General features: G+C 61.2%; 49 protein-coding genes, 1 CRISPR repeat array and 1 riboswitch (1 of these 51 running past the window's edge). Of the genes, 38 read left to right on the top strand and 11 right to left on the bottom strand.

Annotated features, from left to right (window positions below; all coding sequences use genetic code 11):
* Nucleotides 1-133: 133 nt before the first annotated feature.
* Nucleotides 134-258: riboswitch (SAM riboswitch) on the bottom strand.
* Nucleotides 259-321: 63 nt separating this feature from the next.
* A complete protein-coding gene (gene hemG / locus GYH26_RS09210) occupies nt 322-1,731 on the bottom strand; it encodes a protoporphyrinogen oxidase (RefSeq protein WP_161541396.1) in 1,410 nt (469 codons plus the stop codon).
* A 113-nt stretch (nt 1,732-1,844) separates the two neighbouring features.
* Between hemG and GYH26_RS09205 the strand changes: the two genes are divergently transcribed.
* From GYH26_RS09205 to GYH26_RS09190, 4 genes are all read left to right on the top strand, one after another.
* Nucleotides 1,845-2,318, top strand: a complete 474-nt coding sequence (locus GYH26_RS09205) for a hypothetical protein (RefSeq protein ID WP_161541395.1) — start codon at nt 1,845-1,847, stop codon at nt 2,316-2,318.
* Between the two features lie 72 nt (nt 2,319-2,390).
* Nucleotides 2,391-2,582 (top strand): general stress protein CsbD, encoded by a 192-nt coding sequence (locus GYH26_RS09200; RefSeq protein WP_161541394.1) that lies wholly within the window; start codon nt 2,391-2,393, stop codon nt 2,580-2,582.
* 106 nt (nt 2,583-2,688) lie between these two features.
* Nucleotides 2,689-4,371 carry an acyl-CoA carboxylase subunit beta gene (locus tag GYH26_RS09195; protein ID WP_161541393.1) on the top strand — a complete coding sequence of 561 codons (1,683 nt, stop codon included), beginning with the start codon at nt 2,689-2,691 and terminating at the stop codon, nt 4,369-4,371.
* 91 nt (nt 4,372-4,462) lie between these two features.
* A complete protein-coding gene (locus GYH26_RS09190; RefSeq protein ID WP_161541392.1) occupies nt 4,463-4,579 on the top strand; it encodes a 30S ribosomal protein THX in 117 nt (38 codons plus the stop codon).
* A 59-nt stretch (nt 4,580-4,638) separates the two neighbouring features.
* Here GYH26_RS09190 and ppc read toward each other — a convergent pair whose 3' ends face one another.
* Both ppc and GYH26_RS09180 read right to left on the bottom strand, forming a co-directional pair.
* Nucleotides 4,639-7,455 carry a phosphoenolpyruvate carboxylase gene (gene ppc / locus GYH26_RS09185; RefSeq protein WP_161541391.1) on the bottom strand — a complete coding sequence of 939 codons (2,817 nt, stop codon included), beginning with the start codon at nt 7,453-7,455 and terminating at the stop codon, nt 4,639-4,641.
* Nucleotides 7,452-8,306, bottom strand: a complete 855-nt coding sequence (locus GYH26_RS09180) for a 2,3,4,5-tetrahydropyridine-2,6-dicarboxylate N-succinyltransferase (RefSeq protein WP_014066749.1) — start codon at nt 8,304-8,306, stop codon at nt 7,452-7,454. Before GYH26_RS09180 ends, ppc begins: the two co-directional genes overlap by 4 nt.
* Nucleotides 8,307-8,413: 107 nt before the next feature.
* Between GYH26_RS09180 and GYH26_RS09175 the strand changes: the two genes are divergently transcribed.
* Nucleotides 8,414-8,851, top strand: coding sequence for a DUF2721 domain-containing protein (locus tag GYH26_RS09175; RefSeq protein ID WP_012844156.1), 438 nt, complete (start codon nt 8,414-8,416; stop codon nt 8,849-8,851).
* Here GYH26_RS09175 and dapA read toward each other — a convergent pair whose 3' ends face one another.
* From dapA to GYH26_RS09160, 3 genes are read right to left on the bottom strand one after another with little or no spacing between them, the layout of a single operon-like run.
* Nucleotides 8,852-9,748, bottom strand: coding sequence for a 4-hydroxy-tetrahydrodipicolinate synthase (gene dapA / locus GYH26_RS09170; protein ID WP_012844155.1), 897 nt, complete (start codon nt 9,746-9,748; stop codon nt 8,852-8,854).
* A gap of 4 nt (nt 9,749-9,752) precedes the next feature.
* Nucleotides 9,753-10,511, bottom strand: coding sequence for a 4-hydroxy-tetrahydrodipicolinate reductase (gene dapB / locus GYH26_RS09165; RefSeq protein WP_161541390.1), 759 nt, complete (start codon nt 10,509-10,511; stop codon nt 9,753-9,755).
* Nucleotides 10,508-13,144 (bottom strand): bifunctional aspartate kinase/diaminopimelate decarboxylase, encoded by a 2,637-nt coding sequence (locus GYH26_RS09160; protein WP_161541389.1) that lies wholly within the window; start codon nt 13,142-13,144, stop codon nt 10,508-10,510. Before GYH26_RS09160 ends, dapB begins: the two co-directional genes overlap by 4 nt.
* Before the next feature lie 146 nt (nt 13,145-13,290).
* On the opposite strand from GYH26_RS09160, the gene GYH26_RS09155 reads away from it, so the two are divergent.
* Nucleotides 13,291-13,947: a hypothetical protein gene (locus tag GYH26_RS09155; RefSeq protein ID WP_161541388.1), complete on the top strand. Its 657-nt coding sequence runs from the start codon at nt 13,291-13,293 to the stop codon at nt 13,945-13,947.
* Nucleotides 13,944-14,507 carry a DUF99 family protein gene (locus GYH26_RS09150; RefSeq protein WP_161541387.1) on the top strand — a complete coding sequence of 188 codons (564 nt, stop codon included), beginning with the start codon at nt 13,944-13,946 and terminating at the stop codon, nt 14,505-14,507. The genes GYH26_RS09155 and GYH26_RS09150 overlap by 4 nt, the downstream gene beginning before the upstream one ends.
* A 60-nt stretch (nt 14,508-14,567) precedes the next feature.
* On the opposite strand, the gene GYH26_RS09145 is transcribed toward GYH26_RS09150, so the two are convergent.
* Complete coding sequence (locus GYH26_RS09145) at nt 14,568-15,473, bottom strand: methyl-accepting chemotaxis protein (protein ID WP_161541386.1); 906 nt, start codon at nt 15,471-15,473, stop codon at nt 14,568-14,570.
* Nucleotides 15,446-16,831: a HAMP domain-containing protein gene (locus tag GYH26_RS09140; protein ID WP_161541385.1), complete on the bottom strand. Its 1,386-nt coding sequence runs from the start codon at nt 16,829-16,831 to the stop codon at nt 15,446-15,448. Before GYH26_RS09140 ends, GYH26_RS09145 begins: the two co-directional genes overlap by 28 nt.
* A gap of 182 nt (nt 16,832-17,013) precedes the next feature.
* Here GYH26_RS09140 and GYH26_RS09135 point away from each other — a divergent pair, with 182 nt between their 5' ends.
* Nucleotides 17,014-18,126: a T9SS type A sorting domain-containing protein gene (locus GYH26_RS09135; RefSeq protein WP_161541384.1), complete on the top strand. Its 1,113-nt coding sequence runs from the start codon at nt 17,014-17,016 to the stop codon at nt 18,124-18,126.
* Here the strand turns inward: GYH26_RS09135 and GYH26_RS09130 are convergent.
* Complete coding sequence (locus GYH26_RS09130) at nt 18,098-18,973, bottom strand: NAD-dependent protein deacetylase (RefSeq protein WP_161541383.1); 876 nt, start codon at nt 18,971-18,973, stop codon at nt 18,098-18,100. The genes GYH26_RS09135 and GYH26_RS09130 overlap by 29 nt on opposite strands.
* Nucleotides 18,974-19,049: 76 nt before the next feature.
* Here GYH26_RS09130 and pdxA point away from each other — a divergent pair, with 76 nt between their 5' ends.
* The 26 genes from pdxA to cas1b all read left to right on the top strand — a co-directional run bounded on the left by pdxA (nt 19,050) and on the right by cas1b (nt 45,870).
* The gene (pdxA, locus tag GYH26_RS09125) at nt 19,050-20,129 is read left to right on the top strand and encodes a 4-hydroxythreonine-4-phosphate dehydrogenase PdxA (protein ID WP_161541382.1); all 1,080 of its coding nucleotides are present in this window, start codon (nt 19,050-19,052) and stop codon (nt 20,127-20,129) included.
* On the top strand, nt 20,126-20,908 hold the full coding sequence (locus GYH26_RS09120) for a class I SAM-dependent DNA methyltransferase (protein WP_161541381.1): 783 nt from the start codon (nt 20,126-20,128) through the stop codon (nt 20,906-20,908). The genes pdxA and GYH26_RS09120 overlap by 4 nt, the downstream gene beginning before the upstream one ends.
* Nucleotides 20,905-21,588: a cell division ATP-binding protein FtsE gene (locus GYH26_RS09115; protein ID WP_161541380.1), complete on the top strand. Its 684-nt coding sequence runs from the start codon at nt 20,905-20,907 to the stop codon at nt 21,586-21,588. The genes GYH26_RS09120 and GYH26_RS09115 overlap by 4 nt, the downstream gene beginning before the upstream one ends.
* 108 nt (nt 21,589-21,696) lie before the next feature.
* Nucleotides 21,697-23,424 carry an alanine/glycine:cation symporter family protein gene (locus GYH26_RS09110; RefSeq protein WP_161541379.1) on the top strand — a complete coding sequence of 576 codons (1,728 nt, stop codon included), beginning with the start codon at nt 21,697-21,699 and terminating at the stop codon, nt 23,422-23,424.
* Complete coding sequence (gene upp, locus GYH26_RS09105) at nt 23,421-24,050, top strand: uracil phosphoribosyltransferase (protein ID WP_161541378.1); 630 nt, start codon at nt 23,421-23,423, stop codon at nt 24,048-24,050. The genes GYH26_RS09110 and upp overlap by 4 nt, the downstream gene beginning before the upstream one ends.
* Before the next feature lie 8 nt (nt 24,051-24,058).
* Nucleotides 24,059-25,945 carry a Na+/H+ antiporter NhaC family protein gene (locus GYH26_RS09100; protein ID WP_161541377.1) on the top strand — a complete coding sequence of 629 codons (1,887 nt, stop codon included), beginning with the start codon at nt 24,059-24,061 and terminating at the stop codon, nt 25,943-25,945.
* 182 nt (nt 25,946-26,127) lie between these two features.
* The gene (locus GYH26_RS09095) at nt 26,128-26,514 is read left to right on the top strand and encodes a nucleotidyltransferase family protein (RefSeq protein WP_242006354.1); all 387 of its coding nucleotides are present in this window, start codon (nt 26,128-26,130) and stop codon (nt 26,512-26,514) included.
* Nucleotides 26,511-27,008, top strand: coding sequence for an antitoxin (locus tag GYH26_RS09090; RefSeq protein ID WP_161541376.1), 498 nt, complete (start codon nt 26,511-26,513; stop codon nt 27,006-27,008). The genes GYH26_RS09095 and GYH26_RS09090 overlap by 4 nt, the downstream gene beginning before the upstream one ends.
* A gap of 119 nt (nt 27,009-27,127) precedes the next feature.
* Complete coding sequence (locus tag GYH26_RS09085; protein ID WP_161541375.1) at nt 27,128-28,171, top strand: helix-turn-helix transcriptional regulator; 1,044 nt, start codon at nt 27,128-27,130, stop codon at nt 28,169-28,171.
* Between the two features lie 12 nt (nt 28,172-28,183).
* Nucleotides 28,184-28,906 (top strand): CRISPR-associated endoribonuclease Cas6, encoded by a 723-nt coding sequence (gene cas6 / locus GYH26_RS09080; RefSeq protein WP_161541374.1) that lies wholly within the window; start codon nt 28,184-28,186, stop codon nt 28,904-28,906.
* Nucleotides 28,907-28,915: 9 nt separating this feature from the next.
* Nucleotides 28,916-30,409, top strand: coding sequence for a hypothetical protein (locus GYH26_RS09075; protein ID WP_161541373.1), 1,494 nt, complete (start codon nt 28,916-28,918; stop codon nt 30,407-30,409).
* Nucleotides 30,410-30,411: 2 nt separating this feature from the next.
* A complete protein-coding gene (gene cas7i, locus GYH26_RS09070; RefSeq protein ID WP_161541372.1) occupies nt 30,412-31,341 on the top strand; it encodes a type I-B CRISPR-associated protein Cas7/Cst2/DevR in 930 nt (309 codons plus the stop codon).
* Nucleotides 31,320-32,048: a CRISPR-associated protein Cas5 gene (gene cas5 / locus GYH26_RS09065; RefSeq protein WP_161541371.1), complete on the top strand. Its 729-nt coding sequence runs from the start codon at nt 31,320-31,322 to the stop codon at nt 32,046-32,048. The genes cas7i and cas5 overlap by 22 nt, the downstream gene beginning before the upstream one ends.
* Nucleotides 32,049-32,055: 7 nt before the next feature.
* Nucleotides 32,056-32,340, top strand: coding sequence for a DUF4258 domain-containing protein (locus GYH26_RS09060; protein ID WP_161541370.1), 285 nt, complete (start codon nt 32,056-32,058; stop codon nt 32,338-32,340).
* Entirely contained in the window at nt 32,337-32,573 is a 237-nt protein-coding gene (locus GYH26_RS09055; protein WP_054682796.1) for a type II toxin-antitoxin system MqsA family antitoxin, read from the top strand. Before GYH26_RS09060 ends, GYH26_RS09055 begins: the two co-directional genes overlap by 4 nt.
* A gap of 27 nt (nt 32,574-32,600) precedes the next feature.
* On the top strand, nt 32,601-34,781 hold the full coding sequence (cas3, locus tag GYH26_RS09050) for a CRISPR-associated helicase Cas3' (RefSeq protein ID WP_161541369.1): 2,181 nt from the start codon (nt 32,601-32,603) through the stop codon (nt 34,779-34,781).
* A gap of 6 nt (nt 34,782-34,787) precedes the next feature.
* Nucleotides 34,788-35,330: a CRISPR-associated protein Cas4 gene (cas4, locus tag GYH26_RS09045; RefSeq protein ID WP_161541368.1), complete on the top strand. Its 543-nt coding sequence runs from the start codon at nt 34,788-34,790 to the stop codon at nt 35,328-35,330.
* 33 nt (nt 35,331-35,363) lie between these two features.
* Nucleotides 35,364-36,311: a type III-B CRISPR module RAMP protein Cmr1 gene (gene cmr1 / locus GYH26_RS15735; protein ID WP_161541367.1), complete on the top strand. Its 948-nt coding sequence runs from the start codon at nt 35,364-35,366 to the stop codon at nt 36,309-36,311.
* On the top strand, nt 36,305-39,172 hold the full coding sequence (gene cas10 / locus GYH26_RS09035) for a type III-B CRISPR-associated protein Cas10/Cmr2 (RefSeq protein ID WP_161541366.1): 2,868 nt from the start codon (nt 36,305-36,307) through the stop codon (nt 39,170-39,172). Before cmr1 ends, cas10 begins: the two co-directional genes overlap by 7 nt.
* Nucleotides 39,169-40,296, top strand: a complete 1,128-nt coding sequence (gene cmr3 / locus GYH26_RS09030; protein ID WP_161541365.1) for a type III-B CRISPR module-associated protein Cmr3 — start codon at nt 39,169-39,171, stop codon at nt 40,294-40,296. The genes cas10 and cmr3 overlap by 4 nt, the downstream gene beginning before the upstream one ends.
* Before the next feature lie 11 nt (nt 40,297-40,307).
* Nucleotides 40,308-41,276, top strand: coding sequence for a type III-B CRISPR module RAMP protein Cmr4 (gene cmr4 / locus GYH26_RS09025; protein ID WP_161541364.1), 969 nt, complete (start codon nt 40,308-40,310; stop codon nt 41,274-41,276).
* Nucleotides 41,273-41,695, top strand: coding sequence for a type III-B CRISPR module-associated protein Cmr5 (cmr5, locus tag GYH26_RS09020; RefSeq protein ID WP_161541363.1), 423 nt, complete (start codon nt 41,273-41,275; stop codon nt 41,693-41,695). Before cmr4 ends, cmr5 begins: the two co-directional genes overlap by 4 nt.
* Nucleotides 41,696-41,792: 97 nt before the next feature.
* Nucleotides 41,793-42,875, top strand: a complete 1,083-nt coding sequence (cmr6, locus tag GYH26_RS09015; protein WP_161541362.1) for a type III-B CRISPR module RAMP protein Cmr6 — start codon at nt 41,793-41,795, stop codon at nt 42,873-42,875.
* 10 nt (nt 42,876-42,885) lie between these two features.
* Complete coding sequence (locus GYH26_RS09010; protein ID WP_161541361.1) at nt 42,886-43,950, top strand: putative CRISPR-associated protein; 1,065 nt, start codon at nt 42,886-42,888, stop codon at nt 43,948-43,950.
* 151 nt (nt 43,951-44,101) lie between these two features.
* A complete protein-coding gene (locus GYH26_RS09005) occupies nt 44,102-44,791 on the top strand; it encodes a ribonuclease H-like domain-containing protein (RefSeq protein ID WP_161541360.1) in 690 nt (229 codons plus the stop codon).
* Nucleotides 44,788-45,870: a type I-B CRISPR-associated endonuclease Cas1b gene (gene cas1b / locus GYH26_RS09000; protein ID WP_161541359.1), complete on the top strand. Its 1,083-nt coding sequence runs from the start codon at nt 44,788-44,790 to the stop codon at nt 45,868-45,870. The genes GYH26_RS09005 and cas1b overlap by 4 nt, the downstream gene beginning before the upstream one ends.
* A 1-nt stretch (nt 45,871) precedes the next feature.
* On the opposite strand, the gene cas2 is transcribed toward cas1b, so the two are convergent.
* Nucleotides 45,872-46,138 carry a CRISPR-associated endonuclease Cas2 gene (cas2, locus tag GYH26_RS08995; RefSeq protein WP_012844126.1) on the bottom strand — a complete coding sequence of 89 codons (267 nt, stop codon included), beginning with the start codon at nt 46,136-46,138 and terminating at the stop codon, nt 45,872-45,874.
* A gap of 261 nt (nt 46,139-46,399) precedes the next feature.
* Nucleotides 46,400-51,286: a CRISPR direct-repeat array (repeat unit 30 nt; unit sequence GTTTTAATCGCACCTTTTTGGTATTGAAAT).
* Between the two features lie 178 nt (nt 51,287-51,464).
* On the opposite strand from cas2, the gene GYH26_RS08990 reads away from it, so the two are divergent.
* From GYH26_RS08990 to GYH26_RS08980, 3 genes are all read left to right on the top strand, one after another.
* A complete protein-coding gene (locus GYH26_RS08990) occupies nt 51,465-53,498 on the top strand; it encodes a sialate O-acetylesterase (protein ID WP_161541358.1) in 2,034 nt (677 codons plus the stop codon).
* A gap of 84 nt (nt 53,499-53,582) precedes the next feature.
* Entirely contained in the window at nt 53,583-54,359 is a 777-nt protein-coding gene (locus tag GYH26_RS08985; protein ID WP_242006351.1) for a GH12 family glycosyl hydrolase domain-containing protein, read from the top strand.
* Nucleotides 54,360-54,679: 320 nt separating this feature from the next.
* The gene (locus GYH26_RS08980; protein WP_012844123.1) at nt 54,680-54,970 is read left to right on the top strand and encodes a GYD domain-containing protein; all 291 of its coding nucleotides are present in this window, start codon (nt 54,680-54,682) and stop codon (nt 54,968-54,970) included.
* Here the strand turns inward: GYH26_RS08980 and argH are convergent, their stop codons facing one another.
* On the bottom strand, nt 54,971-56,290 hold the full coding sequence (gene argH / locus GYH26_RS08975) for an argininosuccinate lyase (RefSeq protein ID WP_161541356.1): 1,320 nt from the start codon (nt 56,288-56,290) through the stop codon (nt 54,971-54,973). It lies immediately after the preceding gene.
* 143 nt (nt 56,291-56,433) lie between these two features.
* Here argH and GYH26_RS08970 point away from each other — a divergent pair, with 143 nt between their 5' ends.
* Nucleotides 56,434-57,267: the 5' portion of a methyl-accepting chemotaxis protein gene (locus tag GYH26_RS08970; protein WP_161541355.1), read on the top strand. Its footprint extends 1,095 nt past the window's final position; 834 of the gene's 1,929 nt are visible here — the first part of the coding sequence; the start codon lies at nt 56,434-56,436; its stop codon lies beyond the right edge, outside the window.

Here is a 57,267-nt window from a genome sequence, read left to right as displayed (position 1 = left end):
AACGACTTCCTGCAATAGCTCTCATCAAGAACCGAGCGTACAGAACCCCGGCAAACGCCAGAAGCTGCTCTCATCTTCCCCGGAAGCGTATCGACCGAAAACGGGAGGAACTGCGGCGCGGCACGCAGGGCGTCCCTCATCGTTCCCGGTCTGCCTTCCGGGCAGGATTTAGCACCGGACGGCACCTCCCTGCCGGCAGGAGATGCCCGGTTGCTACGGCGTCATCGGGCCTGTTCCCTCAGCCGTTCTTGATGAGATTGACGCAAAGATACGGGCATCAGGCCAGGGAAGGCAAGCCAGCCGGAATTTCTTGATCCAATCTCAATCTCCCAGGAGCAGCTTGGCCAGGCCACCGGCCGCTTCTTCGCGCAGGTGCTGAATGACGGCGCGGGCCGCCTTCAGACCGGAGTGCAGCGCGTCGATCACGGAAATGCCCTCCAGATAATTGCCGGCCAGAAACAGGCCGGATCGGCTCATTTCCACGTCCAGCACACAGGCATGAACCGCATCGTAGCCCAGCCGATACTGGGGAATCGAGCGCTCCCAGCGCCAGACGTGCCGGAAGACCGGCGCGCCCGAAATGCCCAGCAGCCGGCGCAGATCCTGCAGCACCAGCGCCTCCAGACGGTCCTCGGGCAACAATGCCTGTTCGGGATGCCGCATGCCGCCGACGAACGTGGTCAGCAGCACGTGGCCTTCGGGTGCCCGATCCGGAAAGAGCGACGAGGAAAACAGCGTGCCCAGAATCTGAAAGTCCCGCTCCGCGGCCGGCACCAGCATCCCGAAGCCGTCCAGCGGGTGGGCTACCTGCTCGCGCCGGAAGCCCAGCGCCACCAGTGCGATCGGAGGGTGTGGAACGGTGCCGAGCGGGCGGCGCTCCAGCGGCGGATGCATCCGGAGCTGTGCCAGCCGATGCAGCGGTATGGCACAGATGATAATGTCGAAGAACCGCGTCGAGGCATGGCTGCCCTGACGGAACGCCAGCGTCCAGGGATTTTTCTCATCCCAGCGAATGGCCAGCACTTCGGCGTTGCGAATGATCGCATGTGGTGGCAGCCGCTCGGCCAGTGCCCGGGGCAGCATGTGCAGGCCCTCGACAAACGAGAACATCGAGCGGCGTGGGGCCGGGTGATACCGCTGCTTCATCCGATCGCGGATCAGGCCCCAGAAAAGCGAGCCGTATTGCTGCTCCAGTTCGAACAGCTTGGGAAAGGCGTAGCGCACCGAAAGCTGCTCGGGATCTCCGGCAAAGATGCCGGCCACAAAGGGCTCCACCAGGTAGTCCAGCACCTCCGGTCCCAGCCGACGCCGCGCAAACTTGGCCACGCTTTTCTCGGTGCTCCGGTGGGCCCGGGGAATGAACGGCTCGGCCAGCAGGCGCAGACGTGCGCGCGGGGAAAGCAGCGGCGTGCGCAGCAGTTCGCGCGGCGAGCGTGGCAGGGGTATCGGCCGGCCACCCCGCACGATGAAGCGATTCGCCGCGACCGGTCGGGCCGGAATGCACGCGTCCTCCAGATCCACCTGTCGCAGCAACTCTTCGAAGTCGCCCGAGGTGCGCTGGAGCGTCTGAGGGCCGAGCTCCACCAGAAAGCCGTCGATCCGCTCCGACTGGATGAAGCCGCCGATGCGGTCGGTGGCTTCGAAGACTGTTACTTCCAGGCCACGACGGTGCAGCTCATAGGCGGCCGTCAGACCGGCAATGCCGGCTCCGATGATTCCCACAGAAGCCATAAATGCAGGCTTGCCTTTTTGCCGGGGCACGCTTTTCTTCAGGAAAGCCCGAAGCGCTAACGAAGAACCCTTCGGGAAAGTCGCAAAAATTCTGAAGAAAAATACGATCAGCCATGCTGTTTCTGAAAAGCATCTTCGTACTGCTGCACATTCTGACGGCGGCCGCCTGGTTCGGTCTGGGACTCCGGCTGGCGGCGCAGGCGCGCCGTGCGCTGACCCTTTCGCCACCGGCGGCGCAGGCGCTGCTCGAAGAAGGAGCAACCACGGTGCGCCAGATGGGCATGTTTCTGGTAGCCACCCTGGTTTTTGGCCTGGGCGCTCTGTTTACCGGAGGCGGGTTTGCCGTGTACGGCCCGCCCTACCACACAAGCCTGCTGTTGCTCCTGGTGCTGATCGGCCTCCAGTGGGGGCTGTTGCGGCCGGCCTGGCGCGGGCTGCAGCAGGCACTTGGCGGCGATGCATCCAATGCCCAGCAGGCCGAACGCCTGCGCAAGCGCGTTGCCATGGCCGTGGGCGTGGGGCATTTCCTCTGGGTGGTCATTCTCGTGCTCATGTACTGGAACACGCTGGTGGCCACGCTGCAATAGACTTCGGAACCGCCCTGTTCGCCCTCCCGTTTTCTTTGAAGAAAAACAGAATCATAAAACGAACAGGGTACTATGGCAACCAGGCAGATGGAGGAAAGCTGGGAACGGACCAAAGAGCAGATTCGGATCATCTGGGGCGACATTCTCAGCGATCAGGAGCTGCAGAAAGCACGGGGCGACCTGCACACGATGGTCGCGCTCATTCACGAGAAGACAGGCGAATCGCGCGAGGAGATCCTCCAGAAGATGGAAGCTATTCTTTAAGGAACGCCCTGGCGTGGCTGAGGCGACGTTTGCGGTGGAAGGAACCGTTCTTATCTTGCAACCCTGTAGTTAGATCAATTTGGAAGCGCTTTTTTGATCGCTGGACATGGAAAAAAGCAGTACGCAGGTGGCGGCCGGGCTGGGCTCGCTGCTGGCCGCCGATAAACCCACCGTGCAGCACTGGATTGCCCAGCACCGGGCTCTAATCGAAGCATTGCAGCGCCAGGCCGAGCAGATCCGGCAGGGCGGTGGCCCGAAGCGCATGGAACGCGAACATCAGCGGGGCAAGCTGACCGCACGCGAGCGCATCGCCCGTCTGCTGGACGATCCCGACGAGTTCTGGGAGCTGGGGCTCTGGGCGGGCTACGGCATGTACGAAGAGGAAGGCGGCTGTCCGGCCGGCGGGACCGTCATGGGACTGGGGCGCGTGAGCGGCCACCTGTGCATCATCGTAGCCAACGACGCCACCGTCAAGGCCGGTGCCTGGTTTCCCATTACCGTCAAGAAAAACCTCCGGGCGCAGGAGATCGCCCTGCAGAACCGCATCCCGATCATCTATCTGGTCGATTCGGCGGGCGTCTACCTGCCCATGCAGGACGAGATCTTCCCGGACCGGGACCACTTCGGCCGCATTTTCTTCAACAACGCGCGGCTGTCGAGCCTCGGGGTGCCGCAGATTGCCGCCATCATGGGAAGCTGTGTGGCCGGCGGGGCCTACCTGCCCATCATGAGCGACGAAGCGCTCATCGTGCAGGGTACCGGCTCGGTGTTTCTGGCCGGACCCTACCTGGTGCGGGCGGCCATCGGCGAGATCGTCGATGCCGAAACGCTGGGCGGGGCCACCACGCACACGGAAATCTCGGGCGTGACCGACTACAAAATGCCCGACGATGAGGCGTGCCTGGAGACGATCCGACGCCTGATGTCGCACCTGGGACCGCGCCCGCGGGCGGGCTTCCCGCGCAGCACGCCACGGCCGCCGGCCTTCCCGCCCGAAGACCTCTACGGCCTGGTGCCGCCCGATCTGCAGCAACCCTACGATATGCGCGAAGTGATCGCCCGGATCATCGACGCGGACTCCTGGACGGAGTACAAGGCCGGCTACGGTCAGACCATCATCACGGGCTACGCCCGGATCGACGGCTGGAGCGTGGGCATCGTGGCCAATCAGCGGCTGGTCGTCCGCAGCCGCCAGGGCGAAATGCAGGTGGGCGGCGTTATCTACTCCGACTCGGCCGACAAGGCGGCCCGCTTCGTCATGAACTGCAACCAGAAACGCATTCCCATTGTGTTTCTGCAGGATGTGACGGGTTTCATGGTGGGCAAGCGGGCCGAGCACGGCGGCATCATCAAGGACGGCGCCAAGCTGGTCAACGTGGTGGCCAACTCGGTCGTGCCCAAGTTCACCGTGGTGGTGGGCCACTCGTTCGGCGCCGGCAACTACGCGATGTGCGGCCGCGCCTACGAGCCGCGCCTGATGCTGGCCTGGCCGACGGCCCGCATTGCCGTCATGGGCGGCAAGCAGGCGGCGCAGACGCTGCTGCAGGTGCAGCTCGGCAAGTACGAACGGGAAGGCAAAACGCTCTCGGAAGAAGAAAAGCAGCGCCTGCTGGAAGAGATCGAGTCGCGCTACGAAGCGCAGACCTCCGCCTACTATGCGGCCGCCCGGCTCTGGGTCGATGCCATCATCGATCCGGCCGAAACGCGCCGCTGGATCAGCCTCGGCATCGAGATGGCGGATCATAACCCCGACCTTCCGCCGTTTAACCCCGGCGTCCTGCAGGTCTGAGCGCGACTTGCCGAAAAGGACGCCACGTGTTATATTCCAGCGCTTTTTGCTTGAGTGAGAAACCGTAGCGCAACGAAAACGAAACGGACTCATGGGCAAAGGAGATCGTCGCACGCGACGCGGGAAGATCTGGCGCGGCACCTACGGCAAATATCGCCCGAAGAAAAAGAAGAAACAGCAGCAGGAGGCCGCCGCAGCCGCCAAGTAATGCTGCGGCTTTCGGTGAATTGTTTTTCAGGGTCGGTTCGACGCCGGCCCTTTTTTGTGCTATCCGGTGCTCTGCATGGCGGCGGCGATGCCGTTGATGCTCAGGAACAGGGCGCGCCGGAGCGGCTCCCGATCGGCCTCGGGCGCCTGGCGATAGCGTCGCATCAGTTCGAGCTGCACCAGGTTCAGCACATCGGTGTACGGATTGCGGAGCTGCACGGATTTGCGGATGATCGGATCGTGATCGAGCAGCTCTTCCTGATCGGTGATGCGCAGGATGGCCGTACGGGCCCGCTGAAAATCTTCTTCGATCATCTGGTGGAATGCCGTCGGGCCGTCGCCCAGCAGCCGGTCGTAGTAGGCGGCAATTTCCAGGCGGGCGCGGACCATCTCGCGCTGGGCGTTCTGCAGTACGGTGCGGAAAAATGGCCAGGACTGATACCAGGTGCGGAGCGTCTCCAGGTGCTCGGGCGAGGCCTGGAGCAATTCGTCGAGGGCCTGGCCGATCCCGAACCAGCCCGGAATCAGGTAGCGGACCTGGGTCCAGGCGAAGACCCAGGGGATGGCCCGCAGGCTTTCGAAATCGACTTCGCGGGCGCTGCTGCGCGAGACCGGCCGCGAGGCGATGGGCAGGCGGCTGATCTGCTCGATCGGAGTGATGCGCGTGTACCACGACCAGAAGTCGGGCGCGTCGATCAGGCGCCGGTAGGCCCGCATGGAGCGCGCGGCCAGCTCGTCCATCAGGCGGTTGCGCGTGGCTGGATCGGTGCCGTCGCTTCCGGAAGCGGCCGGGAGGCCGACCACGCGGAGCATGGCATTGACGATCTGCTCCAGGTGGCGATGGGCGATCTCGGGCAGCGCATAGCGAAACGAGATCACCTCGCCCTGCTCGGTGAAGCGAATGCGGCCGTTGTGGACGATCGGCGGCATGGCCAGGATAGCCTGGTTGGCACGGCCGCCGCCGCGACCGACGGTGCCACCGCGTCCGTGAAACAGCCGGAAGTCCACGCCGTGGCGGCGGCACACTTCGGCCAGTTGCTCCTGCGCCCGATGCAGCGCCCAGTTGGCCATCCAGTAGCCCCCGTCTTTCGTGCTGTCGGAGTAGCCCAGCATGATCTCCTGAAAGCCGCCGCGGGCAGCCACCTGCATCCGGTAGACGGGGTGGCTCAGGATGGCTTCCATGCGGCTGGCCGCCGCCTCCAGGTCTTCGATCGTCTCGAAAAGCGGCACGAAATCGATGGGGCAGCGCACGTTGCCCGGCCTGCCGGTGCGCGGGTCGCGTTCGTAGTGCCAGAGCCCGACTTCTTTGGCCAGCAGCATGGGCTCGAGCAGATCGCTGACGGTGTGCGTCATGCTCACGATGTAGCTGCCCACGAGGCGAGGGTCGAGCTGCACCAGCTCGCGGATGACCGCGAAGGTCTCCAGCACCTGCCGCGTGGCTTCCGACACCCGGGCCCCCGGCGGCAGCAGCGGCCGCGGATTGCTCAGTTCGTCGGCCAGCAGCTCCTGGCGGCGCGACTCGGGCAGGGCCCGGTAGTCGTTCTCGACCCCGGCCAGCCTGAGCAGCTCGGCCACGGCGGCTTCGTGCACGCTGCTGTGCTGGCGCACGTCGAGCGTGACCAGATGAAAGCCGAACGTCTGGGCCAGCACCAGCAGACGCGTGAGCTGATCGTGCCGCGCAATGCGCTCCAGACCGCAGGCTTCCAGGCAGCGCTGCAACAGCCGCAGGTCTTCGACGAAGGCGTCGGCGTCGTAGTCGGGCGCAGGTTGCGACGGATCGTCCAGCGCCTGGAGCAGCCCGTGCAGCCGCCCCATGATGTAGGAGATCTTCAGTCGGAACGACTCGTGCCGGAACTGGCGAAGCACATGGGGCGGGAGCAATACTTCCCGGGCGTCGCGGGCCAGCGAGCGGCGTAGCTCCTCCGGGGGCGGCACGTAGCGATCCGAAAGACTCAGCCGGCGTCGGAGCTGGCGCAGCTCCTCCATGTAGCGCTGGAGCACCAGCCGTCGCTGCGTCAGGGCCGTCCAGCGCGTGATTTCCGGCGTGACGTAAGGGTTGCCGTCGCGGTCGCTCCCGATCCAGGAGCGGTAGCGCAGAAACGGCCGGAAGTCCGCGTCGGTGCCGTAGTAGCGGCGCAGCGCCCGGCGCACGTCTTCATGAATGCGGGGCACTGCCTCCCAGATCGTGCTCTGAATGAAGTACAGACCCTGTTCGACTTCGTCCCGGACGGTGGGGCGTTCCTCGCGCACCTCGGCCGTGCCCAGCAGCAGCGTGATCTGGTTGTGCAGGTCCACCAGCAGGGCTTCCTGCTCCTCGGGCGTGAGCCGGCAGCGGCGTTGCTGCGAAAGCAGCCGGGCGATGTGCTGCTGCTTGTAGAGGATGCTGCGGCGGCGTGCTTCGGTGGGATGGGCGGTCAGCGTGGGCTGAATGTCCAGCCGCTCCAGCAACGCCAGCACTTCGTCGAGCGTCCGGCCCTGCTGCTTGAGCGCCAGGATGGCCTCATCGATCGACTCCGGACGCGGATGTTCGGGCGTGCTCTGCTGCGCTCGTTCCCGGTTGATCCGGATGATTTCCTGCTGCTCGGCCTGGTTGACCAGGTGGAAAAAGGCCGTATAGGCGCGCAGCAGCCACAGCAGTTCGTCGTAGGTGGCGCTGTGGATACGCATGTAGGCCTGCTCCCGGAGTTCCGGGCGGCTGTCCAGGGCCGCCTGCTTGCACAGGCGTCGCAGCGTCTCGACCAGCTCCAGCATTTCGGGACCGGCCATTTCCTGAATGACCTGTCCCAGCAGGCCGCCGAGCAGGTTCACGTGCTCGCTGAGCGGCCGGGAAATGCCGGTGCCTTCGATTTCGATCTGCAAAGGAGGAAGCACGCTCATCGCAGACTCTCTTCCAGGGCGGTGGCAGCGTTGGTACGGGCGTCGCGGTATTTGACGATGACCGGGGTGTAGAGCGAGAGGCCGTGCGCCTCGCCAAAGGCCGAGCGGACGGCGCGGGCGCCGGGTACGACCACGGCGTAGGGCGGCACCTCCAGCGGCTCGCCGGGTGCCGGGGCCAGGATGCGCTCGTGCACCAGGTCGTAGAGCTTCGTCGAGCCGGTCAGGATCACGCCAGGCGCCAGCACGGCCCCTTTCCGGACCAGGCAGCCTTCGTAGATGCCGCAGCCACCGCCCACGAACACGTCGTCTTCGATGATCACGGGCCGGGCGCCCACCGGTTCGAGCACCCCGCCGATCTGCGCGGCGGCCGACAGGTGCACGCGCTTGCCGATCTGTGCACAGCTTCCGACCAGCGCGTGCGAGTCGATCATCGTCCCTTCGTCCACATAGGCGCCGACGTTCACGTACATGGGCGGCATGCAGACCACGCCCGGCGCCAGGTAGGCGCCCGTGCGGATCGACGAGCCGCCGGGTACGATGCGCACCCGATCGGCCAGCGTAAGTGGCTTGAGCGGGTAGGTGTCCTTGTCGAAGAAGGGAAACCGCTCCGTCGAGTAATCGACCAGTTGCCCGATCCGAAAGCCCAGCAGGATGCCCTGCTTGACCCAGGCATGGGTGATCCAGCGGCCGTCTTCGGTGGGCGTGGCCGCCCGGATCGTGCCCCGGTTCAGGCCGTCGAGCAGTTCTTCGAACGCCTCGCGGGCGGCGCGCAGGTCCAGCGTCTCGGTCGGCTGCGCGGCCAGCACTTCGATCCGCTGGCGAAGCTTTTCGTGGACGTCGGTCAACATCATGGCTCGGTGTAAACTGCAGGAATTTTCGGAAACTGACGGAACATGGCGATTCGTCTCGTAGAAGGAAGGCCGGTGTCCATCAACCACGGCCTTTTCCAGAACGAGCCATGTCGGCAGAATTCGAAGGCGTGCTGCGCGCGGCGCTGACGCCGGTTGCGTTGATTTCGGGGGTCGGGCTGCTCCTGCTCAGCATGATCAATCGCTACCACCACGCCCTCAACCGCGTGCGCCAGCTCATGGCCGAGCGGTCCCGGACGGAAGACCCGCACGAACGGGATCGCCTGAGCCACTCCATTCAGATCATCTACCGGCGCTGTCATGTGATGAAAAACGCGATTCTCTCGATCCTGACCAGCATTCTGGCCAGCAGTCTGATCGTGCTCCTGACGGTGATCGAAGGACTGTGGGCGTTGCACTTCGAACCCGTCAAGAGCCTGCTGCTGTTTGTGGCCGTGGCGCTGGTCGGCGTGGCCGTCGTGCTGTTCGTGTTCGAGGTTCGCTATTCGCTCCGGGCGCTCCAGTTCGAGCTGGAAGAGGCCGGCTGATCAGGCCGTCGCCAGGAACGCCTCGAACGCTTCGAGCACGCGGCGGCGTGTGGCCTCGTCGAGCGGCACGAGCGGCAGCCGCACCACGTCCTCGATCAGGCCCATGGCGTGCAGCACGGCCTTGATCGGGATCGGGTTCGTCGCATAGAAGCACGCCCGCATGGCCGGCAGCAGCTCGAAGTGCAGCTTGCGTGCCTGCTCGAAGTCGCCGGCCAGTCCCGCCCGCACCAGGGCCGTGAAGCGTTCGGGCAGCGCGTTGCAGACGACCGAGATCACGCCGTCGGCGCCCAGCGCCAGCAGCGGCAGCGTGATTTCGTCGTCGCCGGCATAGACGGCCAGTTTGGGCGGCCGGTGCGCCAGGATGTCGGTGATCTGGGCCAGGTTGCCGGAAGCCTCCTTGATGCCCACGACCGTCGGAATCTCCTCGGCCAGGCGCAGCGTGGTCTCGGCCGTGATGTTGAAGCCGGTGCGGCCGGGCACGTTGTAGAGGATGATCGGCGTATCGACCGCCTCGGCGATGGCCGCCACGTGGGCGCGGAAGCCTTCCTGCGGGGGCTTGTTGTAGTAGGGGCCCACGATCAGCAGGCCGTCGGCGCCGGCCTGCGCCGCCTCGCGCGAAAAGACCAGGCTCTCGCTCGTCGAGTTGTTGCCGGTGCCCACGATGACGGGCACGCGGCCGTTCACATGCTCCAGCGTCAACTCCACGATGCGGCGGCGCTCGTCGGGCCAGATCGTGGCGTTTTCGCCGGTGGTGCCCAGTACCACGAGCGCATCGACGCCGCCCTCGATCTGGCGGTCGATCAGCCGGCGCAGCGCCGGTTCGTCCACCTTGCCGTCGCGCGTGAAGGGCGTCACGAGGGCGGGCGCCGTTCCTCGGAATACAGGTTGCGCAGCCATGGCGTCAGCTCCGGTTGGTTGTCGCATGCAGCCATTCGCTCAGCATGTCGTCGAGCGAAAAGAATCCGCGGCGGCCGACGAGCCAGCGGGCGGCCTGCAGGGCGCCCGCGGCAAAGCCGTCGCGGCTGTAGGCGTTGTGTTCGAGGGTCAGTTCGTCAAAGGGACCGCAGATGCCGATCGTGTGACGGCCGAAGACCTGGCCGGCCCGTGTCGAGGTCACGTGCAGCGCTTCGGGCGCGATGCGTCCGTGCTGCGTTTCGGTTTCGATGCGCGTCTTGCGCGAGAGTCCGTCCACGATCAGGCGGGCCAGCATGAGGGCCGTGCCGCTGGGGCTGTCGGCTTTGCGGGTGTGATGGACTTCATGAATATACACGTCGTAGTCGGGCAGGCGCTCCAGCAGCGGCAGCAGTTGTTGCAGCACGTGTTTGAGGAGCGCCACGCCCAGTGAGAAATTCGGGGCATAGAGCAGCGTGGCGCCGCTGGCTTCGACCTGCTGCCGCACCTCGTCGAGCTGATCGTACCAGCCCGTGGTGCCGATGACGGCCGGGACGCGCCAGCGGCAGTAGGCGTCGATGTGCGCCCGCACGACGTGCGGCAGCGTGAAGTCCATCACCACGTCGGCCCCGTTCAGGACCGACACGTCGCCATTGACCGGGAGCGGATGCTCCTCGTTGAAGCGGGCGACGATCTCATCGCCCTGCTGCAGGGCCAGGCGTTCGATGGCCTGGCCCATGTTGCCGGTTCCGACCAGCGCCAGCTTCATACGGAGGCTGCGTTTTCGGTGGTGGGGGAGACGCCAACGGACGCACCGGCTGGCAGAAAGACTTCGCGGGCCGGCGGCCGCCGGTTGTAGTGCGAACTCATGACGGCGCCGTAAGCACCTGCCTGCGCGATCAGCAGCACGTCGCCTTCGCGCGTGTCGGGCAGACGACGGCCATGCCCCAGCACGTCGCCCGTTTCACAGATCGGGCCGACCACATCGACCGTCTGCGTGGCCGGTGCGTCGAGCCGCGTCAGGTTGACAATTTCGTGGTAGGCCCCGTAAAGCGCCGGACGAATCAGAGAATTCATCCCGGTTTCAACGCCCACGTAGCGCATGCTGCCTTTTTCCTTGACCTGTGTGACGCGGGCCAGCAGCACGCCGGCTTCGGCCACCAGGAAGCGACCCGGCTCCAGCCAGAGTTCGAACCGGGGATGGGCAGCTTTGAAGCGGCGCAGGTGGGCTTCGACGGCCTCCAGGTCCAGGCCCGGCGCGCCCGTGCGTTCAGGGACGCCCAGGCCACCGCCCACGTCCAGGTAGCGCACGTCGGGGAAGTACGTTTCGGCCAGTTCGGCCAGGAAGAGCGCCGTCTCGGCCCAGGTCTCCGGCAGCAGGATGCCGCTCCCCACGTGCGCATGCAGCCCGATGATGCGCAGACCCAGCCGGTCGGCCAGCTCCCGCAGGCGTTTGGCCTGCGCGGGCGCAATGCCGAACTTGGACTGAGCGCCGGCCGTGCGCACGTAGCGGTGATGCCCGTCGCCCCGGCCCGGATCGAACCGCACCAGCACGGCGCGGTCCCGGAACAGCTCGGGCCAGGTTTCCAGCGGATGCAGGTTGTCGAGCGTCACAAAGGCGCCCAGCTCGAAGCCCCGGCGGTACTCGTCGGCCGGGGCGAAGTTGGGCGTAAAGAGCAGGCGCTCGGGCGCAAGATCGGGAAAGAGCGCGCGCACGTGCTCCAGCTCACCCGCCGAGACGCACTCGAAACCGAGGCCGGCCTCGTAGAAGACGCGAAGCACGTCCGGATGGTCGTTTGCCTTGAGCGCGTAGAAGATGCGATCGACCGAAGACAGGCGGCGCAGCGCTTCGAGCTGACCGCGCAGCGTGCCTTCGTCGTACACGTAGCAGGGCGCCTGCGCCTCGGCCAGCGCCAGCAGTTCGGGCCGGCGGTGGTGCCACCACGGACGCGCCACCTCTGCTTCGGCCCGGGGCGCAAACAGCTCGCGCCAGGTGGGACCAAAGAGCGTATCGGCCTCGACGCGCCCGAACAGCTCCGCATGCAGCCGCCGCACGAGGCGGTCGGCCTGGTCTTCATCGACCACGAAGCTGAAGTTCAGGTCGCTGGCCGCCTGCGAGATCAGGTACACGTGGTGTTCGGCAAAGACCTCGAAGGCGGGCGTCAGCTCGTCGAGCAGGGCGCGGATGTGGCGCCCGACCAGGCTCACCACAGCGCAGGGGGCAATCACGCGGGCCTGGCAGTACGCGCTGAGGTCTTCGACCAGCGCCTCGAGCTGGGCCGGCTGCAGCGCGTTGGCCTGCGGATCGAGCGAGACCGTGACGTTCGTCTCGCTGGTGGCGATCAGGTCGATCGAGAGTCCGTGCCGTTTGAAGACCCCGAACACGTCGGCCAGGAAGCCCACCTGCTGCCACATCCCGACGGTGTCCATCGACACGAGCGTGATGCCGGTCTTGCAGGAGATGGCCTTCACGCGCGGGCCGACGTCCGGTGCATCGGCCGATACGATCGTTCCTTCCAGCTCGGGATGGTCCGTGCATTTGACGTGCAGGGGGATTCCGTAGGCGCGCACGGGCTCCAGACACCGGGGATGCAGCACCTTGGCGCCCGTGGTGGCCAGCTCCTGCGCCTCGTCGTAGTCGAGATGGCGGAGCAGGCGGGCCGAGGGAATCTGGCGCGGGTTGGCCGTGAACATGCCCGGCACGTCGGTCCAGATCTCCAGCCGTTCGGCCTGCAGTTTGGCGGCCAGGTAGGCGGCCGACGTGTCCGAGCCGCCGCGGCCGAGCAGGACGGTCTCGCCCCGGCTGTTGCGGGCAATGAATCCCTGCGTCAGAATGACCTCGGCCGGGGCGGCGGCCAGTCGCTCCTGAAGGGCCGGATCGGGCCGGTAGTCGCAGGTAACCGACAGGTAGCGCCGGGCTTCGTTGCCGTGCGCTTCGTCGACGGCTTCCAGCAGCTCGCGGGCGTCCCACCACTGCGTGGCGAGGCCGATCCGGTTCAGGTAGGCCGCGCCCAGCGTGGTGGCCATCAGCTCACCCATGGCCATCACCCGGGCCTGCAGGCGGGGCGTCACCTCGCGCAGCAGCGCTGCGCCCAGCGTGACGCGCTCCAGCTCTTCAAAGTAAGGGCGCAGCAGCGCCTCGGCGTCCAGCCCCATGGCCCGACCCAGTTCCAGATGCGGCTTGCGAATGCCTTCCAGAGCCGCTTCGCCGCGACCGGCCATCGCCTCGGCAAGCAGCCGGTCCAGCGCGTTCGAGATGCCCGACAGCGCCGAGCAGACCACCACCGGCCGCAGCCCTTCGGCCAGCCGGTCGCGTACGATCCGGGCGATCGTTTCCCAGCGCGGCAGCGTCGAAACGCTCGTGCCGCCGAATTTCAACACAACCCAGCGTGGCGATGCCATGTGCGTCGGAGGCTTTTCGATGGTGCTTCTGGTCGGTAGGCTGTAGGATAGGCACGAGTGGGCGGTCTGCGAAAGTTTTTCGAGAAAAATATCATGTTGCAACAGAATTTGTTATATTTGTAACAAAAAGGAATCCGTGTTGCCGTATGCGTAAGGTATCCGAGGCGGTGCAGGCGATCGTCGAGGCCAATCCGGCGCTGCAGTTCGGCTTGCACCATCGGTTGTTGAATTTAAGCCAGGTGGCGCGTTTCATCTGTCCGCTGGTGGAAGCGCGCGTGCGCAAGCCGGTGCGTCCGTCAGCCGTGCTGATGAGTCTGTCGCGGCTGCAGCGGCGCTGGGAGGCGCAGCAGCCGGCCCCGCAGCGGCGGTTTCGGATCGACCGAATCAACGTGCAGGGCGGGCTCTGTGCGCTGACGCTGCCCAAACAGGTAACCACACTGCGGGAGCTGGCCGAGCTGTTCGGCCGCGTGCAGCAGGAAGGGGGGTATCTGACGCTGACCGAGGGCGTCAGTGAGGTGACGGTCATTCTGGAGCAGCGGCATCTGAAGCTGGTGCCCGAGGTGCTCAGCGTGGCGCCGCGCCGCGTGTACCGCAACCTGGCCGGACTGGGCGTGAAGTTCCAGGAGGCGTATCTGGAGACCCCGGGCCTGCTCTACCAGCTCCTGCAACAACTGGCGCTGCAGAACATCAACGTGGTCGAGGTGGCCTCGACGACGACGGAGTTCAACATCTACCTGGACGATCGCGACGTGCAGCTGGCCTTCGAGTCGCTCTACAACCGGTTCATCCGCGAAGCCCGATGACGCGCAGACCCCACGTGCTGGGCATTGACGATGCCCCCTTCGAGCGGGGAAAGGACACCGACGTGCCGATTGTGGGGGTGATGATGGAGGGCGCGACGCTCGTCGAGGGCGTGGCGATCACGCGCTTTCCGATCGACGGCGAAGGGGCGACGGACTTTCTGGCCGAGTGGATTCAGTCGCTGCGCTGGCGGCCGTCGTTGCAGGCCGTCGTACTGGGCGGGATCACGATGGCGGGGCTGGCCGTGGTGGACCTGGTGGCACTCTCGGAGCGGCTGGCGTTGCCCGTGCTGGCCGTCACGCGCCACGACACGGCCGACAGCGAACTGGCAGACGCGCTCCGCGCGGCCGGTCTGGAAGACCGGCTGGCGATTCTGGAGCGCACGCCGCCGGCCGAACCCATGGGGCGGGGGTTGTACGTGGCCTGGGCCGGCGCCGACGCCTTCGAGGCGCGCCAGCTCGTGCAGGCCACGCTGAACAAGTCGCGTCTGCCCGAGCCGCTCCGCATTGCTCATCTGATCGGCGCCGCGCTCGTCCGCGGCCAGTCGCGGGGAAGGGTGTGAGAAAAAAGAGAGCCGCTGAGAAGCGGCTCTCTGGTCCTTGCAGCGATGTTTCGAGGGCAGCTACAGGCGGGTTACGGCATGGGAGGAGCCATCGCCGCCGGTTTCAAGGACTTCTTCGGATTGATGATAGCGGAAGTGGGCGAGGATCTTCGACAGATCTTCCAGACGCCGGCTCAGACTTTCAAAGCGTGCCCGGATGTTGTGCGTGCTGCGCGAGATTTCGCCGATGGCTTCCGTGATCAGGACCACGCTACGCGCCATTTCATCGCTGGTGCTGGCCTGTTGCTGGCTGGCTGCGGCGATCTGAGTAACCAGATTCATTGTTTCCCGAGCGTTGGCCAGCAGCTCGCCGAATTTCTGGCGCATGGCCTCTGCCTGATTGAGGCTGGTTTCCAGTTCGGCATAGCCGCGTTCCATAGTCTGCACGGCCGTTTCGGTTTCCTGTTGTACCCGCGAGATCATGTCCGTGATTTCACGCGTAGCCTCGGCCGTGCGTTCGGCCAGGCGGCGTACTTCATCGGCCACCACGGCAAAGCCTCGTCCCGACTCGCCAGCGCGGGCCGCCTCGATGGCGGCATTCAGGGCCAGCAGGTTGGTCTGGTTGGCGATTTCCTCGATGACGGCTACAATCTGGCCGATTTGCTCGCCTGACTGGCCCAGTTGCCGGACGCTTTCGACCGACTGGCGTAGCGTCTGGGCCAGGCGGTGAATGCTTTCGATCGTCTGTTCGATGGCGGTTTCGCTTTCCTGCGCGGTAACCTGACTGTGCTGAGCCACACGGGCGGCCTGACCGGCGCTCTGGGCATTGGCTTCCGCCGTTCGAGCCATTTCTTCGACAGCCGCGGCTACTTCGCCGGATTGCTGAGATTGCTGGCTGGTCTGAACCACCAGCGTCTCGGTAGCCTGCAGGATGTCGTAGGTGTTTTCGAGCAGTTCGCTCATGATTTCGCGTACACCGGCCAGCATGGCCTCCAGGTGATGCGCGGCCGTATTGAATCCTTCAAAAACAGTTGCCGGAACAATGCCTGTGCTTCATTGGCAGTTGCTGCCTCTGCTGCATTGGTGACCAGGCGCACCGTCAGATCGCCTTCGGCAAAATGCTGCATCTGATCCAGCATGTAGGCGATGTGGGTTTCAAGCGCCTGCTTTTGTGCTTCGATATGAGCCACGGCTTCCTGAATCCGCTGTGCCTGCTGGGCCTTTTCAGATTCGAGCAGCGAGATGGTCTGTTCCACGGCGTCGGCCAGCGTATCAAGAGCGATGCCTACCTGGCTGATTTCGTTTTCGCTTTCCTGCTCCTGCGTGCGCGCCGTCCAGTCGCCTGCGCGGAGTTTGCGGGCAACATGTGCGATGTTTTCAATACGCCGACTTATCAACTGGCTACCACGCCACACAAAGATCAATACGAAGGCCAGGCCCAGCAAATTCAGTAAGGCCAGCCTCAGAAGTAGCTTATAAAGGGCGGCATAGGCCGTATTGACCGGGATTTCGAAAGCAAGTACGAAGGGACCACTGGCAGCTTTCTGGTAGTGGGCGATAACCCGGCCGCCATCTTCGGTACCGACACTTCCAAAAAACTCACCGTTTGACGCCAGCTTTTCTGCAATGTACGGATAAGACGGTATGGTTTCTTGTTTGGTATGGACAATTTCGCGTCCCTCGAGTGTGGTCAGGAAAAAGCGTGTGCCGGCCGGTAGATGGTCGGCCTCCTGATTCATCCAGTCGATGAGATGCTGGATGACGATCTCGATGCCGACAAGGCCGAGTGGCTGACCACTCGCTGAACGAATCGGGTAGAGCACTAACTGGTGATAGTGATCTTTTTCTTCAAAGCCGAAAAAGTCGGTGAGTGTAGGCTGTTGCAGCGCCTGGCTGAAGTAGGGAGAAGTGCGGATGGAGTGCCCTTCGTGCGCCGTTGTGGCCTGACCATGGGGTGGGCTCAGGATGACCGTTCCTTCATGGTCAATCAGAAAAACGTGGTGATACCGACCCCATTTGGCCTCCTGAAGCTGACGTACCACCTGGTAGACAACACCGGTCCGCCGCGAGGGGCCGCCTGATTCGAACCAGGCGATCACGTCCGGATGGGTCGCGATGGCCTGTGCGTCTTGTAGCGCGTGCTGATAGAACTGCTCGATGGCATGGTCTTTTGTTTCGGCCAGCAGTTTAAAGGTTTGCTCGACTTGTTTTTTCGTGCTACGATGCACGTTCCACAACACAACGCCGGTGAAGAGCAACATGGGCGGGACGGTGATCAGCAGCGCAAACCATACGATTTGTTTGCGGATCGACTTCTGCTGGAACCAGGTAATCAGGTTACGCATGGGGCGTTGCGAGCATTTGGGTTTACCGGGATCGTGTCTTTCTTCTAATCGGCATTTTGGGGGCATACTAAAGAGGAAGGATGTTTTTTCAATTCAAAGTGAGTGAACCAATGGGGGTGTATTCCGTTGGAATTGCAGCGCCTTTCTGAAAGGCTTATCTGTAAAACAGTCGATTGAACATCATGAAATTGTTTGCGCTAAGTTTCTGTCTGTTTTGTCTTTCGGGATGGATTGCGCAGGCGCAGTCGTCCGGTTCGGATCCGGAAAATGTGGTGCCTTTCGGTCCGTTTCATCTGCCTGAAAGTCAGTTCGGTGCGCCGTTCAGCGGCGCGCTGGTGCAACTCCGGGATACCGTTCATGCCTGGCAGGTGCTGGAGGCCGCCCGGGCACATGACATGCGTCTGGTGGTCAACCTGGCCGGAAGCCGCGCGAACTTTCAGGACGAAGACGGGGCCTTCAGCCTGGAGCGTTTCCGACAGCGGCTGGAGCGATTTGCGGGGTTCGACTTTGCGCCGTACGTCGCGGACGGGGTGATTCTTGCCCACATGCTGTTCGATGAGCCGCACGATCCCAACAACTGGAATGGCGAAACGGTACCGCCGTCCATGGTCGACTCGGCGGCGGCCGCCAGCGAGCGGCTGTTTCCGTCGATGGCGACGGCCGTCGGGTCGCCCCCTTCGTATCTGGCGCAGGGAGCCCCTTTTGCCTTTCTGGATTTCGCTTTTGCCCAGTATGCGGTCAAACGTGGCGACATTTCGGCCTGGCTCAGCAGCGAGGTGCAGACTGCCCGGCAGGCCGGGTTGCAGCTATTGCTCAGCATGAACGTACTGACCGGTGGCAGCCAGGGGGCCATGACGGTGGAGGAACTGCGGCAATACGGATTGACGCTGGCCCGCGAGCCGTACAAGGCAGCGCTGCTGCTCTGGAGATGGGATGCGGCCTACTTCGGGCAGCCGGAAGTGCAGGATGTGATGGCCGAGATCGCGCAGGCCGTTCGGGAAAGTGCCACGGCGGTAGTGCCTTCGAAGGACGTATCGGAAATCACGATCCAGTTCTTTCCGAATCCGGCGCGCAATCGGGTGCAGGTGCGGTTCTTTTTGTCCGAACCGGCCGCGGTGCGCGTGCAGCTTTTCGACGTACTCGGCCGCGAGGTGCGTCGTGCGGATTACGGCGTGCGGGGCGCGGGAGAGCAGGTGGTGGTGCTGGATACCGGCGGACTGGCCCGTGGCGTGTACGTGGTGCGTCTGTCGGCCGGTCGGTTGCAGGCTACCCGGCGCGTCGTAAGTCTTCCGTGAGGTCGACTTCGGGAAAGGCCCGGCCGGTAAGCGCCGAGGCCAGGCGGGGCAGTACCTCGCCCGTGCGGCCTTCGAGACGGAGCGTGGCGAGGGCGTCGCCCCGCGTGGGGCCCAGATTGACGAGGACGATGGGCTTATCCTGACGGGCGGCTTCGAGCACGAACCGGTAGCCCGAGTAGACGGCCAGCGACGAGCCGGCCACCAGCAGCACGTCGGCCACTGCCACGATCCGGCGGGCGGCTTCGACCCGCTCGCGCGGCACGTTCTCGCCGAAGAACACCACGTCGGGCTTCAGGATGCCGCCGCAGCGGGGACAGTCGGGCACCCGGAAGCGGGTGGTGAGTTCGTCGGGCAAATCGGCGTCGCCGTCGGGGGCAAGTTCGGCGGCGTGGGCGGTCCAGCCGGGGTTCAGTTCCAGCAACCACTGCTGGAAGGCGTCCCGGTCGATGGCATATCCGCACGTCAGACAACGCACGGTGGCCAGGCTGCCGTGCAGTTCGAGCACGCGACGGCTGCCAGCCCGGTGGTGCAATCGGTCCACGTTCTGTGTGATGAGTCCCACCAGCAATCCGGCCTGCTCGAGCCGGGCCAGCGCATAGTGGCCGGGGTTGGGGCGGGCCTTCGCAAAGCGCGGCCAGCCCAGCGTGCTCCGGGCCCAGTAGCGGGCGCGGACGGCCGCGTCGGTCACGAACGCCCGGTACTGGATCGGATTGCGGGCGCGGCGACGCGTGCCCTCGCCCCGGTAGTCGGGAATGCCCGACTCCGTACTGCAACCGGCCCCGGTGAGTACGGCAATTCGCCGGTTGCGCAACAGGGCCACGAGCTGGTCCAGGGCGTTCGTGTACATGGCAAAGGGATCTCCGGCGAGCGTCCGGCCGTTCCGTCTCGGAGCAATATAAGCACGTGGACCGGAGGAAAGGCCCATGTCGATAGATCAGGAAAGCAGAAAGCCGGTGCGGCCGCGCCCGCGGATCGCCATCACGCTGGGCGATCCGAACGGCGTTGGCCCCGAGATCGTGCTGAAGTGCCTGTCCGATTCGCGCCTGATGAAATTCTTCGATCCGATCATCGTCGGATCGGCCGAAGTGCTCCGCAAACACGCCGAAGTGCTGGAGCTGCCGCTTCCCGAGTTGCAGGTGGTCGAGGATGTGCCCGAGCGGATTCCGTCGGAGCGGCTGGTCGTGGTGGACGTGACCGGGGGGAAGGCGCCTGAGGTGGAATTCGGCAAAATCACGGCAGAAGGCGGGAAGCTGGCGATGGAATCGGTGCGCCGGGCCGTGCAGCTCTGTCTGGACGGCAGGGCCGACGCCATGGTGACGGCACCCATCTCGAAAGAAGCGATCTCGCTGGCCGGTTATAAAGATCCCGGGCATACCGAGTTCATCGCCCGCCTGACGGGCACCCGGCGCTACACGATGATGATGGTGTCGGACGACCTGCGCATCGGACTGGTAACCGGCCACATCCCGATCTGGGACGTGCCGAAACGGGTGACCCGCCAGGCCATTCTGGAGACGATCGAGATCATTCACGACAGCCTGATTCAGGATTTCGGGATCGACCGGCCCAAGATTGCAGTGCTCGGGTTGAACCCGCATGCCGGCGACGGGGGCGTACTGGGCCGCGAGGAGAACGAGACGATCATTCCCGCGCTCGAAGAGGCCCGTCAGCGGGGCTATCTGGTCTTCGGGCCGTTTCCGGCCGACAGCTTCTTCGGGATCGGTGCCTACCGGCTCTATGACGCCGTGGTGGCCATGTACCACGATCAGGGCCTGATCCCGTTCAAGACGCTGGCCTTCGAGAGCGGCGTCAACTACACGGCCGGGCTGCCCATCGTGCGCACCTCGCCCGACCACGGCACGGCCTACAACATTGCCGGGCAGGGCAAGGCGTCGCCGGGCAGTATGCGGAGCGCGATCTATCTGGCCATCGACATCGCCCGTCGCCGCAAGGAGCGCCGACAGGCGGAGGCCGCGACTTCTTCTTCGGCAGCGGCGTCATGAGTACGGGTATTCGCGTGCAGGAGGTCGTGCCCTACAGCCTGCTGGCCCGCGGGTACGACCAGGTGATGGACTACGTCGATTACGAAGCCTGGGCCCGTTACGTACACCGCCTGATCCGGCGGTTTCGGCCAGATGCGCAGTCGGTGCTCGAACTCGGATGCGGGACCGGCTCGCTGGCGCTGGCGCTCCAGCCGATGGGACCTTACCGTTACCGGGCCAGCGACCGCTCGGCGGCCATGCTGGCGGTGGCCCGCGAGAAGGCCGCCCGTGCAGGCAGCCCCGTGGTGTTCGAGCAGGCCGACTTTACCGACTACCGCGTTGCGGAGCCGGTGGACGTGGCGCTGCTCCTTTTCGATGGACTCAACTACCTGCTGGAGCCCGAAGGCATCCGGGCACTGTTTCGGTGCACGTGGCAGGCGCTGCGGCCCGGCGGCGTGTTTATCTTCGACCAGAGCACGCCGATGAATTCCCTGGAGCACGAAGCCGACTTCGACGACGCAGGCGAAACCGACACCTTCCGCTACGTGCGCCGGAGTCACTACGACCCGGAACGGCGGCTGCACACCACGATCTTCGAGCTGGAAGTGGACGGGAAGGTGTACCGGGAACGTCATCTGGAACGGGCCTACACGCTGGACGAAATCCAGGCGCTGCTGCAGGCCGAGGGCTTTCATATCGAGGCGGCATACGATAATTTTTCGCTCCGTCCGGCTACGGCGCGCTCGGAGCGTATTCACTGGGTGGTTCGTCGTCCTGACCAGGCAGAAGCACGGCCGTGATCGTCTTTCGAAACGTCAGCATTTCGTATCCGTTGCCGGACGGCCAGCGGCGTCCGGTGTTCGAGCATCTTTCGTTTGAAATTCAACGGGGGGAGCACGTCTATCTGATCGGCCCGACCGGGAGCGGTAAGACCACGCTCATGCGGCTCATCTACATGGATCTGCTGCCGGAGTCGGGCTACTGCCAGGTGGGGGACTATCGCTCCGATCGGATCAAGCCGGCCGAGATCCCCTATCTGCGCCGCACGCTGGGCGTGGTGTTTCAGGATTTTCAGCTGCTGCCCGATCGCAACGTGTACGAGAACGTGGCCTTTGCCCTGTACGTGACGGGGAAGCGAGGGGCCGAGGTGAAAACCCGCGTGCTGCAGGCGCTGACGCTGGTGGGCCTGAGCCACAAGCGGCGGCGCTATCCGCATGAGCTTTCCGGCGGCGAGCAGCAGCGCGTGGTGATCGCCCGGGCCATCGTCAACGATCCCTGGATCCTGCTGGCCGACGAGCCCACGGGCAACCTGGACCCGCGCGTGGCCGACGAGATCATGGAGCTGCTCCTGAACCTGCACCGGCAGGGCATGACGCTGCTCATGGCTACGCACGACTACCGGCTGGTGAAAAAATACCCGGCGCGCACGCTGGCCATTCTGAACGGACAGCTCGTCGAAGTCGATCCGCGCACGCTCTGAGGGGACGATTCTTTTCGGGCGGGTTGCTATATTAGGCCGAGTTTTGTTGTTTGGCCGGGCAACGTGACCGGCCGGGAGGTGCGATCCGGAAACCAGAAAAGAAGCCCCATGGAGCTTTTCAGCCATGTAATCGGACAGATTAACAGCTTTCTGGCGCCGATTCTGGTGATCGGACTGCTGGGCGCCGGGCTGTTTCTGACGTTGCGGTTGCGCTTTATCCAGATTCGTAAGCTGGCGCACGGGTTTGCCGTGGCTTCCGGGAAGTATGATAACCCGGATGAACCCGGAGACGTCTCGCACTTTCAGGCGCTGACCACGGCGCTTTCGGCCACGGTGGGGATCGGTAACATCGCGGGCGTGGCCATCGCCATCCACGTGGGTGGCCCGGGCGCGCTGTTCTGGATGTGGGTGACGGCTTTCCTGGGCATGGCCACCAAGTACAGCGAGGTGACGCTCGCGCTGCACTACCGCGTGCCCGTCGAGTCGGACGGCAAGGTCTGGGCCGGTTCGGTGGCCGGCGGCCCCATGTACTACATCGAAAAGGGACTCGGATGGAAGCCGGTGGCCGTCTTTTTCGCCTTCATGCTGATGATCACGTCGTTCATGACGGGCAATGCGGTGCAGGCCAACACGATCGCCACACAGGTGCGTGATACTTTTGGGATCGAGACCTGGATCACGGGTCTGATTACGGCCACACTGGTCGGACTGGTCATCATCGGCGGTATCCGGCGCATCGGGGCCGTGACGGGCGTGCTGGCTCCCCTGATGGCCGGGCTGTATGTGACCGGTGCGCTCTTGATCATCTTCGCCAACCTGGAGCATGTGCTGCCCGCCTTCGGGACGATCTTCCGCGAGGCTTTCAACCCGACGGCCGGGGTGGCCGGCACCGGCATGGGTGTGCTGCTGACCACGCTCACCTATGGCGTGCAGCGCGGGCTGTTCTCGAACGAAGCAGGTCAGGGTTCGGCCCCGATCGCGCACTCGGCCGCCAAGACCGACGAGCCGGTCTCCGAAGGCGTGGTGGCCTTGCTGGAGCCGTTCATCGACACGCTGGTCATCTGTACGATGACCGGGCTGGTGATCGTGATCACGGACGTCTGGAACGACCGCGTGCCCACCACGCTGCCCCTGAACGACGTGAACATCACCTACGTAACGGGCAACGACGAACTCGGCTATACGCGGGTGGCCACGCCCGACTCGGTGCGGTACGTGGACGGGCGTCCGGTCGAAGGGCAGCCGCAACTGGCCTACTTCGAAGTGGGTGTGCCCCGGCTGTTCGTCGATGAGGCGCAGACGCAGCCTTTCACGGGCACGATCTACCCACTGCAGGCACAGGCCCGAAGCGACGACGGCCAGGTCTACACGCGGCTTTACGGTGATGCAGTGCGCAGCAGTGCACCGTTGACCACACTGGGCTTTGAGCGCGGGCTTTCAAAGCTGGGACTCGAAGGACTGGGCCGCTACATCGTGCTGCTGAGCGTGCTGCTGTTTGCCATCTCGACGGCCATCTCCTGGAGCTACTACGGCGACCGCTGCGCCTACTATCTCTTTGGCACGAAAGGCATTCTGCCCTACAAGGTGGTCTTCCTGATCATGCACTTTCTGGGGGCCGTGGTGGCCGTCACGACGATCTGGGACGTGGGCGACGTGGCGCTGTCGCTGGTGACGCTCCCGAACGTGATCTCGCTCGTGCTGCTTTCCGGCACGCTCAAGAAGCTCACCGACAGCTACTTCGAGCGGCAACCCTGGAGAGAAGATTACGAGGCGCACCGGCGCTGGGTGGAGGAACGCCGTCGGAAGAAGCTGGAAGCGCAGCAACAGAAGCCATGAGCACGCTCACCGTCGTCGATCATCCGCTGCTCAAGCGCGACCTGACGCTGCTCCGGCGGCGGGAGACCACGCACGGGCAGTTCCGGCAGATCGTGGCCGAGGCGGCGGCCATTCTGGCCTACGAGGCGTTGCACGATCTGGCCGTCGAACCGATTCCCATCGAAACGCCCCTGGAGCCCACCACCGGCTACCGGTTGGCCGAGGAAATCGTGGTGGTGCCCATCCTACGGGCCGGCCTGGGCATGGTGGACGGCTTCGTGCGTTTTGTGCCGGAGGCCCGCATCGGACATCTGGGCATGCAGCGCGACGAACGCACCAAGCAGCCCGTCGATTACTACAGCAACATTCCCGGCGGGATCGAATCCGCCCGTGTGTTCGTGGTCGATCCCATGCTGGCCACGGGCGGCAGCGCCGTGCAGGCCATCCATCATCTGAAGGCGCACGGCGCCCGACGCTTCACGTTCGTCTGCCTGATCGCCGCGCCGGAAGGCATTCGTGCGCTGCAGGAAGTGCACCCGGACGTGCGCATCGTTACGGCCGCCGTGGACCGGGGGCTCGATGAGAATGCCTTCATCCGGCCCGGACTGGGCGACGCCGGCGACCGCATCTTCGGAACCGGAGGATAAAGCCAGCCATGCGTGCGCTGATCATAGCCTGTGTGGTGTTGTTGCACCTCGGGCCTGTGCCGGGTGCGGAGGCGCAGCAATTGCAGGTGCCCGACCCTGTGCTGAAAGGGTTGCCTTTCGCTGTGACCGTCGAGGGCCTGACGCCCGACAGCGGCTATGTGCTGCGTGTGGAAGACCGGACGTACACGCTGGCGCCGGATAACGGCGTGCTGCGGGCCGACAGCGTGCGGGTCATGCGCAGCGGCCGCGTGCCGATCGTGCTGGAGCGGGGCGGACAGGTGGTGGCCCGGGCCGAGGCGCGGGCGCTGCCGGGCTGGACGTCGGTGCTGCCGCCGCTGCTGGCCATTCTGATTGCGCTGCTTTTCCGGCGCGTGGTGCCCGCGCTGTTTCTGGGCATCTGGCTGGGCGCCTGGCTGGCTACCGACGTGTCGCTTCGAGGCCTCTGGCAGGGGTTGCTCGATGCGTTCGACGTGTACGTCCGCAACGCGCTGGCCGACCCGGACCACGCCGCCATCGTACTGTTTTCGCTGATGATCGGCGGCATGGTGGGGATTATCTCGAAAAACGGCGGTATGCAGGGGGTGGTCAACCGCATCATCCGCTGGGCCGGTGATCCCCGTCGCGGACAGCTGGCCGCGGCCGTGCTGGGACTGCTCATTTTCTTCGATGATTACGCCAACACGCTGGTCGTCGGCAATACGATGCGGCCCGTCACGGATCGCCTGCGCATCTCCCGCGAAAAGCTGGCCTACATTGTCGATTCGACGGCAGCCCCGGTGGCCGCGCTGGCTTTTGTGACCACCTGGATCGGCTACGAGGTGGGACTGGTCGGGACGGCCGTGGCGCAGATCCCCGGCTACGACGAAAGCGCCTATTCGATCTTTCTGAACTCCATTCCCTACAGCTTCTATCCCTGGCTGGCCATTCTGTTCGTGTTTGCCGTGGCCTGGACGCAGCGCGACTTCGGGCCGATGTACCGGGCCGAGGTGCGGGCCCGTACGACGGGGCAGGTGCTGGGACCCGATGCCCGCATCGATGAGGCGGCCGCCGAGGGCCGGGAGTTTCGCCCACCGGACGACAAACCGCACCGCGCCCGCAATGCGCTCATTCCGATTCTGGTGCTATTCGTCTCGGTGCTGGGCGGGCTGTACGCGACGGGCGAGGGCGAGACGCTTCGAGAGATCATCGGCAGCGCCGACTCCTATAGGGCGCTCATGTGGGGCTCGCTGCTGGGCGTGCTGTCGGCCGCGGCGCTCTCGATCGGCCAGCGGATCCTGACGCTCGACGAGACGATGGAGGCCTGGTATGCCGGCCTGCGCTCCATGTTTTTTGCCATGATCATTCTGCTGCTGGCCTGGGCGCTTTCGTCGATCACCGAGGAGTTGCGCACGGCGCAGTACCTGTCGTCGGTGCTCAGCGAGCGGCTGGCGCCGGGACTGGTGCCGGCGCTCGTGTTCGTGCTGGCGGCGGCCACCGCTTTCGCCACGGGCACGAGCTGGGGCACGATGGGCATTCTGCTTCCGCTGGTGGTGCCGCTGGCCTGGCACGTACTGGCGGCCAGCGGGCTGCATACGGAGGCCGAGTATCACCATATCATCTATTCGACGGTCTCGGCCGTACTGGCCGGTGCCGTCTGGGGTGACCACTGCTCGCCGATCTCCGACACGACGATCCTTTCGTCGATGGCTTCCGGCTGTGACCACATCGAACACGTGCGCACGCAGCTCCCCTATGCGCTTTTCGTGGGGATCGTGGCGGTGCTGCTGGGTACGCTACCGACCGGCTTCGGTCTGCCCTGGTGGATAGCCATGCCGGTGGCCGCCGCCGTCTTGCTGATCGGACTGCGTCTGGTGGGCAAAAAGGTCCCGGCTGCACCCGAGCCGGTAGAGGAGTAAAACGCAAAAGCTGGCAGCAATGCGCGGCGAAGGGCGTATCTTTGCGCTGAAAAACGGAACGAACGTTTTCAGGGTAATGCGCGGGCAGCTATTTCAATGTGATCCGGCCTTTGAGTAGAGGGAGCCTTTCCAACCCGGCGCAGGTAAACACAGCAGCGAGCTGAGCAGACAAACGGGACGCTATGCCTACAGCACTGGAATTGCGAGGGGGTGGCTGGAGACCCTACCTGAGCGCTGCAAAGCGTCGTGTAGCCGAACAGCATGAAATACTGGCCGGGTGCGAAGAGCGGGATGCGCTGATTGATCGGGCTCGGTCGGTGGCGCAGGCGTTGAAGGCGCGCTTTGGCGTCCGGCGTGTAGTACTTTTAGGCTCGCTGGCCCATGGTGCCTGGTTTGCACCGGATTCTGATGTGGACCTGGCGGTGGAAGGGTTGCATGCTGCAGATTACTGGGAAGCCTGGCGGTTGGCTGAGGAGATGATTGCTGACAGACCGGTGGATCTGATCGAACTGGAACGGGTCGGTAGCGCCCTACGCCAGGCTATTGAACGCTATGGCATCGAGTTGTGAAGGCGCGTTACATAGCACTGGCAGAACGGATTCGGGGTGAAATCCCCGAGTTGGAGCAGGTGCTGGGTCGGGCCCGTCAGGCGTGGGTGCGATTGCTTCAGACCCCCGAGGAATGGGCTTATCTTGATGCTGTGGCCTTGAATCTGCATGGCTTTTATTCCGGCGTCGAACGTCTGTTTGTCCTGATTGCCCGGAACGTAGATGAGCGGGTTCCCACAGGACAGACATGGCACCGCGACCTGTTGCGCTGGATGGCTGAAGACGTTCCAGAAATGCGACCCGCCGTTATTGGCCAGACCACCGCACATACCCTGGATGAATTCCGCCGTTTTCGCCATCTGGTGCGCAATGTGTATACCATGAACCTTACACCGGAGAAAATAGAAAGCCTGATGGCCGTTCTACCGAAACTCTGGAGTACGCTACGTGAAGAATTGCTGGCTTTTGCTGAGTTTCTGGAAGCGCTGGCAAACGCGGCACAGGATGATGAATGAGGCAGGGCGTATCGGCCGGTTCATAAAAAAATTTTTCCACAGAGGTTATGAAGCTACCCTGCACGGTGTCTTTCTTATCGTAGGAGCAGGGCATGTTTTGACCAGCTTTTCTTCACCGAATGCCGGTGCGCGCGACAGGCGGTCATGCACTGCGCGGGCCGCAGATCCTGCGGTTGCAGCGGCTGCTGGAATGGCTGCGCAGCGGCCGTCCATTGACCACCACACTGGCGGCCCGGCACTTCGAGGTTTCCCGGCGCACGATCGCCAGCGACATCGAGTACCTGCGTCGACTGGGCGTGCCGGTGGCCTATGATCCCCGTCGCCAGACGTATTACCTGGAGGAGCCTTTCACCGAAAACCTGCCGCTGATTGCGCTGGATCGGGCCGAGCTGGCGGCCTTTCTGGTGGCCCGACTGGCGCTGGAGGCCTTTGGCGACACGCCGGACGCCGCTCTGCTGGAGGCGGCTGTCGAACGGCTGGCGGCGCATCTGCCCGAGCCCATTCACGTCGATCCCGACACGCTCACGCGCACGCTGCGCTTCGAGATGGGACCGCGTCCGCGCACCCCGCTGCGTTATCTGGACGTGCTGCGTCGGGCGGCGGCCGAGCAGCGTGTGGTGCACCTGCACTACTACGCCAACTACGCGGACGCGCTCACCGAGCGCGACGTGGAGCCCTATGCCATCGTGGCCCATCAGAGCCGCTGGTACCTGGTGGCCTACTGTCGGCTGCGGCAGGCCATGCGTGACTTTCGCATCGACCGCATCCGGCACCTGGAACTGCGTGAGGAGACCTTCGCGCGGCGGCCGGACTTCGACCTGGAGGCTTACCTGGGGCCGGCCTTCGGTATGCACCGGGACGAGCGCACCTATGCCGTGCATCTGCGCTTTTCGCCCTATCAGGCCCGCTGGATCCGGGAGGAGCAGTGGCATCCAAGCCAGGTGCTCGTAGAGCGTCCGGACGGCTCGCTGGACGTGCACCTGCAGGTGACGGGCCTGGCCGACGTGGCGCGCTGGGTGCTCAGCTACGGGGCCGAGTGCGAGGTGATCGGCCCGCCCGTGCTGCGCCATCGCATCGCCAGCGAAGCCCGGCGCATGGCCGAACGCTATGGCGTCGGGGTGTACGATCAACCTTCAGCTTTACGCGACGCGAAGAACCACTGAACGGAGGTGCCCATGCGTTTACGACTGCTGTTGACGCCGTCCTGTGAGCCGGTGCCGTTCACCTATCCTTACCGGCTGGCGGGCGTGCTGCACCGCTGGCTGGGACAGAACGACTGGCACGATAACCTGAGTCTCTACTCCTTCGGCTGGCTGCAGGGGGGACGCCTGGGGAAGGGGGGGCTGCACTTCCCGAAGGGGGCGTTCTGGACGCTCAGCTTCTACGAGGGCGAACCGGTGGAGCGGCTGGTGCGGGGTATCTTTCGTGATCCGTCCGTGATCGCCGGGATGGCCGTGGCCAGCGTGCAGACGCTACCGGTGCCGTCGTTCGGCCAGCGGGCCGTGTTTCGTGTGGAGAGCCCGGTCGTGGCGCGGCGCGTGCGCGCCGACGGCGGCCGGGACTACCTGACCTGGGAGGACGAGGCGGCCGACGAGGTGCTCACGCGCGTGCTGCGTCGCAAGCTGGCGGCGGCCGGGCTGGGTCATCTGGCGCCGCAGGCCACCATGCGTTTCGATCGACGCTACCGGGGGGCCAAGACCAAGCTCGTGCGCATCAAGGGGATCGACCACCGGGGCAGCCTGTGTCCGGTGATCGTCGAGGGCCCGCCCGAGGTCGTGCAGTTTGCCTGGCTGGTGGGCGCGGGCGAACTGACCGGCTGCGGCTTCGGCGCCCTGGGCGAGCCGGTGGATTGGGTACATACTCGCCCGGCTGGCAGGCGGCGTCTTGAAACAACCTGACAGTGAGCCATGGCGCGCATTACACTTTCTCTGGACCGGCCTACCGGGAATTTCTGGATCGATACAGGGCTGGTGGTGCTGATTCAACAGTTTGGCGAAGGGGAGCATGAGGCAGAAGAAGTGTTGCGTAAGCTTGTGGACCGACTCGTACAGAAGACCGGAAAATCCGGGGTATACTTTGATCAGGCCACCGGCCAGTTTCGTGAGTACGAAAAGGTAAACTGGGTTTATCCAACCAATCTTTTTATTAAAGTCTCCGGAGTTGCACCAAAAATAGAAATCCAAATTAATGGTAAAAAGGAGAAATTTTTTACGCAGCCGCCTGTTTTCGATCTGAGCTTGAAGCTACGCAAGAGCAAAAATCCATGTGACATATGTGGTGACGTGGTTCCGCTTACTGATGCTAAAATGTGGATGTATCCTTTTGTGGTAGAGCCAGGGAAATTTGGTACGTTCTACCCGGGCACAAAGCGAGGACTCAAGCTCTGCGCTCGTTGTGCCCTGGCCGGACTGGCCGGGTATCTGGGCTGGCTGTGGAAAGCACAGGGAAGAAATGCGCTGCATTTCTTCATCTTTCATGCAGATCTGCGCGAAATGAAGCGTCTGCATGAAGAAGTGTTGCGTCCTTTACAGACGAAGGGTTCAGGAGGCGGTACGGCGCCGGTAGCTTTTTTCGGTCCATATCTGCATGAAACGACCTTGGGATTACTGCTGGCACTCTTTGCGCACGTACCGGAATCGGATCGGCTTTCTGAGACAGCACGTCGGCTGCTGGCTACGCTGCTGGGAGCAAGTGCCGAGGCGCCTCCGTCTGCAGTGACCCTCTATGCGGTTACCGGGAAGCCAGGCCAGGCTTTCAACATGCAGGCACTTCGGGAATTTTCCCGGCTGCAACCGCTGTATCGACTTTACGAACAGTGGCGTCAACGGCTTCAGGAGATAGCTCCGAATCCACATCAGCGGCTCGTTGATGTGTTCAGGCAATTTCAACAAAGGCGAGATGGCGATACTGAAACGCTCTGGCGGGACAGGATTGCCCGTGCAATTCTGGAATTTGACGACCCTTTGCCGTTTGTCGAGCAGTTTCTCTTTGAGGCGCGGGCGCGTGAGGAGCATCCCCGACCGCTCACTCCCGGGACGCTGGATGTGTTGAACCATTACATACAGGAGGTGCTTGGTATGGAAGAACAATTCAGGCGCACGCTGGCAGGCTTCGGACACACGCTGGGGGCTGCAGCCCATGAGCACAACGAAATGGGCCTGCTCTATAGCCTGCGCAATGCCAGAAATCCGGAAGACTTCTATCGGGTCCTTAACGATGCGCAGTTCCGGCTGGAAATCACCGTGCCGGAGGCTTTGCTTCAACTGGAACGCGGCGAGCGTATTGCCGGGGTGCCCTGGGGGCGGGTGAAGACGCTGCTCGCCATCTATGCCATGAACGCCTACCTGCGCAGAAGCGCACCACAGACGGAAACGTCGCAACCAACCGAACAGGAGGAGTAGCCATGAGCCGGGCTATTGCGATTGGCTATCTGGCCAGAGTATCCGCCGGGAACGTCAACGCTTCCCACACCGAAGGCAACGTGGTGGTGACCAAGAAAGTCACGTTGCCGGATGGCAGCATGATACCGTATGTCTCCGGACAGGCCATCCGCCGCATGCTACGCGACCGCCTAGCCGACCTGGGCTATGCGCTTTCAGACCCTTGTGCGACCGTAAGCGGGCAGGAAGTGACGCCTCCTGTGCGTCCGTGGGAGTTTGTGGACGAAGACCTGTTTGGCTATCTGGATCCTTCTGGAGGGCGGCGCCGCACTTCGCCCGTCCGCGTGTCTGCAGCCGTGGGATTGTTTCCGTTCCAGGGCGATCGCGACCTGGGCACCCGCTCGTTCGAGCGCTTCGGACAAGCGATGGAAGCGGGCGGTAACATGTTTGAGACGGAACTGTATGCGAATCTTTTCAAGGGAGCACTTCTGATTGAACTGGATCGTGTGGGAATTTTTACGCCGCTGGAACTTGGGGAGGAGCAGGGGCGAAGCCTTGATCCGTCCGAACGGCGTCGGCGGCTGCAGGATCTTCTGGAAGCGCTCAATTTGCTCTGGGGTGGAGGGCGCACGGCCCGCCTGCTCTCGGACCTTTCGCCCAGATTCATTGCCTACGCGCGACTCGAGGCCAAGCATCCGGTTTTTCTGGAAGCACTGGCGGCGCACTACGAGGACGGGCACTATGTGCTGGACCTGGCGCCACTTACCAATGCACTGGATCGCTTTGGCCGGTATCGCCAGCAGACGCTTTTCGGAGTGGAGCCGGGGATTTTTGGAAATGAGGAAGAAATCCGTGCCGCGCTGGCTGGCTATGGGGAGGTACTGACCGTACACGAGGCCCTGAATCGGGCCAAAGCAGACGTGAGCGCACTATGGAATGGGTCCTCGGCGTAACGGTACGGGCACCGGTAGCGTCGTTCCGTCGTCCCCTGGACCACAACTACCAGCGTACGCTTCCGATGCCACCGCCCACCACGTTGCTGGGCATTGCCGGAGCGGCGCTGGGGTTGTCGGATCGTGCCCTATGGGCACCGAACAGCCCGCTTCGCAAGCTGAAGGTTTCCGTGTTGATGGACGACGACCACATGCCCGGACGTGCCCGTGACATGTGGACCGTGCTCAAAATCAAAGGTGGCCGGATTGCCGAGCGTTCGCCCTATTTCCGCGAACTGTTGTTCGGCGTGCGCTACACGCTGCTTTACGGCGGAGAAAAGTCGGTGCTCGAAACGCTGGCAGCAGCCTTCGACGAGCCCGCCTATCCGCTATCGCTGGGGCGAGATGATGAACTGCTTGTGATTGAATCGCTTGACATGGACGAAGTGCAGTCGGGCCCACCGTGCTTTCAGGGGACGTTGCTCCCCGGCGATGTTCGTCAGATAGAAGGACTGCGCCCACAGGTGTCGCCCGGCCTTCACTTTGAACCGCCGCTTGTGGAGACGCTACCGCTGGCCTTCTCAGTGGACCGCAAAGGCGTGCGTAATCCCGAGCGCATGACCCCGCTGAGTTTCTTACCGGTGGGCATCGAAATCGAAGTACCCGGTCTGCAGGCTTTGCAATGGCAGGGGCGCAGTTTTGTATGGGCGAATGGAATGACAGGGTAATGGCTTAATGGACGAACCGCGGCTGTTTTTTCGACACCATGCACTGCAACGCATGGCCGAGCGGAAGATTACCGTGGAGGACGTGAAGCGCGTCCTGAAAACCGGCGAGACGATCGCCTCTTACCCGGAAGACCGACCTTATCCGAGCCGGTTGGTTCTGGGCTGGATCGGAACGCGGCCGTTGCATATGGTTGTAGCAGATAATGACGAAGACAACGTGCAGATCGTGATTACCGTCTACGAGCCTGATCCGACCCTCTGGGAAGATGATTTCAAACGGAGAAGATCATGAAATGCGTGATCTGTAAGACGGGACAGACACAGTCCGGGAAGACCACGGTTACGCTGGAGCAGAATGGAGCCGTACTGGTCGTCCGGGAGGTGCCGGCCGAGGTGTGCCAGAACTGTGGCGAGGTGTACCTTCCCGAAGAGGTGGCCCGGGCCCTTACACGTCTCGCCGCACAGACGCTGAAAAAGGGCGTGGTGGTTGACGTACGCGAATTCAACGCCACCATGGCGATGTAAGCCGAAGGCTCGATCCAGGCATGGGCTATGCTACTGGCCAAACCAGACGTTTCGCTGCTTGATCATCTGGCCGAAGTAACCCGACTGGGTGCGACGCTTGCCGATCGGCTCAAGCTTCCAGAGCCGCTACGTCAGAAGGTAATTCTGGCCTGTGCCTTCCACGACGTCGGAAAAGCAACTGAAGATTTTCAGGAATACATTCGCGGACGGCGAAAAAAGGCCTACCCGCATGCACTGGCTTCCCTTCCCTTTATTTTGCTGGCCGAAGGGCTGCTCAATCAGCAACAGGGAACTGACCGGCATGCACTGGAAGCTACGGGAGCCGTACTCACGCACCACTCCCCACTGGGAGCCCGATTGTATCTCGGCTATCGGGGAAGTCGGGTAACCTTTCATGAGTCGCTGTATGCGTTCTTGACAGAGCTCTGGGATTTGCTGGCGCGATATGGGATAGGCGATCTTCCGAGTGTTTCTGAATTCTGGCACAGTCTTCAGGGCCTGCTTCAAAGTGCGCCGGCAGATCTACTGGAAAGTGTTCTGGAGCTGGGAGCAGCCCGACACTCTTTACGCGGGTTGCTCCGGTTGCAGCAGGTTGAGCGTTTCGCCCGGGTTAAAGCCACGCTGCACCTGGCCGACTGGCTGGCGTCGGCACAACAGCCAGACCCCCACATCCTGTTTTTGCGGAATGGCGCGAGTGCTATAGGGCGGTACGCCCGGCAGCTCGAAGGCCCCCTGCGGGAATTCCAGAGAAAGGCGCAAAGTGTCTCAACTGAAAAGGTGCTCTGGCTTCGTGCTCCCACAGGCACAGGCAAAACCGAGGCCCTGCTTCTCTGGGCAGGCGACACGGAACGCCTGATCTATCTGCTACCCACGCAGGCAACCACGAACGCCATGTGGCGCCGGCTGCGTCGCATCTACGGCGACGATGCCGTGGCCCTTGCGCACGGGCGCGCCGCCTATATGCTGCGCATTGAATCAGATGAAGACCCACTGGATGCGCGGCTGTTCGGATCTGTTTTCGCCAGACCCGTGGTCGTCGCTACGCTGGATCAGTACCTCCTGGCCCATCTGCATGGACGCCACTGGGAAGAACGTCGGACGCTTGCCCGCTGTGCTACCATCGTACTGGACGAAATCCATGCCTATGAACCGTACACGCTGGGGTTGTTGCTGGAGGCACTCAGGCGCGAACTGCCGGCACGGCTGGCGCTGGCCAGCGCAACGCTTCCGGAGTCGTTGCTGCAGCTTTTCCCTGAGGGATATCTGGTCGAAGCAGAAGAGGATCTCTGGCAGCGGCGGCGGCATCACGTTCAGCTGCGGAAGGGAAGCCTGTTGGAAGAGGGGATGCAACAGGCCCGAAATTTTGCCCATCAGGGGCGACGGGTGCTTGTGGTGGCCAATACCGTGGCCGATGCGCAGGCACTTTACGAGCAACTGCAGGCTACCGGATTGCCCTGTACCCTGTTGCATGCGCGTTTTGCCTTTCGTGATCGTCAGCACAAGGAGGAGCGAGTGGCCCGGCCTCGGCCAGGCTCAATTTTTATTGCTACCCAGGTCGTAGAGGTCAGTCTGGACATTTCCTACGACGTACTGCTGACCGAAGTGGCACCGATCGACGCCCTGGTGCAGCGAATGGGCCGGGTGAACCGTCGCGGAGACAACCCGTCGGCACCGGTTCTGATTTACACGAACTGGTCTGAAGGCGCGCGCCGCATTTACGGTCAGGACGTGCTGGAGCGGAGTCTGGAGATCCTGCAGACACTTCCCGCAGAGCCCACGGATGAAGAGCTGGCTCGGGCGACCCATCGACTGTACGAGTACGTGCTGCATACCGAAGCCTGGCAGCAGGAACTGCAGGAAGGGCGCCAGACGCTGGATGAGCTGCAGCGGATTCTGGGATGCTACACGATCGACCTTACCGACGAGCAGTTGCGTGCGCGCTTTACGACGCGACGGGGTATGATTTCGGTCGATGTATTGCCTCAGTGCTATGTTCAGGAAGCGCTGCAGCTCAAAGAACAGGGGGAAGGCTGGCGTCTTCCGGAGCTGCTGGTCCCGGTGCCGGTGTACTGGCTGATCAAGGCACCGGACGCTTTCGAGGAACTCGCAGACCTGCAGGTGCGCCAGACCGGCCTTCCCTACGACGCAGAACGCGGACTTCGGCTCACCGACGACTGGCAGACCCGAGTGGAAGCTTCTATACTGTAAATCCCTATGCCTGAACTTTCCATCACTGGCACGCTGGTGAACTACTTTGTGCTCTGTCGGCGCAAGGCGTGGCTGGCCGTGCACGGGCTCTGGATGGAGCAGGAGTCGGAGGCCGTGGCGCTGGGACGCCTGCTGGACGAGACCACCTATGCCGACGAGCTGCAGCACGTGAATGTGGAAGTGGAAGGCCCCGAAGGGCTCCGGCTGGCCGGACGCATCGACTGGGCCGAGCTGCGCGACGGCGTACTCCACGAGACGAAACGGAGTCCCTCCGGCCTCGAAGCGCACCGCTGGCAACTCCGCTTCTACCTGTGGTTGCTCAAGCTCCGGGGTGTGACGCGGCCCGACGGTCGTCCCTTCGAAGGCCAGCTCAACTTTCCCCGCCAGCGCCGCACCGAAACCGTCACGCTCACCGCAGACGACGAAGCCCGGTTGCGCACGCTCGTGCAGGAGCTGCATCAGACGGCCGCCCGACCCACACCACCGTCCCGCCTCGAAAACCGCCGCTTCTGCAAAAAATGTGCGTACGAGGAGTTATGTTTTGGGTGAAATGGTGTCTATAAGGGTAAAGCCAACATTCAAATGCTGACCGTCCGACTGGAAACCGTAACGCCCTTGTTTCTGGCCGGTGCTGACCCACGCGGCAAGCCGGAGCTTCGAGCCGCTTCCATCCGGGGTGCGCTCCGCTTCTGGCTTCGAGCCCTTTTGGGCGGCGTAATCGGCGATAAAGATCTCAATGCCCTCCGGAAGGCCGAAGCCGCCGTCTTCGGAAGCACCGATACCGGCGCCTCCCCCGTCGTGGTGCGGATAGGTGGCGAGGTTCAGTTCGATTCCTATCGGCCCCTGCTTCACAATCCCGAAAAGAAATTCACTTTCATGGGCATACAGCCTGATCAGGCTTTCAGCTTGGAGCTTATCCCTCGCCCACCTCATACCCAGGTAAGCCCTATTGTGCTCTCTGTCACTGCACTTTGGCTATTACTCGGCGGCCTGGGGAAGCGCTCGAGGCGAGGCTTTGGTACCCTTCGGCTCCAAAACGAGGTGGAAAGCTTCCTATTTACACCAGAGGCTTACAAAGACGCGAGTGAACTTGAGACAACCCTACGGCAGGTTATCCAGCAAGCCCAAGATCAAGCCCGGAACCTCATAAGCACATTGAAAATTGCTCCAGGCACTTTCCGCATACCGCCTGATTTCCCGGTCTTGCACAGCGATCACACGCAGATTCTTTTCTGCAAATACCCATTCGCCACCTGGGAAAAAGCGATGATGGCTTTTTGGAGACTACTTCGGTCCCATCCTTATCGAGACGACCGAGTTTTCGGTTTCGCTGGTAGCGCTGGACGGCAAGCCTCTCCTTTGCATTTGCGCATTGTAAAGATTGGGAACAAGTATCATCTTCTCATGACAGCTTTCCGGAGTCGTTTTGCGTGGAGTTCTCCAAACTGGAGGAAGCTCCAAGACTTCCTGAGCGATTGCTGTCAGAAGTGGCAAGGCACTTGGATAATGCGAGGAACTGCCGCATGGTAACCCGTTGGACCCGCAAAATCGTCGCTTTCTTGCACGATCCGCCGGGCAAGGCGTTGGTCTTGCGTTCGGTGCCTCATACTCCTCATGCACAGCTCGCCAAGGCCTTGCAACAAATCGCGCTGGGCCGTTCGGCTGACGCACATGAAAGCGACCGGGCAACGAAAGCCGACCATATCGCCTCAGCGGCCGATCGGGTAAACTTCCCTAAAGGGGCCACCGCATACTGGGACCAGGTGGCACCTCTCCTTACGCATCCCCTCGCAGCAGGTGCCCGAGCTCACCGGGTACAGCTCCCTGCTGGCGACCTACAAGCCCTGGATAGTGAAGTACAGGAGGAAGCCGCTCAGCGCATCCTCCAGCCCTGGGTTCACCAGCTGACCACGCAGCCTGATAAGGAGAAGTGCCTCTACCTTTACATCTGGCGGCTTCTGTATGAGGAGCTTGCCCACAAGGCGAGCCTTAAGGGCTGGATGCGCCTGCTGCCGGCCGATACCCGCCAGCCTGATCATCCGTTAGAACAGCATCTCTCGATTTCAGTGGCGATCGCAGACGCTCTGCCGAATCCGGCGTTTCTGGTTTTCTCCATCGGCCCGGTTCAGGAGTTCATCGCAGCGGCCCGGCGCACCCAGGACCTCTGGATGGGGAGCTGGATTTTATCCTACCTCTCCTGGAAGGCCATGGAGAGCCTGGCCGACGAGTTCGGGCCGGACGTGGTCGTCTTCCCATCGCTTCGGGGGCAGCCGCTGTGCGATCACTGGCTACACAAAGCTTATGGGCTGCCCTGTCAGCCCGCGCTGGAGGAGATCGGCCGCCCTACCTTCCCCAACCGCTTCCTGGCCCTTTTGCCTGCGAAGGAAGCTTCCGAAGCGGCTCAGAAAGCGGAAAAAGCCGTCCGGGAAGAATGGAAACGCCTGGCGCAGGAGGTTTATAACGCCCTCACGAGCACAAGCATCCTGCCTGCCGATGACCAGACGAAGGGCCTCTGGGATAATCAGATTCAAGGCCTGCTGGAAATCTACTGGGTGGTTTTTCCCTGGCCGGGAGACGACCAGCCCCCCGGGACAGCGCAGGCAAAGGCGGGGAAAGAGCTTTACGAGCAGCTTTGCAAGCCCCCGGAAGGTGAGGATTGGGAATTCCGCCGGGTTTACGAAACCCTGCATAAGAGCGGACAATACGACCCCAACTGGGGCACGGTGTGGAGCCTCCTCTACGAGCTGGCCGATCGGGCTTTCAACGCCCGGAAAAACCTGCGGAACTTCGAGCAGGCGGAGGAAACCGGCGACAAGTGCACCCAGTGCGGGCAGCGAGCCGCTCTGCGCTCAGAAAAACTGGATAGCAGGGCTTTCTGGGATCACGTAGCAAAGGAGCTGCGTGCACGAGGCCGCCACGAAGTCAAGCCCGAGGGCAAGGAGCGCCTCTGCGCCGTCTGCACGGTCAAACGCTTCGTTCAGCGAGAGGTACTGGAGCAGGAGTTCGGACTTCGAGGCGGCTTCCCCTCGACCAGCGAAATCGCCGCGGCGCCCTTCAAAAAGCGGGTACTGGAGGCTTTGCAGAAAGGACGCCCAGCGGTCCAGCAGGCCCTGAAAGACTTTCTAAACATAGCCCATCCTCAGCTCGCAACCGTCGCCCAAGGGGCCATGCCGTATCTGGAAGCGCAGACACAAAGCCTGACCGGGGCGGAGGCGGAGCTGGCGAAAAAGTTGCTAAAAATCGATGGAGAATGGCTCCATGTCGAATCCTGGACCAAGGAGCACTTGAAGGAAGCCGGAGCTACGTCCAACCCCGGAGATATCCGAAAAGCTATAGAAACGCTTCAGGCCCTTTATCAAGCAGTTGGCGCCAGGCCCAGCAAGTATTACGCCCTCCTCTACATGGACGGCGACCACATGGGGCGCTGGCTCAGCGGTACCCACGAAGGGCTGGCTACCTTCGGGGATATTCTGCATCCCGAGGTGCGAGAGCAGCTTGAGGAGGACGCTAACTGGCACCCCCTTCTGCAGACCAGGCGCCTTATCACGTCGGCGGTGCATGCGGCGATTTCCCAGTCCCTAGGGCGCTTTGCCCTGAGGCTTGTGCCCCACATCGTGGAGGAACGCTCTCCGGGTCGTCTCATCTATGCCGGCGGGGACGACGTGTTGGCCCTGGTGCCGCTGGAAGATGCGCTGGCGGTCGCCCGGGAACTGCGCGCCGCCTTCAGCGGGCATATCCGGTTTGAGAATGGCAGCCTGCAGGTCTGTCTGGGGGAGTCCGTCTCCGGCTATGTGGAGTGGGTGGAGTGGGGAAAGGAGATTTTTCTCACCATGGGTCCCCAGGCGACGGCTTCTATCGGGCTGGTCTTTGCCCATCATCTCCAGCCGCTGGATCTGGTACTGCAGGCCGCGCGTCGGGCCGAGCAGGCCGCCAAGCGCCAATACGGCCGCAATGCCCTGGCCGTGGAAGTCCTCAAACGCTCCGGCGAGACGGTGAGCGTAGGCACAAACTGGAGTTATGAAGGCATGCCGGACGTCGTGAAGTTCCTGATAGACGTGACAAAGCGCCTGCGGGAAGGCCAGATCAGCGGCAAATGGCCCTATACAGTCCAGGCAGAAGCGGCAGCATTGGAGGCACTCCCTGAAGAAGCCCAGCGCGCCGAGCTCAAACGCCTGCTCAAGAGACAGGCCGAGCAGGAACTCTCCCGGGAAGAGAAGGAGGCTCAAGCAGAGGAGCTCTCAAAGAAGCTTGTGGACTGGGTCCGGGCGATGGAACAGCCTCAGCAAAATCCGGACCCCTGCCAAGCCGACAAAGAATCGCCTAAAGGTTTTAGTGAGATGAGTCGCTGGCTTCTGGTCTGTAGCTTCATCGCCAGGGGAGGAGAAGTATGAGTTTCGCTTTGGTCATCCAGCCCCACGATGTGCTGCTTTTCCGGGATGGCAAGCCCTTCTCGGCGGGCACGGATATTCGAGCCCGGAGTCTTTTCCCTCCGACACCCTTCACGATCCAGGGCGCCATCCGGGCACGGGTGCTCTTTTCCAGCGGGGTCAGCCCTGCGGCCTACGTCAGCGGCAAAACCCAGGAAGCCCAGAAGCTCCAAGAGCTGATTGGCACCCCGAAGGATAGTTACGGTAAGCTCCAGCTGTGGGGGCCTTTCTTAGCCAATCAGGAAAACGACCGCTGGGTGCGCTACTTCCCCTTACCAGCCGATATAGTGCGCCTGAGCGGCTCCTATGCGCTTTTGCAGCCTCTCAAAAAATCTCCCTGGCAGTCCAACCTACCCGCTGGCCTCCAGACACCGTGGCTCCGAACGCCTGAACGCCTGGAAGAAGTGCGGGGTTGGATCAGCGAGGACGAGCTTGGGCGTTACCTCGGAGGAGTGGCTCCGGGAAAAGTGTATGACGAATCGGAGTTTGTGGAGCGGGAGCATCGGTTTGGTATTGCCATCGAGCGAGCGCGTAGAACCGTGCGCGAGTCGTATCTCTACCTGGCCGAATTCCTCCGGCTCAAGGAAGGTGTAGCTTTCTGGGTGGATGTCGAAGGCATCTCCGAGACCGACCTGGGAGGGAAAACGGGCTTGCTCCAGCTCGGTGGAGAGGCCCGAGCAGCCTATTACGAAGTGCAGCAGGCTGCACCCGACCTGATTCCGACCCCACCGAATCCTCTGCCAGATCGCTTCAAGGTTGTGCTCTTGACTCCTGCATGGTTTTCCGGCGGCTGGCAGCCACAGGGCGGAAACTGGGGGCAGTTCTTTTACGGCTCCGTTCGGCTGGTTTCGGCCATCATTCCTCGCTATCAGCCGATCGGCGGAGCGTATGTGGACGACAGACGGCGAAGGGGAGCTTTCCAGAAGCCCATGCGCCGGTTTGTACCGGCCGGAAGCGTGTACTTCTTTGAGCACGACGGCACGGCTTCCTGGACCGGAAGGCCCTTCACGGAAACCCCTTCCGGGGAAGGGAACTACGGCCAGATTGGTTTTGGCGCTTGTGCCATTGGTAAATGGAATTATGCATAAAGGAGGGACCTATGTTTGACCGTGCAGCAATACTCTTTCTGTACACTGAAACACCGCTCCATGCGGGAAGCGGCACGAGCCTGGGTATCGTGGATCTACCCATTCAGCGGGAGCGCACCACGGGCTACCCCATGATCCAGGCCTCCGGTCTGAAAGGATGCCTGCGGGACGTGGCAGCAGGCGACACGCAAAAGGTGGAGATTGTCTTCGGCCCGGAGACACAGCGCGCGTCCGATCACGCCGGAGCGCTTTCGGTGGGGGACGCCCGCGTTCTGCTCTTTCCGGTGCGCTCGCTTGCGGGCGTCTTTGCCTGGGTCACGAGCCAGAACGTCCTGGCCCGCTTCAAGCGGGAAGCGGAAATGGCAGGGCTTCAGGTGAACTGGGAGCCGATCGGACCCGCACCGACAGACGACGGGACCGCATTCGTAGCCAATGGAAGTGGGGTGGTAGCAAACGGAAGAGTGGTGTTAGAAGAATTTGCCTTTACGGCGCAGGAGAACAACACCGTAGCAGACATCGCAAAATGGTTTCAAGACAAGGCCATGCCTCAGGGGGATGAGTACACATACTGGCGCGAGTCCTTAGAAAAGCGCTTGGTGATCCTGCCCGAAAACGCCTTTCGGGACTTCGTCCAGCTCTCTACAGAGGTCATTGCCCGGGTGCGGATTGATGACACTAAAAAGACGGTGGAGCGGGGCGCCCTCTGGACCGAGGAGCATCTGCCCTCCGAGACGCTCCTGTACGCGACACTCTTTGCCAGCAAGCCACGAGTGAAAGACGATGAGTTGCCCGATGATTGGAAACAAGCAAATGATCGAGTTGAGAAGATTCTGGAATTCGTAAGGGAAGCCGTAGACGGCAAACGCCTCCAACTGGGCGGCGATGCTACGGTGGGTCGGGGCATCGTGAAGGTGCGCTTTGTAGAAGGGCAAGGCCAGGCTCAGGCAACGAGTGGGACCCAAACGGGAGGTCAGCCATGAGCACAAAGTCCCTGCAGAAAACCCTGGAACAGAAGCGGGCTGAACGGGCGTGGACGTGCGTGCAGGAGGTATTGAGCCAGGCCCAGAATCTGGAAGATCCTGAGAGCTTCAAGAAAAAGTACAATTCTCTTGCCCGCAAAGTCCCGATGCTGGTCCTCACGAACGGCTTGGGACAGACGCTGGCGTTTCTCAAGGCAAAAGGCAAAAACGACCCTGCCAATGAGCATACGGTACTCTTCCGCCATCTCTCCAACTGGGTCGTGAGTCAAGTGGCTCCGAGCCCGACAGCCAGTAATGGAGACCTGCTCCAATGGGTGCTTGAGAACGACAGCGTTGCCTACCGTAGAGCGACAACGGAGGCACTGGCTTTTTTGACCTGGCTCAAGCGCTTCGCCGAAGCCGAACTGCCGGAGGACTGATATGCCGAAGCCTCGTCATTCTCACAGAGGGCCACGAAGGCCAGACTACCGAGGATCGTCTGAGGAGAGAATCTGGCGTTTTCCCCTACCGCCGGAAGTGGCAGATCAGGTCAGCGGCCTTCAGACCTGTCTCAATCCAGGTTTGTGGCTAGACCATTTCACCGAATGGCAGAAACCACGTGGCGAGCTCAAGCGCACAGAAGCCTCGGACAAGCGCCAGCGGATTCCCAGGTCTTTCACCCTTCCGGAGCTTTGCCAGTTGCTTTCAGCTTATAGAAACCGGTGGGACCGCATGACAGACGCCTTAAGAGCGCAGAATTACATCGTCCAAATGTTCACCTTGTGTGCTGCCAGTCGCGTTATCGTTGGTCTGGGTGCTGAAAGCGTCTTGGAGACCAGCATTCGCCTGCACCGGATCTACGGCTTTCCCGTTATTCCGGGCAGCGCGCTCAAAGGCGTGGCCCGAGCGTATGCCAAACTCATAGAAGGCAAAGACGAAAACGACCCTACTTTTGCAGAGGTCTTCGGTAAAAGTCCACCTAAAGCTCAGGCCGGAAAAGTCATTTTCTTTGATGCGATTCCGGCCAATTCTGCAAACCTGACTCTGGAACTCGACGTGATGAATCCGCACTATGCCCCGTATTACCAGGGGACGGCCCCCCCGGCGGATTATCATAATCCTGTGCCTGTCTTCTTTCTTACCATCGGCCCGGGGAGCGCATTTCTCTTTGCTGTAGCCTCGCGTGAGGAAAAACTGGCGGCTCAGGCTCAGAAGTGGCTTATCCGCGCGCTCACGAAAATGGGCATTGGAGCAAAGACGGTGGCGGGATACGGGCTCTGGAGGGAATGCCAGAGAGAAACGCGGAGTAGCTCCGATAAAGAGGCTACAGAGTCCGCCTCCTCGAACACCGGTCTGGAGCCTGATCGCCCTGAGATGCTCAAAGAACTGCCTCGGAAGCAAGAAGAGCGCATTCCGGCCGAAGTTGTGGACAACAGGCAGCGCCCGATAAAGGTTCGCTTGCTGGTAGCGGGTTATGCCGACCGGGTTATTCCCTGTACCGGCGCGCGTAATCTTGAAAGCTTTCGGCCAGGCACCTTCATCTGGGTGACCGTGAGCCAACGGGCAAAAGATGGCACGATCCGCCAGGTGTCTCTTTCCGGGTTGTGGAAGTCCAGATGAATATTCTGCTATGCGAACGCTGCTGATTACGGTAGGAACCTCGCTACTGACTAACGCTCGGCGGGAGTTCAAAAAACAGGAGTTGAATGACCAAGAGATTGCCAATTACCTCAGGCACTCCTCGCCAGAGCAGGCCAGTGCAGAGACAAATTCCCTCTCTCGACTGCTTCAGGAAGGAGACAAGCTTATTTTCCTCCATTCTCAGACAGAAGAGGGGCACGTCTGTGCCGAAGCCCTGAGACGTTATTACGATAGCGAAGGGTATCAGGCAGAATCACTTGAAATCCAGGATCTTACCTATGCCGAGCGTCGCTTCAAGATGAGAGGGTTACGTTCTCTGGTAGCGACGCTGACCGAACTTATCCGAAGAGAGCGAAAGCAAAATCGAGAGGTGCTGATCAATGCGACCGGTGGCTTCAAGGCGGAAATTGCCTATGCTACCCTGGTAGGACTGCTGTTTGATGTGCCCGTGTACTACATTCATGAAGCCTTTCGAGACATTATTGAAATGCCTCCAACACCGATCGGATGGGATTATTCTTTGCTGGCCGAGTATGAAGAATTTTTTGAATGGATTCATGCAGATTACAGAGATACCAGGGAGGTTGAGAATCGATTGCGTGGGCTGCCCAGAACTCAGGAAATCCATTTGCTGCTGACAGAAGAGGAAGGATATACCTTCCTGTCGCCTACAGGTGAAGCTTTTTACGAAGCTTACCAGAATCGACTGGAGCAGGCGCAAGGGACGCCTGTATGGCTTTCTGACTCAGCTTGGCGCACCTATGAACAGGCAGAACCAGCTGTGAAGGCTCTTTTTGACCGTACGCTGGCAAAACTACGCCTGCAAGAACTTCGACGCAGCGGATCTGATCAGGTACATAATTGCGATTGCTTTGTTTTTCCAAAAGGACATCGTGACGAGCGCCTTTTCTATTTTGAAGACGAACAGGGAGGTATCCGTGTTTGCGAATTGACGCGGCACAGTGATCAGTCGTATGAAAGGGCCATTCAAAGGGGAGTGAGGCGAAGCAATTATCAGAATTGGCGACGCTTTGAGGTTGAAAACAGGGTTTAAGAGAAAACAGAACGATTACCAGAATTGGTGCCGCGATAGAGAATTGCAGGTTTTACGTTGCACATGCGCAGCATGAAAATGCGCGGCGATTGTACTTCGCTGGTTGCCAGTGCAATGGGTATGCTTGATTGTTCGCCAATGTGCTTATCCCATGCATTACCTTGCGCTGGATATTGAGACGTGTCCGCTGCCGGCCGACGGGTATTCGGCGCAGCAGCAGGCCCGCCTGGCGCGCGAGGTGCACTTCCTGCGCCAGCGTGAACCCGAAGCGCACGAGGAAGCACTGGCGCAGCGGGCCGCCAGCCTGCATCCCCTGCTGAGCTGGATCGTGTGCATTTCGGTGCAACGGGCCGTCGACGATCCCTTCCGGCCCAACCCGCCGCACTCCTATCTGGCGCCTACGCCCGACGACGAAGGCGCCATGCTCGCGCGCTTCTGGCGCGACGTGCAGCAGTTTGTAGATCTTGGCGAGAAAATCCTGTGGATCACGTTCAACGGCAAGCGCTTCGACGTGCCCTTTCTGCTGGCCCGCACGCTCCACCACGGCCTGCTGCCCGTGGCATGCGGCCTGCTGGATGATTATCCCTACAAGCAATATCCCCATTGCGACCTGTTCAACCTGTTTGCGGGCATCAACCTGGGGCTGGCCGATCTGTGCGCGCTGCTGCACATTCCGAGCCCCAAGGAGCACGGCGACGGAAGTCTGGTGCAGCACCTCCTGGAGACCGAAGGGATCGAAGGCGTGCGTCGCTACTGCGAAGCCGACGTTGTGGCCACGATGGCCTGCTTTGCGCGCCTGCTACCGCTGCTTCCACGCGACTGTCAGCCACCGAGCTCATGAAGCGGCCCTATTACATCTTCTCCAGCGGACGCCTGCGCCGGCGACAGAACACGCTCTTTTTCGAAAAAGCCGCCGGCGAACGCATCCCGGACGATCAGGATGAGACAGGCGAACCCTCGGGCACACCCACCGGCGAACGCATCCCGTTTCCGGTCGAACAGGTCGAAAGCCTGTACTTTTTCGGCGAGGTCGATCTGAACTCGAAGCTGCTCACGTTTCTGGCGCGGCACGACATCCCGGCGCACTTCTACGACTACTACGGCAACTACACGGGCACCTACATCCCGCGCGATTACCTGCACAGCGGGCGGCTGCGCATCGAGCAGGTGCTGCACTACGTGCGACCAAAGCGGCGGCGTTATCTGGCCCGGGCCATCGTGGAGGCGGCCACCTACAACCTGCTCCGTGTGCTGCGCTACTACGTCAACCGCCTGGAAGGGGAGCGTCGGGAAGCCGTCGCCGAAGCGATCGCCACCATCGAGCAGGAACGCACGCAGCTCAGGTCCGCCGAAAAGATTCCCGAACTGATGGGCATCGAAGGGCGCAGCCGGGAGGCCTACTACAGCGCCTGGCCGTCCATTCTGGCCGACGGTCCCGGCGAAGCCTTTGTTTTTGAAAAGCGCGAGCGGCGGCCGCCTTCCAACGAGATCAACGCGCTGATCAGCTTCGGCAACAGCCTGTGCTACACGACCACCATTCGTCAGATTCATCGCACGGCGCTGGATCCGACCATTTCGTACCTGCATGAACCGGGTGCGCGGCGCTTTTCGTTGGCGCTGGACCTGTCCGAGATTTTCAAGCCGATTCTGGTAGATCGAGCCATTTTTCGGCTGGTCAAGACCGGTGAGATCACGCCGCGTCATTTCGAGGAACGGCTGGGCGGGGTCTACCTGAAGGAGGAAGGGCGACGGATTTTCGTCCGGCACTGGGATGAACGCCTGCGCCAGACGGTCTATCACCGTCGTCTGGAGCGACACGTCAGTTACGAACGCTTGATTCGCCTGGAGTGCTACAAGCTGATCCGGCATTTGCTGGACCCGAAGAACGAGCCTTACCGCGGGCTGCACATGTGGTGGTGATTCATAGGAAGCGGTCGCGGTGGCCCTGTTCAGTACCCAGCACCAGACGCCGGCTGTAACGGACGTCGCGCAGCTCGTAAAAGATGACCACGTCTTCGTCGGGGTTCATGAGCCGGCCGGCTTCGTGCTGCAGGCGCTGAAACTGCGCTTCGGTCAACTCGCCCTCGAAGACGGAGCGCTGCACCCAGGTCAGATAGCGCCGGAAGAGCTTAAGCATTTTGGCGACGCGCCGCACGTTGACATCGTAAACGGCAATGTAGTACGGCATCGTAACCTCCTGTAATTACGTGAGAAGTGCCCTGACTGGCGTCGTCGACCCCAAGATAACGAACTGAATTCGGCAACGCAAATGATAGGTAAAAGAAAATCTGTTGTTTTATTTCTTTTATTTTTAGCAGTTTAATAAAAGTCGTCGGACCCCCGGGGTTTCAGGGGTAACCGGAGGTCGACGACTCCGGGGACTTGACATTCCGGATCAAATCGCTTATAATACCCTCCAGAAGCCGGTTCTGCTCTTTGAAAGGCCGGGGTTTTAATCGCACCTTTTTGGTATTGAAATCCGGATGCGCCTTGATCATCGCGGCGGCAAAGATCGGCGTTTTAATCGCACCTTTTTGGTATTGAAATATTAATCAGCCATCGCATTTTTCGCATCCTCGATCAGGTTTTAATCGCACCTTTTTGGTATTGAAATCGCGGGCGGTGGTGCAGCCAACGCGCACCACACGCGTTTTAATCGCACCTTTTTGGTATTGAAATGTTAGTCGTCGAACACGTTTGTTTCTAAAATCCACCAGTTTTAATCGCACCTTTTTGGTATTGAAATGGTTACGTGCAGATAGACGCGACCCTCGCGGGTCTCGTTTTAATCGCACCTTTTTGGTATTGAAATTCACATATTTTTCACGCGTTCTTCACAATTCCTTCAGTTTTAATCGCACCTTTTTGGTATTGAAATTCTTCAAGCTCAACAGATACGGGCGCCTCGAACAGATGTTTTAATCGCACCTTTTTGGTATTGAAATACCAGACACGATCCCCGTCTCGGTAGGCCAGAGAGATTGTTTTAATCGCACCTTTTTGGTATTGAAATCGAGATGCCGCGCGGGCGGCTACGCACGTATTCCGCGTTTTAATCGCACCTTTTTGGTATTGAAATATCATCTACCGCGGTTATAACCCATCACCCTTCTCTGTTTTAATCGCACCTTTTTGGTATTGAAATCACAACAACGTGCGCGGGCGGTGCGGTGAGTTCTGTTTGTTTTAATCGCACCTTTTTGGTATTGAAATTGACGGTCGTGGCTGCAGGCGACGGCACGGCGCCCGTTTTAATCGCACCTTTTTGGTATTGAAATTGCGTCAGGTATGGCGGTAAGCTGACGATTACGGAGTTTTAATCGCACCTTTTTGGTATTGAAATGTGAGTCATTTCAACATACGCGGCACGCCGTCGCCCGGTTTTAATCGCACCTTTTTGGTATTGAAATTGCTCAGACAGATACCGGGACAGCAGCAGAAAGCGCGGTTTTAATCGCACCTTTTTGGTATTGAAATTCTTGATGTAGGCAATAGGATCGGCATTGAGCACGCGGTTTTAATCGCACCTTTTTGGTATTGAAATTCACCGCAAGTTCGATTTCGGCGGCGTGCTCATCGAAGTTTTAATCGCACCTTTTTGGTATTGAAATCACGCGTTGACCGTTTACGGATTATGGATCTCGTCTTCGTGTTTTAATCGCACCTTTTTGGTATTGAAATGTACCGTCACCTCTTCATCCATCCCCGCCAGCCTCGTTTTAATCGCACCTTTTTGGTATTGAAATCTTCAAGTCCAGTTCGTCGTAAGGGTACGCCCGGAGAGGTTTTAATCGCACCTTTTTGGTATTGAAATGAAGCCATGAGAGCCGTTCTGACGCGAGATCTCCCGTGTTTTAATCGCACCTTTTTGGTATTGAAATCTCCTCCAGAAAGGCGGCCAGTCGCTTCACCTCGTTCAGTTTTAATCGCACCTTTTTGGTATTGAAATGATTCAAAATCCACCACGAGATGCCGCGCGGGCGGCGTTTTAATCGCACCTTTTTGGTATTGAAATTTCGAACTCGCTGTCGTAGGCGCTTCCCAGCCATGTTTTAATCGCACCTTTTTGGTATTGAAATTTTGTTTGGTTGGGTTGGTAGATGGCTGCATTGCAAGGGTTTTAATCGCACCTTTTTGGTATTGAAATAACCACAGCACAGTCATGCAGACGCAGCAGACTCAGCAGTTTTAATCGCACCTTTTTGGTATTGAAATTTGTGTTTGTTTTGAATGCTTCCGGCAATGTCCTCAGTTTTAATCGCACCTTTTTGGTATTGAAATTGCAGCAGGCGCGCGCGGCAAGCCGCACCGTCGTGTGTTTTAATCGCACCTTTTTGGTATTGAAATTCGGGATGGTAGATGATGAGGCGATCTCCGGCCTCCGTTTTAATCGCACCTTTTTGGTATTGAAATCTCCTTCTTCTCCTCAATGGGTTGGATCTCCCTCAGGTTTTAATCGCACCTTTTTGGTATTGAAATCACGCTGAGCGGCCTGGTCACCATTGCCATCTCAGCTGGTTTTAATCGCACCTTTTTGGTATTGAAATGGTTCTGCAGGATGCGCTGTAGGTCTGATAGGAACACGGTTTTAATCGCACCTTTTTGGTATTGAAATGCGTCAAAAGCCCGCTCCCAGGCTACGTTATCAGCAGTTTTAATCGCACCTTTTTGGTATTGAAATGATGTGAATCCGGGCGATCTCCACGCGTTCGGTGGACGGTTTTAATCGCACCTTTTTGGTATTGAAATGGGGATCGTCCGGCCCGCCCGGCTCAGATCGTCTATGTTTTAATCGCACCTTTTTGGTATTGAAATCGGCCGCACGCGCCAGGAAGTCATCGAGCAGGAAATCGAGTTTTAATCGCACCTTTTTGGTATTGAAATCGTGCTCAACGCGGACTCCGACGGGGACTACGTCGGGGTTTTAATCGCACCTTTTTGGTATTGAAATTTCGGAGGACGCACGGGTAGCGCCAGCCCTTCAGCTTGTTTTAATCGCACCTTTTTGGTATTGAAATCGATGCGGGGCAGGTAGCCCAGTGCAAAGCGAAGCAGTTTTAATCGCACCTTTTTGGTATTGAAATGACGGGCCTGGAGCAGATCACCGGGCCGCCCGGCCGCGTTTTAATCGCACCTTTTTGGTATTGAAATAAGCTATTGAGGGACGCTATGATACGGAGTATGCGGTGTTTTAATCGCACCTTTTTGGTATTGAAATCCTGCAGAGATGTGCTTTCATGGCTTCATCGTTCCTGTTTTAATCGCACCTTTTTGGTATTGAAATTTATGGCGTGGGTGGTGAACGAGTCGTAGCAGTCGTGTTTTAATCGCACCTTTTTGGTATTGAAATTCTCAATCTCGTCGATCCACAGCACGGCGGGCGCGGGTTTTAATCGCACCTTTTTGGTATTGAAATCCCCGGATCGGCCAGCGTCTTCTTGTAGCGCTCCAGCGGTTTTAATCGCACCTTTTTGGTATTGAAATCGATGCCGGACGCGATCGTGAGTCGTCCGAACTGAAGTTTTAATCGCACCTTTTTGGTATTGAAATGCGTGAAGACGCGCGAAGAGAAAGAGAGGGAGGCGGGTTTTAATCGCACCTTTTTGGTATTGAAATGGTGGCGCTGAAGCTGCTCGACAAGCGCGTCGGTCGGTTTTAATCGCACCTTTTTGGTATTGAAATCTTCGTGGGGCGGCGATGGTGTGACGTTTGCGCTACGAGGTTTTAATCGCACCTTTTTGGTATTGAAATACGCTTGCCGACGTCCGCGCGCCGGGCTTTGCCGAGGTTTTAATCGCACCTTTTTGGTATTGAAATCGCAGGTACATGTCAATCATGCGCTTGAGCGTCTTGGGTTTTAATCGCACCTTTTTGGTATTGAAATACAAGGGCGATTGGGGATATGATTACAGTGATTCCAAGTTTTAATCGCACCTTTTTGGTATTGAAATGATTGTAAGCCGGAAGCGCGGCGTGTCTACGCGCTCGTTTTAATCGCACCTTTTTGGTATTGAAATGCGTAAGGCCGGTCGGCGCGCCCGGCTGCTGATCTGGTTTTAATCGCACCTTTTTGGTATTGAAATAGCGCATCGAAGCCGTCCTGCTTTACCGACCGCGCGTTTTAATCGCACCTTTTTGGTATTGAAATGGCGGCCATTAAGGAAGGCAAGATCGAACCGGCGAGTTTTAATCGCACCTTTTTGGTATTGAAATACTTTGAAGAGCGTGGCGGCGACGTCACAGACGAGGAGTTTTAATCGCACCTTTTTGGTATTGAAATGTCTGGAAGGATACCGATCTCGCCGGACGGCCTGCAGGTTTTAATCGCACCTTTTTGGTATTGAAATTGCAGCGCCTGTATGGCTGGTCGTGGCGCAAAGCGCGGTTTTAATCGCACCTTTTTGGTATTGAAATGGAGGACCCGGGCCTGGAGCGGGCGCGGCGACTCTTGTTTTAATCGCACCTTTTTGGTATTGAAATCGGGCGAATACCACGCGAACACGGTGTAATGCTCCGGTTTTAATCGCACCTTTTTGGTATTGAAATGGCAAACCGCCACGGCACTTCGCCCTGGCGGCTTACAGTTTTAATCGCACCTTTTTGGTATTGAAATCGCGACCGGTCGCCCAGTACTGGCGCGGCAGCGCCTGTTTTAATCGCACCTTTTTGGTATTGAAATTGAACGAGACCGGTCCGCCCCCGGTGGCGCAAGGCGTTTTAATCGCACCTTTTTGGTATTGAAATCAAAGTTTGCCGGCGAATGACGGTGCGGCAATACCTGTTTTAATCGCACCTTTTTGGTATTGAAATTTCTACTTCCGTTATTGGGATAGACGAACAACTTATGTTTTAATCGCACCTTTTTGGTATTGAAATGAATTTGAGGCGCGACTTTGAGATAGAAGTGCGAAGGTTTTAATCGCACCTTTTTGGTATTGAAATCCGGTACAGATATTTCAGAGTCGACGATCCACAGATGTTTTAATCGCACCTTTTTGGTATTGAAATATGAGGTGGAGAAGCGCATTTCGGCCGTAGCCGAAAGTTTTAATCGCACCTTTTTGGTATTGAAATTCTCCACGAGGCGGGGACCACTCCCGTCCGTCGCGTTTTAATCGCACCTTTTTGGTATTGAAATGCTCACGCACAAAGGCGGCCGTGCGGTCGAGCTTGGTTTTAATCGCACCTTTTTGGTATTGAAATATTTCTCGGCGAAAATTATCCCATCCTCGACAAACGGTTTTAATCGCACCTTTTTGGTATTGAAATAAACGCCCTCTTCTGATTACTGGAAGGCCGGCGATTTGTTTTAATCGCACCTTTTTGGTATTGAAATAGCGAGAAGCGCCAGCCTTCCTCGAGGAAGACCTCGGTTTTAATCGCACCTTTTTGGGATATTCCACATTTCCTCCGTCGTGGCTTTTCGGTGAGGTGAAACGAACTGTCTTGTGCATTCGAGGGGCGTTGCATATCTTGGGCGGTTGTTCAGGTTAACCGGTTACGATTTACGATCTATGAAAAGCTATCTGCTTGTGCTGCTTGTCGGGCTGTTGCTGGTCGGATGTGCCCGCGAGACTCGTCCGCTGCGTCTGGCGCCCATCTTTTCGGATCATGCCGTGCTTCAACGTCAGCAGCCGATCCGTATCTGGGGGTGGGGGGCACCGGGCGCCACCGTCACGGTGCGTCTCGATACGGTGACGGCGCAGACCGAGGTCGATACGGAGGGACGCTGGCTGGTCGAGCTGCCCCCACAGGAGGCTGGCGGACCCTACACGCTCGCCGTCGAAAGCAACGGCGAACGGCGCGTCGTCGAAGACGTGCTCATCGGCGAGGTCTGGGTGGCCTCCGGCCAGTCGAACATGGAGATGCCCCTGATGCCGCGTCTGGCGGGCTGGTCGCCGGGCGACTCGGTCTACGGCGCCGCCGAGGCCGTCCGCACGGCCAACTATCCACAGTTGCGTCTGCTGACGGTCGAACGCGCCGTAGCGCTGACGCCGCAGGACACCTTCGCCGGCACCTGGCAGGTGGCCTCGCCGCAGACGGTGGCGACCTTCAGCGCCGTAGCTTTTTTCTTTGCCCGCAGGTTGCACGAGGCACTGGGCGTGCCTGTCGGGATCATCCACAGCAGCTGGGGCGGCACGCCCGCCGAGGCCTGGACCGGACGAGACCACCTGCGCGAACTCGAGGACTTCCGGGAAATCGTCGCCCGCCTGGAGGCCACCGAGCCCGTCCTGCACGAACTGGAAGCCTGGCGAAGCCGCCTGCAGCAGATCGCCGTCCCCACGGGCAACGACACCACCTTCTGGGCCACACTCGACCTGAACGATGGCCGCTACGCCGAAAATCCGCTGCCCGATACGCTCACCATGTCGCTACCTACCCGCTGGGAAAACACCGAAATGGGCGCCTTCGACGGCGTGGTCTGGTTCCAGCGGCGCGTCCAGGTTCCCGAGGCCTGGCTGGGCCGCGATCTGGTGCTGGAACTGGGGCCCATCGACGACATGGACCGCACCTACTTCAACGGGCAGCCGGTCGGAGGTTACGAGCGGCTCGGCTACTGGAATACGCCCCGGCGCTATCGCGTGCCCGCCGCGCTGGTCCGCCGTGACAACCTGATCGCCGTGCGCGTGATCGACACGCAGGGCGGTGGGGGCCTGTGGGGCCAGCCCGAGCAACTGCGGCTTTATCCCGAAAATGAACCGCAAGCCGCTGTTTCGCTGGCCGGCATGTGGCACTACTGGCCGGTGGCCGAACTGGTAGGACGTCGCCTGTACGTCTTCGGTGAGGGATCGTTGAGCTACACCGGGCGTCCGAAGCTGCCCGTCTCGCTCGGACCCAATACGCCCACCACACTCTTCAACGGGATGATTCACCCGCTCATTCCCTACAGCATTCGGGGGGCCATCTGGTATCAGGGCGAGTCGAACGTCGGGCGTGCCTCGCAGTACGAGCGACTCTTCCCCACGCTGATTCGGTGCTGGCGCACGCACTGGGCGCTGGGCGACTTTCCCTTCTACTTTGTCCAGATTGCGCCCTACGATTACGGGCCGAACGCCCGCTCGCAGCGGCTTCGGGAAGCCCAGTTACGCACCATGCTGCGCGTGCCCCACACGGGTATGGTCGTAACGACCGACGTGGGCGACGACCACAACATCCATCCGGCGCGTAAGCGCGAAGTAGGCGAGCGGCTGGCCCTCTGGGCACTGGCCAACGACTATGGCTTTCAGGATCTGGTCTATTCCGGTCCCATCTACGAACGTATGGAGCGGGAGGGTACCCGTCTGCGGCTCTATTTCCGCTATGCCGATGGCGGACTGGTGTTGCGTCCGGCCGACGGCGGCGAGTTCGTGATCGCGGGACCGGACCGCGTCTTCCATCCGGCGCGGGTACGGGTCGAAGGCGAAACGCTGGTGGTGTGGAGTCCGCGCGTTCCCGATCCGCAGGCGGTGCGTTACGGCTGGTCCAATACACCGCACGCCACGCTGTTCAACCGCGCCGGCCTGCCCGCTTCGCCCTTCCGCACCGACGACTGGCCGGAGGGCGACTGAGCGACGCAATCGGGGTTTGCATTCGACAGGGGCACTTCGTACCTTGAAATGCCCTTTGTCATTTCAATGGAGTAAATGAAAGTCATGCGCGCGGTACTGATCCTGAGCCTGTTATGGCTGTCCGGATGCGACTGGCTCTTTCCCGATGGCGACAACGGAAAGGAACCGGAGTCTGAGCCCGAACCGACCGTCGAGCTGTGCGGGCGCTGGGATGCGCGCGATGTGGCCGGTGGGCGCTACCGGGTGATCAACAACGTGTGGGGTGCGGAGACCGCGCAGTGCATCGAGGTCGGGCTGGAAACGGGCAACTTCACGATCACGCGGGCCGATCACGACAACGGCAACAACGTGGCCGCCTATCCGGCCATCTACTTCGGGTGCCACTGGGGCGCCTGTACCGGCAATTCTGGATTGCCGCGGCGCGTGCAGGAGCTGTCCGACGTGCGTACGAGCTGGACGCTCACGCCGATCACGACGGGTCGCTGGAATGCCGCCTACGACATCTGGTTCAGCCCCTCCACGAATTCCAGCAACGGCTACAGCGGCGGAGCCGAGTTGATGATCTGGTTGAACTGGAACGGCGGCGTGATGCCTGGCGGTAGCCGCGTGGCCACTGTGGAACTGGCCGGGGCCACCTGGGAAGTGTGGTATGCCGACTGGGACTGGAACTACATCGCCTATCGCCGCACGACGCCCACCACTTCGGTGACCGAACTGGACCTGAAGGCCTTTATCGACGATGCGGTCGCCCGCGGCTACATCCGGCCGGAGTGGTACCTGCACGCGGTGGAGACGGGTTTCGAACTCTGGGAGGGCGGTGCCGGTCTGCGGAGCGCCGATTTTTCCGTAACGGTGCAGTAGCCTGTCGCACGGGCACCAGCGGGTAGGCCACAGAGGCGCCCGTCGCGGAGCTTATGCTGGCGGCATGCCGCTTCGTGGCTGACTGCGAGCGTGCCTGGAGTGCGCGTTTACCTGAAAGCGTTTTGTGCCAATCTGCTTGCAGCAACAGAGCCGTGTCCCTTCGCTGCGGGTTGTTCATGCTGTAACGAACCGGATACCCGGGGAACCGGGTAGCGGGGAGGCAATTCCTTCTGAATAGGATTGTCGCCGCGGTGCAATGTCTGAAGTGCGCGGCGTTGCCTGTTGCAGCGGAAACATCCTGTCAGACCGGAGGAGGCGCCATGGCGACCTATCTGATCTTCACGCGGCTGGGACCGGACTCCTTCAAAGATCCGGCCGAATTCCGGCAGCTGGCCGATCGCGTCTCGGAGGAGATCCGCAAGCGCTGTCCGGGCGTCACCTGGAAGGACAGCTACGTCACGCTGGGCCGCTACGACATCGTGGATGTGGTGGAAGCGAACGATCAGGCCGAGGTGGAGCGGGCGGCCATGATCATCCGCGCGCTGGCGCGGGCCACGACCGAGACGATGGTGGCCACGCCCTGGAAGGAATTTCTGCAGCGGCTCGGATAGCTACGTGCCGGCAGATTCGGTCGGGGTCAGCCAGTCCTGAAAGGCGCGGAGCTGCTCCAGCAGGCGGTCCGGACGTCCCCGACCCGGGTAGCCGTCCACGCGATAGGCGCGCAGGACGGTTTCGGGATCGGGTTGGGGGAGGCTGTCGAGGGCAGCGGCCGCCTGGCGGTAAGCTTCGCGGAAGGGGACGCCTTCGGCCACGCGGCGTAGCGCTTCGGCTGTGGCCAGCAGGGCGGGGGTACAGGCGGCCTGCATGCGGTCACGTCGAAAGCGCAGCCCGGGCAGCAGCTGCACCATGGCCGTCAACAGGTCGTGCGCGTGCAGCACGCAGCGAATGACGGCTTCCTTGGTGAGCTGCAGGTCGCGATGGTAGCCCGAGGGCAGGTTGGCCGGGAGCGTCAGCAGCACGTTCATTTCGGCCAGCAGCCGGTGGTAGCCTGCCCGCACCAGCTCCGGCACGTCCGGATTCTGCTTCTGAGGCATGATGCTGCTCCCCGTGCAGAATTCCGGAGGAAGCTCTACGAAGCCGAATTCCTGGCTGTTGAACAGCACCAGGTCCGAGGCCATGCGGTTGAGCGTGGCGCCCACCTGCACGAGCGCATGGGCGGCGTGCAGCTCCAGCTTGCCGCGGGAGAGCTGCACGGCCGTCACGTGCAGTTGCAGCGTGCGAAAACCCAGCCGCTGTGCCACCTCCTCGCGGGGCAGCTCCAGAAACGGCACGCCGTAGCCGGCCGCACTGCCCAGCGGCGAGATGTCCACCTGATCGTAAGCGTGCCGCAGTGCGGCCAGGTCGCTCAAGAGCAGCTCGGCGTAGCCCAGCGCCCAGAGGCCGGCCGTCGAGGGCATGGCCTGCTGCAGGTGCGTGTAGCCCGGCATGAGCGCGTCGTTGTAGGCGGCCCCCAGTTCGCAGAGTTGCTCGACCAGCCGCGCCACCTGGCGACCCGCCTCGCGCAGTCCGTCCTTCAGAAAAAGTCGGAGCGCGGCCAGCACCTGGTCGTTGCGAGAGCGGCCCGTGTGGATCTTTTTGCCCGTGTCGCCCAGCCGCTCAGTCAGGAACGTTTCGATCACCGTGTGCGCGTCTTCGTCCTCCGGACGCACCACCACGCGACCGGCCGCCACTTCGGCCTGCAGCGCGTCCAGCGCTTCCGAAACGGCCTGAAATTCTTCGCCGGAAAGAATCCCGATCCGGTGGAGTCCGGCAGCATGGGCCCGGGTCCCCTCGATGTCGTAGGGGAGGAGCAGCGTGTCCCAGCGATAGTCTTCGCCCACGGTGAAACGCTGCACCCAGGCCGCAACGGATTGACCCTTGTCCCAGAGCATGGCAACGTCCGGCTCGCTGCTGAGAAGTGGAAAAATACAATGGCAACAGGGGTCGATCGCCCTTTTTCTCTAAAGATTAGGCCGATTTTGTCGATTCTTACCGGGACCCTGAAACCGTCCAACCCCATAGCCCGAAGACCGATATGTCCGTACTGACCCGATTGAAACAGGCCTCGATTCGTACCAAGGTGATTCTGGCCTTGCTGGTGCCCCAGGTTCTTGTGGTTCTGGTAACCGTTCTGATCTGGCAGGGATTGCGTGAATTGCGCGCCGCGCAGGACTGGGTACTGCATTCTCACGAGGTGATGCAGCAGGCTCGAGCGCTGGCTCTGGATCGCTCCGAGATGGAAGACTTTGCGCTGGCGTATCTGCTGAGTGGCGCGGAACGATTTCGCGATGCTTATGCCAACCAGTGGCGACATTTTGAACAGGCAGTGGACGCGCTGCAGCAGACCGTTTCGGACAACCCGGAGCAGGTAACGCGGCTGAAGCAGCTGGCGGCGGCCATGCAGACGTGGAAGCAGGAGATGGACGAACTGCTGGCGCGTCGTCCGGAGGTGGAAACCGGCCGTCTCCGGATGAGTCAGCTGGCCGCCGAGGTCGTGGCGCAGCAGGAAAGTCAGGAAGCACTCCAGAACCGCATCGCTTCGATCCAGCAGGCTTTTCTGGAGGCGGAGCAGGCGTTGAACGCGGAGCGGCTGGCCCGTATGGAGCGGCGGGAGCGTATGGTGTTTATCGAAGTGCTGGTGGCGCTGCTGGCCGTGGCGCTGGGAATCGGACTGGCCTTCCAGGTGATCCGCCGATCGGTGGTCGGGCCCGTTCAGGAGCTGGAGGCAGCCGCGCACCGCATCACGGAAGGCGATCTGGAGACGACGGTGCCTGTTCGCGCCGAAGACGAAGTGGGCAAGCTGGCCCGCGCGTTCAACCAGATGGTGGCGTCCATGCGCGAGGCGCTCGATGCGCTGCAGGAGGAGAAG

Origin of the sequence: Rhodothermus marinus, from assembly GCF_009936275.1 — a bacterium.
GTDB classification, from domain to species: domain Bacteria; phylum Bacteroidota; class Rhodothermia; order Rhodothermales; family Rhodothermaceae; genus Rhodothermus; species Rhodothermus marinus_A.
This window is presented reverse-complemented; position numbering and strand designations above follow the sequence as displayed.

Excerpts from the sequence above, each read along its gene's own strand:
- GYH26_RS09150 (WP_161541387.1), top strand. The coding sequence starts at position 13,944 with ATGACGCGCAGACCCCACGTGCTGGGCATTGACGATGCCCCCTTCGAG.
- upp (WP_161541378.1), top strand. The coding sequence starts at position 23,421 with ATGAGCACGCTCACCGTCGTCGATCATCCGCTGCTCAAGCGCGACCTG.
- GYH26_RS09060 (WP_161541370.1), top strand. The coding sequence starts at position 32,056 with ATGGACGAACCGCGGCTGTTTTTTCGACACCATGCACTGCAACGCATG.
- cas4 (WP_161541368.1), top strand. The coding sequence starts at position 34,788 with ATGCCTGAACTTTCCATCACTGGCACGCTGGTGAACTACTTTGTGCTC.
- GYH26_RS09010 (WP_161541361.1), top strand. The coding sequence starts at position 42,886 with ATGCGAACGCTGCTGATTACGGTAGGAACCTCGCTACTGACTAACGCT.
- GYH26_RS09110 (WP_161541379.1), top strand. The coding sequence starts at position 21,697 with ATGGAGCTTTTCAGCCATGTAATCGGACAGATTAACAGCTTTCTGGCG.
- GYH26_RS09140 (WP_161541385.1), bottom strand. The coding sequence starts at position 16,831 with ATGCGTAACCTGATTACCTGGTTCCAGCAGAAGTCGATCCGCAAACAA.
- ppc (WP_161541391.1), bottom strand. The coding sequence starts at position 7,455 with ATGAGCGTGCTTCCTCCTTTGCAGATCGAAATCGAAGGCACCGGCATT.
- cas1b (WP_161541359.1), top strand. The coding sequence starts at position 44,788 with ATGAAGCGGCCCTATTACATCTTCTCCAGCGGACGCCTGCGCCGGCGA.
- GYH26_RS09135 (WP_161541384.1), top strand. The coding sequence starts at position 17,014 with ATGAAATTGTTTGCGCTAAGTTTCTGTCTGTTTTGTCTTTCGGGATGG.
- GYH26_RS09145 (WP_161541386.1), bottom strand. The coding sequence starts at position 15,473 with ATGCTGGCCGGTGTACGCGAAATCATGAGCGAACTGCTCGAAAACACC.
- GYH26_RS09095 (WP_242006354.1), top strand. The coding sequence starts at position 26,128 with ATGCCTACAGCACTGGAATTGCGAGGGGGTGGCTGGAGACCCTACCTG.
- cmr5 (WP_161541363.1), top strand. The coding sequence starts at position 41,273 with ATGAGCACAAAGTCCCTGCAGAAAACCCTGGAACAGAAGCGGGCTGAA.
- GYH26_RS09175 (WP_012844156.1), top strand. The coding sequence starts at position 8,414 with ATGTCGGCAGAATTCGAAGGCGTGCTGCGCGCGGCGCTGACGCCGGTT.
- GYH26_RS08990 (WP_161541358.1), top strand. The coding sequence starts at position 51,465 with ATGAAAAGCTATCTGCTTGTGCTGCTTGTCGGGCTGTTGCTGGTCGGA.
- GYH26_RS09200 (WP_161541394.1), top strand. The coding sequence starts at position 2,391 with ATGGCAACCAGGCAGATGGAGGAAAGCTGGGAACGGACCAAAGAGCAG.
- cmr1 (WP_161541367.1), top strand. The coding sequence starts at position 35,364 with ATGCTGACCGTCCGACTGGAAACCGTAACGCCCTTGTTTCTGGCCGGT.
- dapB (WP_161541390.1), bottom strand. The coding sequence starts at position 10,511 with ATGAAGCTGGCGCTGGTCGGAACCGGCAACATGGGCCAGGCCATCGAA.
- GYH26_RS08985 (WP_242006351.1), top strand. The coding sequence starts at position 53,583 with ATGCGCGCGGTACTGATCCTGAGCCTGTTATGGCTGTCCGGATGCGAC.
- GYH26_RS09130 (WP_161541383.1), bottom strand. The coding sequence starts at position 18,973 with ATGTACACGAACGCCCTGGACCAGCTCGTGGCCCTGTTGCGCAACCGG.
- cas10 (WP_161541366.1), top strand. The coding sequence starts at position 36,305 with ATGGTAACCCGTTGGACCCGCAAAATCGTCGCTTTCTTGCACGATCCG.
- argH (WP_161541356.1), bottom strand. The coding sequence starts at position 56,290 with ATGCTCTGGGACAAGGGTCAATCCGTTGCGGCCTGGGTGCAGCGTTTC.
- hemG (WP_161541396.1), bottom strand. The coding sequence starts at position 1,731 with ATGGCTTCTGTGGGAATCATCGGAGCCGGCATTGCCGGTCTGACGGCC.
- cmr4 (WP_161541364.1), top strand. The coding sequence starts at position 40,308 with ATGTTTGACCGTGCAGCAATACTCTTTCTGTACACTGAAACACCGCTC.
- cas6 (WP_161541374.1), top strand. The coding sequence starts at position 28,184 with ATGCGTTTACGACTGCTGTTGACGCCGTCCTGTGAGCCGGTGCCGTTC.
- GYH26_RS09155 (WP_161541388.1), top strand. The coding sequence starts at position 13,291 with ATGCGTAAGGTATCCGAGGCGGTGCAGGCGATCGTCGAGGCCAATCCG.
- GYH26_RS09205 (WP_161541395.1), top strand. The coding sequence starts at position 1,845 with ATGCTGTTTCTGAAAAGCATCTTCGTACTGCTGCACATTCTGACGGCG.
- dapA (WP_012844155.1), bottom strand. The coding sequence starts at position 9,748 with ATGGCTGCGCAACCTGTATTCCGAGGAACGGCGCCCGCCCTCGTGACG.
- GYH26_RS09055 (WP_054682796.1), top strand. The coding sequence starts at position 32,337 with ATGAAATGCGTGATCTGTAAGACGGGACAGACACAGTCCGGGAAGACC.
- cmr3 (WP_161541365.1), top strand. The coding sequence starts at position 39,169 with ATGAGTTTCGCTTTGGTCATCCAGCCCCACGATGTGCTGCTTTTCCGG.
- cas5 (WP_161541371.1), top strand. The coding sequence starts at position 31,320 with ATGGAATGGGTCCTCGGCGTAACGGTACGGGCACCGGTAGCGTCGTTC.
- GYH26_RS09195 (WP_161541393.1), top strand. The coding sequence starts at position 2,689 with ATGGAAAAAAGCAGTACGCAGGTGGCGGCCGGGCTGGGCTCGCTGCTG.
- GYH26_RS09075 (WP_161541373.1), top strand. The coding sequence starts at position 28,916 with ATGGCGCGCATTACACTTTCTCTGGACCGGCCTACCGGGAATTTCTGG.
- GYH26_RS09180 (WP_014066749.1), bottom strand. The coding sequence starts at position 8,306 with ATGATGTTGACCGACGTCCACGAAAAGCTTCGCCAGCGGATCGAAGTG.
- GYH26_RS09100 (WP_161541377.1), top strand. The coding sequence starts at position 24,059 with ATGCGTGCGCTGATCATAGCCTGTGTGGTGTTGTTGCACCTCGGGCCT.
- GYH26_RS09005 (WP_161541360.1), top strand. The coding sequence starts at position 44,102 with ATGCATTACCTTGCGCTGGATATTGAGACGTGTCCGCTGCCGGCCGAC.
- cas2 (WP_012844126.1), bottom strand. The coding sequence starts at position 46,138 with ATGCCGTACTACATTGCCGTTTACGATGTCAACGTGCGGCGCGTCGCC.
- cas3 (WP_161541369.1), top strand. The coding sequence starts at position 32,601 with ATGCTACTGGCCAAACCAGACGTTTCGCTGCTTGATCATCTGGCCGAA.
- GYH26_RS09190 (WP_161541392.1), top strand. The coding sequence starts at position 4,463 with ATGGGCAAAGGAGATCGTCGCACGCGACGCGGGAAGATCTGGCGCGGC.
- cas7i (WP_161541372.1), top strand. The coding sequence starts at position 30,412 with ATGAGCCGGGCTATTGCGATTGGCTATCTGGCCAGAGTATCCGCCGGG.
- GYH26_RS09120 (WP_161541381.1), top strand. The coding sequence starts at position 20,126 with ATGAGTACGGGTATTCGCGTGCAGGAGGTCGTGCCCTACAGCCTGCTG.
- GYH26_RS09160 (WP_161541389.1), bottom strand. The coding sequence starts at position 13,144 with ATGGCATCGCCACGCTGGGTTGTGTTGAAATTCGGCGGCACGAGCGTT.
- GYH26_RS09085 (WP_161541375.1), top strand. The coding sequence starts at position 27,128 with ATGCCGGTGCGCGCGACAGGCGGTCATGCACTGCGCGGGCCGCAGATC.
- pdxA (WP_161541382.1), top strand. The coding sequence starts at position 19,050 with ATGTCGATAGATCAGGAAAGCAGAAAGCCGGTGCGGCCGCGCCCGCGG.
- GYH26_RS08980 (WP_012844123.1), top strand. The coding sequence starts at position 54,680 with ATGGCGACCTATCTGATCTTCACGCGGCTGGGACCGGACTCCTTCAAA.